This is a genomic window from Shewanella sp. MBTL60-007 (genome assembly GCF_019654915.1).
In the GTDB taxonomy this organism is placed as follows: Bacteria; Pseudomonadota; Gammaproteobacteria; order Enterobacterales; family Shewanellaceae; genus Shewanella.
Genome location: NZ_BPET01000009.1, coordinates 57,672 through 108,605, shown reverse-complemented (window position 1 = coordinate 108,605; position 50,934 = coordinate 57,672). Strand labels below are relative to the sequence as shown.

Annotated in this window: 39 protein-coding genes and 1 riboswitch (1 of these 40 cut by a window edge); of the genes, 19 read left to right on the top strand and 20 right to left on the bottom strand. The window is 45.0% G+C overall.

What is annotated here, in order from left to right; translation table 11 throughout:
* Positions 1-648: 648 nt before the first annotated feature.
* A complete protein-coding gene (gene gltS / locus K5Q92_RS04950) occupies positions 649-1,872 on the bottom strand; it encodes a sodium/glutamate symporter (protein WP_220767940.1) in 1,224 nt (407 codons plus the stop codon).
* Between the two features lie 360 nt (positions 1,873-2,232).
* Between gltS and K5Q92_RS04945 the strand changes: the two genes are divergently transcribed.
* Positions 2,233-2,706 (top strand): hypothetical protein, encoded by a 474-nt coding sequence (locus K5Q92_RS04945; protein ID WP_220767939.1) that lies wholly within the window; start codon positions 2,233-2,235, stop codon positions 2,704-2,706.
* Between the two features lie 175 nt (positions 2,707-2,881).
* Here the strand turns inward: K5Q92_RS04945 and K5Q92_RS04940 are convergent, their stop codons facing one another.
* Both K5Q92_RS04940 and K5Q92_RS24205 read right to left on the bottom strand, forming a co-directional pair.
* Entirely contained in the window at positions 2,882-3,634 is a 753-nt protein-coding gene (locus tag K5Q92_RS04940; RefSeq protein WP_220767938.1) for a sporulation protein, read from the bottom strand.
* 139 nt (positions 3,635-3,773) lie between these two features.
* Positions 3,774-5,999: an MBL fold metallo-hydrolase gene (locus tag K5Q92_RS24205; protein ID WP_259649498.1), complete on the bottom strand. Its 2,226-nt coding sequence runs from the start codon at positions 5,997-5,999 to the stop codon at positions 3,774-3,776.
* Between the two features lie 502 nt (positions 6,000-6,501).
* Between K5Q92_RS24205 and K5Q92_RS04930 the strand changes: the two genes are divergently transcribed.
* Positions 6,502-7,887 (top strand): NCS2 family permease, encoded by a 1,386-nt coding sequence (locus K5Q92_RS04930; RefSeq protein WP_308443572.1) that lies wholly within the window; start codon positions 6,502-6,504, stop codon positions 7,885-7,887.
* 115 nt (positions 7,888-8,002) lie between these two features.
* Here K5Q92_RS04930 and guaD read toward each other — a convergent pair whose 3' ends face one another.
* Entirely contained in the window at positions 8,003-9,367 is a 1,365-nt protein-coding gene (gene guaD / locus K5Q92_RS04925) for a guanine deaminase (RefSeq protein WP_220767937.1), read from the bottom strand.
* Positions 9,368-9,675: 308 nt separating this feature from the next.
* Here guaD and K5Q92_RS04920 point away from each other — a divergent pair, with 308 nt between their 5' ends.
* A complete protein-coding gene (locus K5Q92_RS04920; RefSeq protein ID WP_220767936.1) occupies positions 9,676-9,924 on the top strand; it encodes a hypothetical protein in 249 nt (82 codons plus the stop codon).
* Between the two features lie 234 nt (positions 9,925-10,158).
* The gene (locus tag K5Q92_RS04915) at positions 10,159-10,644 is read left to right on the top strand and encodes a cupin domain-containing protein (protein ID WP_220767935.1); all 486 of its coding nucleotides are present in this window, start codon (positions 10,159-10,161) and stop codon (positions 10,642-10,644) included.
* A gap of 79 nt (positions 10,645-10,723) precedes the next feature.
* Here K5Q92_RS04915 and K5Q92_RS04910 read toward each other — a convergent pair whose 3' ends face one another.
* The 4 genes from K5Q92_RS04910 to K5Q92_RS04895 all read right to left on the bottom strand — a co-directional run bounded on the left by K5Q92_RS04910 (position 10,724) and on the right by K5Q92_RS04895 (position 17,051).
* Positions 10,724-11,533 carry a hypothetical protein gene (locus K5Q92_RS04910; RefSeq protein WP_220767934.1) on the bottom strand — a complete coding sequence of 270 codons (810 nt, stop codon included), beginning with the start codon at positions 11,531-11,533 and terminating at the stop codon, positions 10,724-10,726.
* 312 nt (positions 11,534-11,845) lie between these two features.
* A complete protein-coding gene (yghU, locus tag K5Q92_RS04905; protein ID WP_220767933.1) occupies positions 11,846-12,703 on the bottom strand; it encodes a glutathione-dependent disulfide-bond oxidoreductase in 858 nt (285 codons plus the stop codon).
* Positions 12,704-12,966: 263 nt separating this feature from the next.
* Positions 12,967-15,036 (bottom strand): M13 family metallopeptidase, encoded by a 2,070-nt coding sequence (locus K5Q92_RS04900; protein WP_220767932.1) that lies wholly within the window; start codon positions 15,034-15,036, stop codon positions 12,967-12,969.
* Positions 15,037-15,302: 266 nt separating this feature from the next.
* A complete protein-coding gene (locus tag K5Q92_RS04895; RefSeq protein ID WP_220767931.1) occupies positions 15,303-17,051 on the bottom strand; it encodes a DUF3859 domain-containing protein in 1,749 nt (582 codons plus the stop codon).
* Between the two features lie 381 nt (positions 17,052-17,432).
* Between K5Q92_RS04895 and K5Q92_RS04890 the strand changes: the two genes are divergently transcribed.
* Entirely contained in the window at positions 17,433-17,924 is a 492-nt protein-coding gene (locus tag K5Q92_RS04890; RefSeq protein WP_220767930.1) for a hypothetical protein, read from the top strand.
* Positions 17,925-18,139: 215 nt separating this feature from the next.
* On the opposite strand, the gene K5Q92_RS04885 is transcribed toward K5Q92_RS04890, so the two are convergent.
* Both K5Q92_RS04885 and K5Q92_RS04880 read right to left on the bottom strand, forming a co-directional pair.
* Positions 18,140-19,039 carry a prohibitin family protein gene (locus K5Q92_RS04885; RefSeq protein WP_220767929.1) on the bottom strand — a complete coding sequence of 300 codons (900 nt, stop codon included), beginning with the start codon at positions 19,037-19,039 and terminating at the stop codon, positions 18,140-18,142.
* Between the two features lie 186 nt (positions 19,040-19,225).
* Positions 19,226-19,468 (bottom strand): YdcH family protein, encoded by a 243-nt coding sequence (locus tag K5Q92_RS04880; protein ID WP_220767928.1) that lies wholly within the window; start codon positions 19,466-19,468, stop codon positions 19,226-19,228.
* A 396-nt stretch (positions 19,469-19,864) separates the two neighbouring features.
* Here K5Q92_RS04880 and K5Q92_RS04875 point away from each other — a divergent pair, with 396 nt between their 5' ends.
* The 3 genes from K5Q92_RS04875 to K5Q92_RS04865 all read left to right on the top strand — a co-directional run bounded on the left by K5Q92_RS04875 (position 19,865) and on the right by K5Q92_RS04865 (position 23,921).
* Positions 19,865-21,055, top strand: coding sequence for an alginate export family protein (locus tag K5Q92_RS04875; RefSeq protein ID WP_220767927.1), 1,191 nt, complete (start codon positions 19,865-19,867; stop codon positions 21,053-21,055).
* Between the two features lie 267 nt (positions 21,056-21,322).
* The gene (locus K5Q92_RS04870) at positions 21,323-22,792 is read left to right on the top strand and encodes an MBL fold metallo-hydrolase RNA specificity domain-containing protein (protein WP_220767926.1); all 1,470 of its coding nucleotides are present in this window, start codon (positions 21,323-21,325) and stop codon (positions 22,790-22,792) included.
* A gap of 145 nt (positions 22,793-22,937) precedes the next feature.
* Positions 22,938-23,921 carry a hypothetical protein gene (locus K5Q92_RS04865; protein ID WP_259649497.1) on the top strand — a complete coding sequence of 328 codons (984 nt, stop codon included), beginning with the start codon at positions 22,938-22,940 and terminating at the stop codon, positions 23,919-23,921.
* 26 nt (positions 23,922-23,947) lie between these two features.
* On the opposite strand, the gene K5Q92_RS04860 is transcribed toward K5Q92_RS04865, so the two are convergent.
* Positions 23,948-24,358: a hypothetical protein gene (locus K5Q92_RS04860; protein ID WP_220767925.1), complete on the bottom strand. Its 411-nt coding sequence runs from the start codon at positions 24,356-24,358 to the stop codon at positions 23,948-23,950.
* Between the two features lie 398 nt (positions 24,359-24,756).
* Here K5Q92_RS04860 and glnD point away from each other — a divergent pair, with 398 nt between their 5' ends.
* Positions 24,757-27,330 (top strand): [protein-PII] uridylyltransferase, encoded by a 2,574-nt coding sequence (glnD, locus tag K5Q92_RS04855; RefSeq protein WP_220767924.1) that lies wholly within the window; start codon positions 24,757-24,759, stop codon positions 27,328-27,330.
* Positions 27,331-27,378: 48 nt separating this feature from the next.
* Complete coding sequence (locus tag K5Q92_RS04850; protein ID WP_220767923.1) at positions 27,379-27,975, top strand: HAD-IB family hydrolase; 597 nt, start codon at positions 27,379-27,381, stop codon at positions 27,973-27,975.
* Between the two features lie 126 nt (positions 27,976-28,101).
* On the opposite strand, the gene K5Q92_RS04845 is transcribed toward K5Q92_RS04850, so the two are convergent.
* Positions 28,102-29,640, bottom strand: a complete 1,539-nt coding sequence (locus K5Q92_RS04845) for a glutamate synthase-related protein (RefSeq protein WP_220767922.1) — start codon at positions 29,638-29,640, stop codon at positions 28,102-28,104.
* Between the two features lie 562 nt (positions 29,641-30,202).
* Here K5Q92_RS04845 and gshB point away from each other — a divergent pair.
* From gshB to K5Q92_RS04830, 3 genes are all read left to right on the top strand, one after another.
* Positions 30,203-31,240 (top strand): glutathione synthase, encoded by a 1,038-nt coding sequence (gene gshB, locus K5Q92_RS04840; protein WP_220767921.1) that lies wholly within the window; start codon positions 30,203-30,205, stop codon positions 31,238-31,240.
* Positions 31,224-33,203 (top strand): flavohemoglobin expression-modulating QEGLA motif protein, encoded by a 1,980-nt coding sequence (locus K5Q92_RS04835; protein ID WP_220767920.1) that lies wholly within the window; start codon positions 31,224-31,226, stop codon positions 33,201-33,203. The genes gshB and K5Q92_RS04835 overlap by 17 nt, the downstream gene beginning before the upstream one ends.
* Before the next feature lie 286 nt (positions 33,204-33,489).
* Positions 33,490-34,572 (top strand): PQQ-dependent sugar dehydrogenase, encoded by a 1,083-nt coding sequence (locus K5Q92_RS04830; protein WP_220767919.1) that lies wholly within the window; start codon positions 33,490-33,492, stop codon positions 34,570-34,572.
* 430 nt (positions 34,573-35,002) lie between these two features.
* Here K5Q92_RS04830 and ppiC read toward each other — a convergent pair whose 3' ends face one another.
* The 3 genes from ppiC to K5Q92_RS04815 all read right to left on the bottom strand — a co-directional run bounded on the left by ppiC (position 35,003) and on the right by K5Q92_RS04815 (position 38,770).
* On the bottom strand, positions 35,003-35,281 hold the full coding sequence (gene ppiC, locus K5Q92_RS04825) for a peptidylprolyl isomerase PpiC (protein ID WP_220767947.1): 279 nt from the start codon (positions 35,279-35,281) through the stop codon (positions 35,003-35,005).
* A gap of 117 nt (positions 35,282-35,398) precedes the next feature.
* Positions 35,399-36,946, bottom strand: a complete 1,548-nt coding sequence (locus K5Q92_RS04820; protein WP_374758439.1) for an arylsulfatase — start codon at positions 36,944-36,946, stop codon at positions 35,399-35,401.
* Positions 36,947-37,006: 60 nt separating this feature from the next.
* On the bottom strand, positions 37,007-38,770 hold the full coding sequence (locus K5Q92_RS04815; RefSeq protein WP_220767917.1) for an amidohydrolase family protein: 1,764 nt from the start codon (positions 38,768-38,770) through the stop codon (positions 37,007-37,009).
* A 173-nt stretch (positions 38,771-38,943) separates the two neighbouring features.
* Here K5Q92_RS04815 and K5Q92_RS04810 point away from each other — a divergent pair, with 173 nt between their 5' ends.
* Both K5Q92_RS04810 and K5Q92_RS04805 read left to right on the top strand, forming a co-directional pair.
* Positions 38,944-39,954, top strand: a complete 1,011-nt coding sequence (locus tag K5Q92_RS04810; protein WP_220767916.1) for an AraC family transcriptional regulator — start codon at positions 38,944-38,946, stop codon at positions 39,952-39,954.
* A 43-nt stretch (positions 39,955-39,997) separates the two neighbouring features.
* Positions 39,998-40,777, top strand: coding sequence for a CLCA_X family protein (locus tag K5Q92_RS04805; protein ID WP_220767915.1), 780 nt, complete (start codon positions 39,998-40,000; stop codon positions 40,775-40,777).
* 62 nt (positions 40,778-40,839) lie between these two features.
* Here the strand turns inward: K5Q92_RS04805 and pyrC are convergent, their stop codons facing one another.
* A complete protein-coding gene (gene pyrC, locus K5Q92_RS04800) occupies positions 40,840-41,877 on the bottom strand; it encodes a dihydroorotase (protein ID WP_220767914.1) in 1,038 nt (345 codons plus the stop codon).
* A gap of 191 nt (positions 41,878-42,068) precedes the next feature.
* On the opposite strand from pyrC, the gene K5Q92_RS04795 reads away from it, so the two are divergent.
* Positions 42,069-42,791 (top strand): pseudouridine synthase, encoded by a 723-nt coding sequence (locus K5Q92_RS04795; protein WP_220767913.1) that lies wholly within the window; start codon positions 42,069-42,071, stop codon positions 42,789-42,791.
* Between the two features lie 75 nt (positions 42,792-42,866).
* Here the strand turns inward: K5Q92_RS04795 and K5Q92_RS04790 are convergent, their stop codons facing one another.
* A complete protein-coding gene (locus K5Q92_RS04790; protein ID WP_259649496.1) occupies positions 42,867-45,014 on the bottom strand; it encodes a cation:dicarboxylate symporter family transporter in 2,148 nt (715 codons plus the stop codon).
* A gap of 175 nt (positions 45,015-45,189) precedes the next feature.
* Complete coding sequence (locus K5Q92_RS04785) at positions 45,190-46,107, bottom strand: LysR family transcriptional regulator (protein WP_220767946.1); 918 nt, start codon at positions 46,105-46,107, stop codon at positions 45,190-45,192.
* A gap of 201 nt (positions 46,108-46,308) precedes the next feature.
* Between K5Q92_RS04785 and K5Q92_RS04780 the strand changes: the two genes are divergently transcribed.
* Complete coding sequence (locus K5Q92_RS04780; protein ID WP_220767911.1) at positions 46,309-46,830, top strand: NADPH-dependent FMN reductase; 522 nt, start codon at positions 46,309-46,311, stop codon at positions 46,828-46,830.
* Positions 46,831-47,015: 185 nt separating this feature from the next.
* A complete protein-coding gene (locus K5Q92_RS04775) occupies positions 47,016-47,789 on the top strand; it encodes a hypothetical protein (RefSeq protein WP_220767910.1) in 774 nt (257 codons plus the stop codon).
* A 58-nt stretch (positions 47,790-47,847) separates the two neighbouring features.
* Here K5Q92_RS04775 and K5Q92_RS04770 read toward each other — a convergent pair whose 3' ends face one another.
* Complete coding sequence (locus K5Q92_RS04770; protein ID WP_220767909.1) at positions 47,848-49,041, bottom strand: TonB family protein; 1,194 nt, start codon at positions 49,039-49,041, stop codon at positions 47,848-47,850.
* A complete protein-coding gene (locus tag K5Q92_RS04765; protein WP_220767908.1) occupies positions 49,038-49,415 on the bottom strand; it encodes a BlaI/MecI/CopY family transcriptional regulator in 378 nt (125 codons plus the stop codon). Before K5Q92_RS04765 ends, K5Q92_RS04770 begins: the two co-directional genes overlap by 4 nt.
* A 505-nt stretch (positions 49,416-49,920) precedes the next feature.
* A riboswitch (cobalamin riboswitch) is annotated at positions 49,921-50,108 on the top strand.
* Between the two features lie 123 nt (positions 50,109-50,231).
* On the opposite strand from K5Q92_RS04765, the gene K5Q92_RS04760 reads away from it, so the two are divergent.
* A protein-coding gene (locus K5Q92_RS04760) for a TonB-dependent receptor domain-containing protein (protein ID WP_220767907.1) crosses the window boundary here: on the top strand, positions 50,232-50,934 show its 5' end (the start). Its footprint extends 1,151 nt past the window's final position; only the first 703 of its 1,854 coding nucleotides appear in the window; its start codon is at positions 50,232-50,234; its stop codon lies off the right edge, out of view.

Below are 50,934 nucleotides of genomic sequence, written 5' to 3'. Positions count from 1 at the left end.
TTGTTGTAGGTCGGGCTTTAGCCCGTCATGTTTGTGATTTTCCTAGCAGGGCGAAGCCCGCCCTAGAAGCGAAGCATCCTAGGATCTAGTTTCTTCTTTGAAAGCCGAGATGGGAAAAGCCGGTTAAAAGCAGGGAAAAGCGGTGTTTGTTGTAGGTCGGGTTTTAGCCCGTCATGTTTGTGATTTTCCTAGCAGGGCGTAGCCCGCCCTAGGAGCTAGCCGCTTCTTTTAAAGCCGAGATGGGAAAAGCCGGTTAAAAGCAGGGAAAAGCGGTGTTTGTTGTAGGTCGGGCTTTAGCCCGTCATGTTTGTGATTTTCCTAGCAGGGCGAAGCCCGCCCTAGAAGCGAAGCATCCTAGGATCTAGTTTCTTCTTTGAAAGCCGAGATGGGAAAAGCCGGTTAACAGCAGGGAAAAGCGGTGTTTGTTGTAGGTCGGGCTTTTGATCTTCCTAGCAGGGCGAAGCCCGCCCTCGTAGCGAAGCGTCCTAGGATCTAGTTCCTTCTTTTAAAACGAAGCGCCCTAGGCTCTAGTTCCTTCTTTTAAAACGTAGCGCCCTAGGATCTAGTCCCTTCTTTAATAAAGCAAAGACTAAAAAGCCAGCGATAATCGCTGGCTTTTTGTTGAGCTAATTAATGTTGGTTTATAGGCTAGCCAACAAAAACCATGAAGCCTTTTAGGATCAGCGCATTGACGATATCCACAAAGAAGGCACCAACAATTGGCACGACCATGAAGGCTTGTGGTGATGGGCCAGTTCTCGATACTAGCGCACCCATGTTCATCACTGCTGTTGGAGTTGCACCAAGACCAAAACCACAATGACCGCCAGCCATAACCGCGGCATCATAGTTGCTGCCCATCATTCTAAATGTCACGAAGTAAGCAAATAGTGCCAGCACAGCTGTTTGCACCACAAGGATGATAAGTAGCGGAATGGCAAGGTCGAAAATTTCCCATAGTTTTAGATTCATTAACGCCATCGATAGGAATAGTGCTAGCGACACTGAACCTAGTACGTCAACACATTCGCTGTTGATTTTATAGCCACGGGAGATCTCGGTTAGGTTAGTAATGATCACCCCGATAAATAGCGCGTAAACGAACTCGGGCATCTTTAACCAACTAGCGCCAACAGCTTCAATAAGTGCGCTGGTCCATTTCGCTCCTGCCACGCAGAGCAACATGATAAACAGCACTTCCAGAACGCTCTTGGCTGTCACTCTGTCTTCTTCAAGCTGGTCATAGGTCACTAGATCTGGGTGGTCTTTATGGTGGTTGCCACCTATACCGTAGCTTGATACCAAGTTGTTCTTGTTGATGAGTCGCTGCGCGACAGGGCCGCCGATTATACCGCCCATCACCAAACCAAATGTGGCTGCAGCCATAGCAAACTCAAGGGTGTTGATACCATATTCACTTTGGAAGGTATCGGCCCAGGCTGCACCTGTACCATGCCCGCCCGATAAGGTGATTGAGCCTGCAATCAAGCCCATAAAGGACTCCAATCCCAATACGTTCGCTAGGCTAACACCGACTATGTTTTGGATGATGATGAACAGTGAAGCAACACCAAGAAATAGGAATACCTTACTGCCACCTTTAAGGAGTAGCTTGTAGTTTGCCGCTAAACCAACGGTGCTGAAGAACATCAACATTAAGGTGTTCTGCATCGATAGGCTAAATGCCACAGTAATATTGTTGAAATGCAATACTGTAATTAATGCTGCTATCAATAGTCCACCGACAATTGGTTCGGGGATATTATATTTTTTTAAAAGGGGAATATAACGATTGACCGTGTGGCCAATAAATAGCACTAAAATCGCGACTAGAAATGACTCTAGTTCGCCAATTGTAAAGACTGTATTCATATGACTCCTACAAAATAGAGTAAAGCGTTACTTTTTAACTATCAATTTGTTACTAAGTTTTTATTTTTATTGAGCTATTTTTGATTCTATTAAGCCTTTGTCGGCGGCATATACTGCCACACTTATTTATCTATGGGATATCTTTAAAAGAGTGAAAAATAAGCAAACTAGATTAATATTTATTTATATATTTCGAATTTATGACTTTTGTCGGCTTAAAACCGAGCAAAACACTTATTAGCTTCTGGGGAAGGGCTCATTTTTCTGCTTAGCTATAATGAATTGAACTCGTTTTTTATATTGGAAATCGCAAGATAAATCGCTTTTGATAAAGGTATTAGGTGACAGAGGAGTTTGAAAATGAGAGTAGCTGGATTGATTAAAGCATTAGCTGTATCTACTTTTTTGGCCGCACTATCTTCGAGTGCAATGGCCGAGCCTCCAGAAAAAGCTGACAAGCAGGCTCAAAAGGAAGCGAAGAAAGAGGCTAGAGAAGCGAGGAAGGAGGTCGACAAGTATGAACGCGAGGCCCGTAAAGCTGCAGACAAGGAGATGAAAGCGGCTCAGAAGGATGAGCGTGAGGCCCGTAAAGCTGCAGACAAGGAGATGAAAGCGGCTAAGAAGGATGAGCGCAAGGCCCGTAAAGCTGCAGACAAGGAGATGAAAGAGGCTAAGAGGTATGAGCGCGAAGCTCGTCAAGCTGCGGACAAGGATATACAAGAAGCTAAGAAGGATGCGCGTGATGCGAGAGAGGATGCCGACAAGTATGAACGCGAAGCTCGTAAAAGAGCGGAGGAACTAAAGCGAGAAGCCGAGAAAAAACCTATCCCTTAGTAGAGTGTAAGTCTTTGCGTATGTAGATAATGTGTGAAGAAAAAGCCAGCAATTGATGCTGGCTTTTTAGTTTACACTCTGTGTCCCGTCCAGAGATAAGTTGACACTTGCTATCGCGAACAAGCTAAAGAGTGTCGATGATAGGTTCAATTAGCTGATTTGCCGCTAATTACTTCTAACCTAGCAGCCTTTCCACATAGGGGCGAACGCTCTCTACGCTATCGCAGTGATTAGGAATTGAGATACTGCGGTAGCCATCGCCGCTAAAGGCTCTATCTATTTCAATCAATACCCCAGTTTCGGCGCCATTATCAACAAAGGTCACCTCTAGTTCACGTGCACCAAAAAAGGAGCGTGATTGAGGCTTAAACTCATACTCTTGATAGCAAGGAAGATGCGATGCAAACCCTTGTGCACGAACAAAACCTGCTTCGATATCTGATTTAAACAGACGGTAGCCGCTGTTTTCAATCAGCTCTAACACAGCTAGTTGGGTATTGGAGGGCACGATAATCAGTGGGTCTTTATCTGAGCCATCGATACCGTTTTTTATATCAAGCCCTGTTTGCAGCCAGACCTTAGCGATGCGGTGGCCAAAAAGACTTGTGGCAGGGGCTTCTGGGTGCAGGTCTAAATTAAACTGGCGGGTGATCACTTCACCCGGTTGAATCGTCTGCTTGAGCATAGGTTTCCAGCTTTGCAGTACCACACTCTTGTTGTACTTTACCTCATCGTCGCCGACTTTTTGCTCGGCTTTGGCTTCGGCCATGATGGCGAACTCAAGACCGTTAAGCTCCTGTTCGACCTCACCGCCTTTGATCACAACTTCAATCGCAAATGGTTCGCCAGCTCTAAGCTGCTCATTAAGTAAAATAGTATCGACAGTTGCTTTGCCAATACCTACGCTGGCTAAGATTTTCTTTAGCATTTCTCTTTCCTTGGAATGTGAACAAGCTTGCGCCTGACACTAACATTGAGCTTGCTTAGATTCAATATCTGTTTGTTAAATAAGCATTTTGAAGTTATTTATGGAAGGCCTATTGTGGTATAGACCTTTTAGCAAAGGGTTAAATAAACAATTGCTCGCCATTCTGAGCTATTTGCACGTTAGAAAACTTGTCGATGAACTTTTCAGCACAAAGAGTATGCACCGGTACTAACCGTTTGGCGTTTATGGTATTGGCAAACTCTAGCAAGTGCGTTGTGTAGGCATGTCCACTGGTGTGAGCGTATTGCCACTCTATTTGATATTGCTTAGCCATGTCGGAGAAAGTTGCCTGCTTATCTTGATAGCCTAGCCACATGGAATAGATAAACTGTGGTTTCAGGCCTTGTTCAATGAACACATCTAGAAATTTTGGCATTTGAGAGTTTGAAACTCTAAACACATAATCGCAGCCTATTAGTTTATCGAGATTGATATGGCGTTGACTATATTTAAGAAAATCAGTCCCCAACTGTTGCTCGATAGTTTTACGTTGAGAGTATGGGAATATAACCTTTAGGTGATCATTCTTATGCGGAGGTAAACCAGGCGCGTGTTTTTTCAATGCATCTAGTAAGTAGAGCTGGTAAAGATCGATAACTAAGGTTTTACCTGTACGCTTAGTGGCATTATATAGGCTTACTAGCCTGTCGATATTACTGCCAGAGGCCGCAACAAACGCGGGACGCTTTGGCTGTGATAGCAAGGTGACAAGCTTTTCTTCGACGCTGGCTTCTGTTGGAAACGCTTGCAAATGGCGCTCGTCTAGAGTCGTGCCTTCGATTAGCATGAGATCAGGTTGTTTAATGCGTGAATACAAATAGTTACTTACTTTAGACTTACGACCGTGACCACGAAAATCACCAGTATAAAAAACCTGCTTCTCATCCACTTCGACTAATAAACTACATGCACCAAATGCAGAGTGATCCATTAAGAAAGCCGTTATTGTAAAGGGACCAATCTGAAAGGCTTTTCCCGGCTCAAATTGCAGACAGTGTTCTAACCGATTAAATTTAAGCGGTTCAGGGTAGAACAAGTTAGTAACACTCATCATTGAGTAGCTACTGTCAGATAAGTATATTTTGGCATCCCTTGGTAAATTATCTAATAACCCATAATGATCTGGATGAGCATGGGACAAGATATAAGCTAAAGGAGGATTTGGGTCTTGTTGTTGAATATCAAGCAAGACGCCGTTTTCAATCGATGGCGTAGCTAAACTTTCGCTATTCAATGTAGCACCGGTGTTGTCCATTAATGGTGCACCGTAATCAAGTACAATACTGTGCTCGCCATGACTGATCTTAATACAACTGCCGCCAATGGTGTCTGCTCCGCGTAGTATGGTTACCGATGTCTCTTGCTGGTTATTGTTTGTCGCGGCGTTATCCCAAATACCATTCAGTTCATTACTAGATAAGAGCTTTCGGTCGCCATTTTCAGTCATTACCTGAAGAGTGATGTGATTATCGATAAGTTTTTGTTGATGAGGTAACCAACTATCTTTTTGAGTATTTTTTGGGGTATGTAAAAGTAATAATCGTGGCTCAGTGTCGATACTCAGTGATAACGTGCCCGTTGCTACATCTTTTATTGTGGATGAAACTTGTTTTCCTGCTAGCTCACAGATATGAGTTTGAACTTTGCAGGCTGTAATGTAGGCATTGATAATGTGTGGTCTATTATCTTTATTAGTTAAAAAGTTTCGATACTTAGCGATTTGTTGAATGACCTCAGGTAACCCTTGTTTTTTACGGCAGCCCTTGTTAGTTGTAAGCTTAGCCTCCCAAAACACCAGATTAGCTTGTCCTTGTGCCTGTTCAATCGTGACTAGATCTATTCGACCAGACTCAGACAGACCCATTTCCATATCGATGACATTATTATTGGCTGCCACGATTTGTTCTACGAAAGTTTTTTCTTCGCCTTTATGTTTTCTTGAACGTTCAATCCACAAGTCTAATGTCTCACCTCCAAGGAAAAGTGATGAATCTTCGTTATTTTCTGGATTTAGAATGCAGTTATCATCGCCAACTAATTTAGTGTTTTTTTGAGTAGTAGCATTTTCAAAAACATATTTAATATGTTGTTCTGAGCATAGCTCACCAGCGTCGTTAGTCACTACTTTGGCAATTGCTTGGCCTTGATGATAGAAGTTAAGGTACCCATCACGCACAGCCAGTCTAAGTCCTGTATTTCCCAGTTCCTCGCCACTTGGTTTTAATCTTAGGAGTAGCTCTTGCCACCAGTTAGGGCTTTGATGTAACTTTTCAATCGCAAATCTTCTAGCAAACTTTGTTGTCATTTTTATTGTTCTCATATCATTGTTTTAATAAGCGAGGGGCCATTATCATTGCAAACATATTTGATTCATGCTCAAAGGCTTGAGTCTGTAGCTGCCAAAATTATTCCCTTGTATATTCAGATCAAAGCGTCATAAATTAAGAGACAAGAGGTATAAATTTTCATTCTGTGATGTGTTTGTCATTGTTGAGTTTATTTGAGCCCCCAATTTGTATGCAAAGTGGGCGTTGATAGATATCTTGGCTTTCTGTAGGCAGAGTTATTGCAGCTTTATGATATTGAAGATTTCAGGATAACTCTGATATTTGTGATGCTTGTCACTCATGTTTGACCCTGCCCGTGGCCTACAATAGCGCCCCTTTCGTGAACTAAATCGAAATTGTTAATTGTCTCTTCAGAATGCATGTTCTGGGGATTAAGTGCGCGCTGCTAACGCGGAAATGGCTTTTTTACCGCCGATTTTGCCGTGGCAACAGTGAATTAAAGATGGAAATAATCTAGTTATGAGTACGCCAAGTAATACACCGCACAGCGATGTAAAAGCTGCTAATAGTGCAGCAAGTTCTAGCGATATGCCTGCCAAGTCGGGCTTATTAGAACGCTTTTTCAAACTGTCGGCCCACAACACCACTGTCTCTACCGAAGTCATCGCAGGTATTACCACCTTCATGACCATGGTGTATATCGTCTTTGTTAACCCACAAATCCTTTCTGCTGCCGGAATGGATGCCAGTGAGGTATTTGTGGTGACCTGTATGATCAGCGCCATCGGTTGTATCGCCATGGGTCTGATTGCCAACCTGCCTATCGCACTTGCACCAGCAATGGGGCTGAATGCATTTTTTGCCTTCTCTGTGGTAGTGGGCATGGGGGTTAGCTGGCAAGTCGGCATGGGCACCATTTTCTGGGGCGCGGTCTGTTTTGCGATTGTGTCCTTACTTGGGATCCGTTCGTGGATCTTAACTAATATTCCAAAATGCTTACGTATCGGTATTCCTAGTGGTATCGGTTTGCTGATCGCTATGGTCGGCTTTAGTAACGCTGGCATTGTAGTGGCAAGCCCTGCGACTATGATCACTGTGGGGGATTTAAGCTCGCTAGAGTGTGTCTTGGGGGCGTTAGGCTTCTTTATTATCGTTATTTTAGCCTCTCGTGGTATCCATTCTGCTGTACTTGTGTCGATTGCAATCGTAACCGCCATTGCGGCTATGATGGGCGATATCGAATACACTGGCATTGTGTCTATGCCGCCAAGCATCGCCAATACCTTTGGTGAGTTAGATCTAGCGGGCTCACTTGATGTCGCGCTAATGGGCGTTATCTTCTCGTTTGCGCTTGTGAGCCTATTTGACAGTTCCGGTACCATGATTGGTGTAACAGAAAAATGTGGTTTTACCGATAAGCGCGGCCGCTTCCCACGCATGAAGCAAGCGTTAATGACCGACTCTGCAACTTCTGTTGTGGGCGCCTATATGGGTACATCAACGGTCACTGCTTATATTGAAAGTTCTGCGGGTGTGGCTGCGGGTGGCCGCACGGGGTTAGCCGCGATTGTTGCAGGCCTACTGTTTATTCTGGTAATTTTCTTCTCGCCACTGGCGGCTATGGTGCCGGGGTATGCGGTTGCGGGCGCGCTGGTGTATGTGGGCATTTTGATGTCATCTGAGCTGGCAAAAATCGACGGTAAAGACTTAACCGAGTCGGCACCAGCCTTCATTACAGCGGTAATGATGCCGTTTACTTTCTCGATTACAGAAGGCGTTGCAGCAGGTTTTATTACTTACTGTGTGCTAAAAGCGGGTACTAATCGCTGGCGTGAAATTCACCTAGGTGTGGCGATAGTCGCACTGCTGTTTATTATCAAGTTTGCCTTTGTTGATGGGCATTAATCCGACACGCTTGAATGTGTAGTTTGTAAAACTGATAAACAAAAAAAGGCTCAGAAGCTTATTCTTCTGAGCCTTTTTTATATCTGGTGCAACACCAGAGCCGTCATTTTAGAGGTTACTTCTCTATCACTAACTGGCCCTTTACCCACACCTTACGGATGTTCTGGCGGTTATTGAGGGTGATGATTTTCTCAAGCTTGTCTTTAGTGCTGTCCATTTCATCAAGGATAAAGATGTTGCTGTCAGTAACTGATGTATCGACTACTAAGGCATCGAACTCAAAGCCTGCTTGGAACAAACCGACCTTAGCGTCAATCGCTTGTCCACCACCGACTGTCGCCATCCAGTAAGACTCTAAGAATGAGATACGACTATCGCTTTCGCCGCGAGTATCAGCAGGTAGGTAAGTCGAAGTACCGTCTTCTCGTACGCGGGAGTGGTTAACCGCATCAAGGCAAGTGTGGAAGATTGATGGGATTGGCGCACCAGCAAGGTCACTGCCTAGGCCGCATTTTAAGTCGTTATCTAAAATCTCGCGAGTCTGCATTGCCGCATTGGCAAAGTACATGTTTGATAACGGGCAGTGAGCAATGCTCGCGCCAGTCGCCTTAATCACCTTGTGATCATTGGGCGTTAAGAAGATAGAGTGAGCCAGAATGGTCTTGTTGGTCATTAAGCCAAAATCACTGTAGATCTCAACATCTGTTTTGCCGTACTTCTCTTGGCTATAATCGCGTGCCCAATCGCTTTCAGAGCAGTGAGTCTGCACATGGCATTGATACTTTTGTACAAGGTCGCCTAAACCTTGCAGCATTTCTGAAGTGCAACTTGGCACAAAACGTGGCGTCACAACTGGTGAAACTAATCTGTGCTCGTTGCCTTCAAGTTGCAGAACTTGCTGGATGAAATCTTCGGTGTCTATTAGGGCATCGCTGGTTGAGGCTTCAATATAAAATGGTGGGCACTGGCTGGCCTCATCCATATTTACCTTACCGATAAAGCCGCGCTGGCCTTGCTTTAGGCACTCACGAGCAAGCTCAACAGAGCTATCTTTATGAATGGTTGCAAAGTACACCGCGCTGGTGGTGCCGTTAGCCAGCAGTGACTTCACTAAGTTTGGATAGATCTGCTTAGTAAAGTTCATATCTGCAAACTTGGCTTCTAATGGGAAGGTGTAATCTTGTAGCCAATCGTAAAGGGGCAAATCTAGGCCTTTACCCGCTTGTGGAAACTGCGGCGCATGTACGTGTAAGTCAACCATACCCGGCATTAGATATTGGCTGCTGCTTAATTCAATGAGTTGCTTATTGGCAGATAATTGGCTGATCTGTGTTTGAAAGTCGGTATCTTTTTCGGTGAGGATTGCGGCGATCACCCCCTCATCATCGACAAGCACCAATGCGTTAGACGCATACTCAAAATCACCTTTCACTGGGCAATGAAAATGCTGGCCTAATACACCAAATTTAATTTCAGACATCGAGAGTAATCCATCTTAATTGTAGGGTTATACTGATTGGTATTATTGCGGCGGGAGTATTACATGGGCTGGTTGAAAGTTAATAAATTAAACCGTGATTTGTGACCAAGCTAATAGACTAAATAAGCATGCGCTTAAATCACATGCAGTTGTTTATAGCCTTCAGGCTTGAGCGAGCACTTTTGTTATTTATGCTGCAGTCTTTTAATCTTTGGCTATGATCTGTAAAGTACGCCGCAGAGTATATTTAGGGCTTGCAGCCCTGTTGTTGATGGCTGTCGTTGATAGCATAGATAAGAGTATTAAGTATGAGTGACGAGCAAAAAGTAATTGATAATCTAGACGACCTAAGACGTTTTTTAGTATCGGTTGAAACTGGTGGTTTGGGTCTTCAAGGTGTGGAAGGTGTTGGTATGGCAACCAACAATGCTGATGGTCGTCACTTTGTTGCAGTGTTTGATGCTAACCATAAACTGTTGCACGCGCGTTGGGTAACAGATGAAGTGTATGAGACTGGCAAAGAGATGGTTCGCAACGGCGTAATGGGCAAGCATTAAGCGAGCAAAGCCAATTGCTATCTCAATTGGTTACAAGGTCTATCATATAAACCCAAGGTTAGCGCCTTGGGTTTTTTATTGCGCTTTAAATTGTGCTTTTAATTGCAATGGATAAGCTGCAAAGTACCAAATTCTAATAGTGGTCGCAGTCTTTTGCCTTGTATTGGATTACACTTCCGCGCTGTTTTTATAAATACTCCTACAAAAACGTTCACAACAAAATAGGTCGTTGTAATGCAAACCGCTGAATACTTTATTGAACATCTAGAACTAGAACAACATGTTGAAGGCGGCTACTTCCGCTCATCATATCGCTCAGATCAAGAGTTTGACGATACTCGGGCGCTATGGACTAGCATTTACTTTTTATTACGCACAGGTGAGGTGTCTAACTTCCATCGCTTAACTGCCGATGAGATGTGGTACTTCCACGCTGGCGAGTCGCTAACGATTTACATGATCGATGAGCAAGGGGAGCTAACTACGGCGCAATTAGGCTTAGATTTGGCAGCGGGTGAGCGGCCACAGTTTCTGGTACCGAAAGGCTGTATCTTTGGCTCGGCGATGAACAAGCCTGGCTTTTCATTAGTGGGCTGTATGGTGTCGCCAGGATTTACCTTTGATGACTTTGAACTGTTCAGCCAAGAAACCTTATTAAAGGATTACCCTCAGCATGAGGCGGAGATTAAGCGCTTAAGCCGCTGCGGCGTTGGCAGCTAGTGATGAAACTCTAGGATATCTTTATCAGTGGGAAGGCTTATATTGATTGTTATTAAAGCCTTCCTCACTTATGTTTAGCTTAGAAGTAGTATGAAACCCCAAGTTCGACTTTATGGTCATTATCAATTTCAGATAAAGTTCCATCAGCGAATTTACCACTCTGGCCTGCCTTAGCATCGCTACGGGTATAAGTGTGGCTTAACTCTGTCCACCACTTGCCATTGTCACTAATCGGCATACCAAATCCTGTTTTGACTTTAAAGATGTTGGCCGATAGCTTAGCGTTGCTGCCACTTTTACTTGGCTTTCCGTCAAGGTGCATGAATTGCGGCTGAATAACCAAGTATTTACCCAAATCACCGAGTGCAATAGAGCCGAAGAGGTTGAGCTGATAACCGCTTAAGTCGACGCGGTTACCGGTACCTTGTTTAGCCTTGCCCTTAACATAAGCGACGTTAGGGTAAAGTGATAGTGCTTGCCATGGTGTAGGTATTTTGGCAATAGCGCCAAGGGCAACAATATCGCTGCTGGTATCGGCATTAGTGCTTTTCCAGTCTTTCATATAGTCAACAGAAAACCCCGCTTGTGGCAGGATATCGCTGCCTGTATCTAACACTTGAAAGTAGCGTAGGCGTGAGTTCTGGGCTTTTTTTCCTAATTGATTATTTTTGGTCGTAACACCATGTTCAACAAGGCCAATAAAGTTATTACCTTCAGAATAGTTGCCAGCTAATCCTAGCATGCCATTGAGTTTACCTTCGTTGTCTACTGCTCCATAGGCAAAAGAGTTAACTGCAGTTAGATCCGATGGATCTGGTTGAGCGTCATTGGCCCATGCTGCGCCAGATAAACTGATAGCCAGAGCGATAGTTAGAATAGCTTTGTTCATAAGAACTCCTAAAAGTCATATTTGCCAATGGCCTTAAAACGACAAGAGATACAAGCGTATAGGGCTAAGCGTTAACGGTAAAAAGCCATTGTATAAATATGCTTTGGCTAGACATCACTAGGAGAGTTAGTTGATTTTAATGAAGCTGCTATATCTGGAAGAAATGGGGAGAGATTAAGTTTTAAAATAGCTTAATTTTTAGGTTTTAATGCCCATGAAGTTGGTTAATAGCGCAGTGACTTAGCGAATAAGTCACTGCGCTATTAATTATTGAGTAAAAGTGATGCGTGGAAGTGATTGTTAGCGTCGTTTTTAAGGTTGTTTCGCTAGCACCGCATCTATATCGGCGGCGCTGTGGCGCTCTTTTAGCTGTTCCCATTCTTCGCCGAATGTTCGGTTAACAATGCGGCCACGTTTTACGCCATCACGCTCACTTATCTGCTTGGCCCAGCGCTGCAGATGAGGGTAACTTGCGACATCTAAAAACTCGGCAGCATCGTATAAGTTGCCCAGAACGAGATTGCCATACCAAGGCCAGATAGCGATATCGGCAATACTGTACTCATCACCGCCGATGAACTCATTGTTAGCAAGCTGTTTATCGAGCAGGTCCAGTTGACGCTTGGCCTCCATGGCAAAACGGTTAATTGGATACTCGAACTTTTCTGGTGCGTAAGCATAGAAATGGCCGAAGCCACCACCCAAGTATGGGGCTGAACCTTGCAGCCAAAATAGCCAGTTCATCACCTCTGTTTTAGCGGCAAGCTCTTTTGGTAACAAATGGCCAAACTTTTCGGCTAGGTATAGTAAGATATTACCGGACTCAAATACCCGAATAGGACTATCGGCTGAGGTATCGATTAGGGCGGGGATCTTTGAGTTTGGATTGATTTCAACAAAGCCTGATGAAAATTGCTCGGCTTCGCCAATGTTGATGAGGTAGGCATCATATTCAGCTTCTTTTACACCTTTAGCCAACAGCTCCTCCAGCATGATAGTGACTTTTTGGCCGTTAGGTGTCGCTAAGGAGTAGAGTTGTAATGGCTGTTTTCCCTTAGGTAACGCTTGCTCATATCGTGCGCCGGCTTCTGGACGATTGATATTGGCCCACTGGCCACCATTTTGATTATCCATGGTCCAAACTTTTGCGGGGGTATATTGCTTTGTCATCTCATGTCCTATCGGTATTAGTGCGTCAATCTCAGCTATTAGAGTCGAGCTCTTTGCCTGCTCTTGGTTCGCTGCATTGGGTGGAACAATATAGATATAGGGTCGTTCTAGATTTTTAAAACCCTTATCGATATAACCATTTCATCTGCTAGAGATGCATTAGGAATATTAGATAGGGAATAAAAAATGCCAGTCAGCGAGCTGACTGGCATTCTGTTTAGCTTAGTTCTGAAACCTATCTAAATAGGTTTCGCCTAAGCGTATTACCAGATGCGTACGCGCTGATCTTCAGGTAGATACAATGCGTCACCTGGCTTAACATCAAACGCCTTGTACCAAGCATCATGGTTACGTGGCGCTAGCGCGCGGTAACGACCTGGTGCGTGAGTTCCAGCACGTAGCTGGTTAAGCATGCTTTGCTCTGTGCGTTTTTCCTTCCACACTTGTGCCCATGCGAGGAAGAAGCGTTGGTCCCCTGTCACACCGTCAATTACTGGCGCTTCTTTACCGTTAAGGCTTAGTTTGTATGCGTGGTAAGCCATGGCAAGGCCACCAACGTCACCGATGTTTTCACCTAGGCTGTTACGGCCGTTAACGAAGTTATCGGGAATAGGCTCGTACTTGCTGTACTGTGCGGCAAGTTGATCCGCTTTGGCTTCAAAGGCGGCGCGATCTGCATCGGTCCACCAGTTACGCTGGATACCGTTGGCGTCAGATTTCGAGCCTTGATCATCGAAACCATGACCCATTTCATGACCGATAACCGCACCAATACCACCGTAGTTGACCGCTGGATCGGCATTCGGATCGAAAAACGGCGGCTGTAGGATAGCGGCAGGGAAAACAATCTCGTTAAACGAGCTGTTGTAGTAGGCGTTAACGCGCTGTGGTGTCATACCCCAACGGTTACGGTCTGTTTTCTTAAGCTCTTTAGCGACGCTATCGGCATTAAAGAATTGACGTAGATTTTGAATATTACCAACAAGGTTGTTGTTAGTCAGTTCTACACCATCAAACTCTTGCCAAACATCTGGGTAACCGATTTTCGGGTTAAATGCGGCAAGCTTAGCATGGGCATTCACCTTAGTTTCGGCGCCCATCCAGTCTAAGTCATCAATACGCTCACCCATGGCGGTACGTAGGTTTTCAACCAGCTCCGCCATCTGCTTTTTAGATGACTCAGGGAAGTAACGCGCCACATAGACTTTACCGATGGCAAAGCCTAAAGATTGAGTGCCAGACATTTCAGAGATCGCACGCTTCCAACGTGGACGCGGCTCCTGCTGACCACTTAGGGTTTTGCCATAGAAGGCAAAGTTAGCTGCGTAGATATCTTCAGATAACAGGCCAGCGTTGTTACTTACTGTGTGGAAGGTTAAGTAATCCTGCCACACATTCAGTGGCTCTTTGTTGACTAAGTCAATCATCGCCTTAACAGGATCAGGTTGAGAGATGTTTAGCTGTGGTACTTGGTAACCAGTCTCTGCGAAGTAAGCATCCCAATCAAAACCTGGGTACTGTTTTGCAAGATCTGCACGCTTAATTTGGTTTAGGGTTAAATCACGGTTACGGCGCTTCTCTCGTGGCCACTGACCTTCAGCCATCTTAGTCTCTAACGCTAAGATCGCTTCGGCACGGGCTTGACCATCTTTAATCCCTGCAAAGGCGAGCATTTCAGCAATGTGATTAACGTAGGCTTCACGGATTTTTACAAAACGTTCCGCATCTTCTAGGTAGTACGAGCGATCGGGTAAACCTAAGCCGCCTGCACCAATCGACATTTCGTATTGATTTGGGTCTAGGCGGTTAAACCACATGCCACCATAAATTGGTGAGCTAGCTCCGGTGAGCCAAGATTGACCGAAAACCTTGGTTAAATCATCGGTGTTTTTAACGGCTTTAATTTGATCTAGGGTACCTTGGATTGGCTTGATACCGAGTTTGTTGATGGTATCTGTATCCATATATGACTGATAGAAGTCAGCGATGAGTTGCTCTTCGGCATTTAAATCACTGCGGCTAGCGATGTCGTCGATGATCTCTTTAACCTGTTTTTCACTGCGTTCTGCAAGGCCGGTAAAGGCACCGAAGCGGGTCTTATCGGCTGGCATCACATAGTTGTCGTACCAAGTACCGCTGGCGTACATAAAGAAGTCATCACCAGGTTTTACCGCTTCATTACGCGCGCTTAAGTCTACGCCGAAGCTGCCGAGTTCGGCTTGAGTATTGGCGGTTTTAGTGACTTCTGTTTTGGTTTCGTTACTTACGTCTGATGTACCACAGCCACCTAGAAAGGTGGTGGCTAAGGCAATAGCAATTAAGGACTTTTTCATTTTTATGCTTTCTTCCTTGTCAAAAGTTATTATCGTATTTAACGGACTTTATTCTGATATTTTTAATAAACTTTTTCTTATTGTTAACATAAGCTATCTTCTAGAATCGTTATAAAATGTCAACATTTGAATTGTTAATAAGTATTGTTGGCTCTGGAGGACTCAGGACTTTCGATACTCCTGATTAGGCCGTTGGCGGGAGTTAATTAAGAGAAAGCCCGCTCGAGTCGGGCTTGAAAAGGTGTTTATTATAAAACGCTTAAGCGCTATTGGCTTAAACAGTTGCCGACCTGTTGTGGATTAAGATCAGTCGCTTGGATGTATTGGCTGCCCATACAAGCAGTGTAGCCGCTAAAAAAGGCCTTTAGTTGCTCGTTAAGGTCTGGATTTTTGCTTGAATGCTGATTAATGGCTTTTAATGTCACTTGCTGGCATTGCTCTTTATATGGTTTCAAGCTTTGTGCACAGCTATCGCTATCATCAAATTGAAAACATGAGCGATATTTCTTCTCACCACATAGATAACGCTCCCCCTGAGTGACTAGACTCATTAGCGTTAATCCTTGCTCCACGACTCTGCTTTGCTGACTGTTTAGTTCAGGCTTTTCATCCATATTGACCAACATGAAAGATTTTTTGGCCACAACGGCATCGCGATAAAGGAGTTCCAATGTCCAGCGCCCTGTGACTAGCTCATGGGGCTCACCGAAATACCACATGGCCAGATTACGGTCATGCTTGAACATGGTGTCGGTCCAGCTTGAACTGGTAAAGCCTTTGCCGCTTTTCGGGTCGACTATCTCTGGGTGAGTCATACGCACCGTAATCGGAAATTGATTTTGATTGGCAAGGCTAGAGTCGACTTTTCCTGACTTGTCCTTTGGCAGGCTAACCGCGTACCGAAAGCCTATATATTGGCCGAGATTCGGCATCACTAGCTGGCTGCCAGAGACATGGTATTGATTACCGTTTTGAGTAATGGTGCCACCTTCAACAATGCTTACCCGTGGTGATAATAAGTTAGAGATAGCCTGTTTATTTAGGCTGTTATTGGCCATCGAAACCGGTGTGCCTTCTATTGAGAGTATCTTTGGTAGATGTTGCTCATTTAAGGTCAGTTGTTGCAGGGGGTTATTGAATGCAACGAGCTTCTCGAGTTGCTTGAAGGAGGAGATGTCTAGCTCTGTAATGCGATTGTTATTCAGTTCTAACTCGGTTAATGGTGCGTCATCACTGAATTGAATGTCATCAATTTGGTTGTAATCGGCTTTGACTTTAATCAGTAGCGGATTATGGCTCAGCTCTAACCGTTTGAGCTGGTTATTTCTGACTGTAACGACTCTCAGTTCGGGATTGCTGCCGAGGTCGAGTTCAGTAAGTTGGTTGCCTGACAAATAGAGGTGGTTGAGCTTTGGGTTATTCGACAGATCGATTTTTTTGAGAGTACCCACCGATAGATTCAATGTCTGTAATTCTGGATTACCTGATAGGTCAATATCGGTCAGTTGATGGCGACTTAGGCCGAGATCTCTGAGTTTGGGTTGCGCTGAAACGTCTATGCTGGTCAATGGCAATTTATAGGCATAGAGACTTTTGAGCATAGGGTTCGAACTAACATCCAGAGCGTCGATGTTATTGCCGGAAACATTAACAGCAATAAGTTGTGGGTTGCTAGAAAGATCGATATGGCTCAGTAAGTTATTGCCGATAATAAGACGGTTTAGATGCTCAAGCTCGCTGATATCTATGTCAGTGATTTTATTATCCAGTAATACTAGTGCCGTTAGCGCAGGCATGAAGCGAACCTCATCAACACTGGTAATTTGCTGGCCATTACAGCTAAGCTCAGTGATCTGATCTAGCTCTTCTATACCATTTTGCTGTACGCACTTTGCAAATTGCGGATCGTTAAATTGCAACTCACTCACAAGCTTAGGGGCTGGAGTGAGGGCGCAGCCGCTTAGGGTCAATAGGGTTGAGCTTAGTAAGGCGATGGTTAACTTCGATGATCTCATTGAGTCCTTGTCCTTTATATGCAGTTCTTGATTGCGAGCAATCGCCATCTAACCAATTAGATATATTTAGCTGGGGGAAATTAGCATAAAGTCCACTTGAACTCATATAGGTATTATTAGTACTGGTTAGACTGAATATTTGTTTTATTTAAAATTTAGCTCACTGTTATAAAAATCTTTTTCGTCAATATAACGTTAAGGAGATAGTTATCTATCGTAGGCGATTGGCATAATGTGCTCATTACTGCTTGTTATTTAGTATTTTTTATTTGTGTGACTTTAGAGCTTGACGTATACATCTTTAGTGGTAGTATGCGCCAAAATTTTGACTCGATGGAATGATAGATGAGAATACTTAGTTTACTTTTACTGATCGCACCTATGACTGTATCTGCATCGACTCCTTTTGGCATTGCGTGGGGGGAGGATATCGGCAAGTATGGGAAGGTGACTAAACTTCAGGATTACTGTGAAGTTAAAACGGATCATTTACCTAAAAACAATTCTATCGCTAAGTTGTACAAGCTCGTTCAAATTCCCGAAAAAGGGTTAGTGAAAGTGGTTATGAGTACGCATGATTATTCGGCTCATGGGGTTAGCTTCAAAAGCGATTTTCATGAAATTAAAGATTCACTCATTGATAGCGGTTATCAAGTTATAGATTTTACCTCTGGCGAGCTGAGTTCATATCAATGTGTCTTACAGGGGCGTTGTAATGGTAAGCGTTGGGTGGCGATTGACTCTGATGGGGTTAGAGTCACTCTAGAGCAAAAGATGAGGGGGCGTGACTCCGCCTTTATTAATCTAAAATTTGAAACACAAACGTTTCTTAATGTAGAGAAGCAGCTAATAGCTAAATTGCAAAAAGCGTAAAGGTAGTTAGAAGACCAAGATAGGCTCGCATTTTATGAATGTAGATTATTCTAAATTGGTCTGGTGCAGAGTTGGACTAACTAGCCTTTCATTATTGACTAAGTCTTAAGCTTATCTCGTCAGCAGTTTTCATCGAATCATGTTTTGGTTAGTGTTCACTCTAGATACATAACGCAGGTGAGTGGGGATTTCACTCACCCGTTACTTAAGAATAGCTATTCTTTTGACCTTGCAGAATCTCTAATGTCCATTATCGGCATGGCACCTTCACCCATCATAGTGCTGGGGAGTTTACCGTCCCAAGCTTGCGCTTCTGTTAACTTTACAATAAGCGGATTGTTTTTAAGAGCCTTAGCTTTTGCTTCGATAGCCTCCGCTTCCGCTTTACCCTTTAACAGAATTGACTGAGCTTCGGCTTCGGCAACTTTAAGGATGCCTTTTGCTCTTGCGTCGGCAGTGTTTACAGCGCGAAGCGCCTCGAGACGTTGTCGTTCAAGCTTGTGCTCTTCGGCAGCGGCAAGGTTTTTTTCAGTCTGCTTTATCTCAATTGAGTTAATGTACTTTTGTGGCAGGATGATATTTTCAATTTGAATGTTATCAACAATAACAGGAAAGCCTTCCATCTCTTCGGCTAGGCGGCGCTCGATGCCTTGAATTGCACTGGCCCTATCTTGGATTAACTGTTCGGCTTCAAATTGTGGAATGGTATCTTTAGTGGCGGAACGAAAGCGGGGATCGAGAATTCGCTGCTCAAATTGTGTCAGACCACCATAACGCTTAAAGAGATCTAATGCGGCTTCTTTATTTACAGTCCAGTTTACACTGACCTCTATGGTCACCGGCATCTGCTCTTTGGTACTCGATGCCATTTTCTCGGCATTCTTTCGTGTTCTTACCTCGATCATCTCAACCGTTTCAATAAATGGGATCTTAAAATGTAATCCAGGGTTTTGTTGATCTTTGGCTTCCCCAAAGCGCTTTACCACACCTACATGCCCTTCAACCACGATGAAGTAGGAGTTGAAGATGGCGATGATAAGCAAGATGAAGGGTAGGGCTTTAGCCAATGAAAGTGCTTTGAATAATTGAGTTAATTTTGATTTTTGCTGCAGCATTTTGATGTCCTTTCTAAATATGCGCTGCAAAGATACCAGTAAATGTAAAGTGAGTGAAACATTTGTCTGTCTTTTGTTGCGAATGGGGGCCAGCTTGAGCAAAAGGAGGATACTAAAAAAGGGAGCTTAGGCTCCCTTTTTGTGATCGATTAATCAATGTATGCTTGATTAACTGATACTTGCTGATTAGGCATCTGTATTCAGACGATGAAACAGCGAGTCTTTTAGTTCGGCTCGATCGTGTTTTAATTGATGCATGGCGTTGTCATCAATTGGCGCGCCCTTTAATTCAAGTTCGCGGATCTCTTTATCGAGTGCATTGTAGCGTTTGGTGTCTTGTGCAAAAGAGTCATCACTTTGGCATAGCTTAACAATAATATCTTGGTACTCAGGAAACTCATGCATAATTGAGTGGTTTTCACCTAACATATCAACCCCTAAATAGTTAATTAACAGTATTGTTGCTAGATAAGTAAAGCTAATTACATGAGGAATTACAAGGCGATTAGTCGCACTTTCACTCTCCTTTTTATTGTATCGTTACTCAAATCTAGCCTAGTGTTGAATCTTGTAGAGTAAATAGCTTGCAGCCTAGTTCACTGGAGCGGCTTTCAGTTGCTAACTACTTAAGTAGCTTAACAATTAGCTAAATAGAGTTTATACCTATTTGTGGGTACTACTAAATTAGTATTCGCTGATGATCTTTGTCACATATTTAGTAAGCGGTTTGTAATCATTGTGTAACATTGTTTTAGATCAAAAAGCCTGATTTGTTTCATCAATATAACTACGCATGAGAATGATGAAACAAAAGGATTACAATAAATGAAAGTCCATACCCTTACTCTAGCTGTACTCGCAAGCTTAGCTTCAACCGCTGTAACTGCAGAAACCGTTGACCCGCTTAAGAAAGCTTTTATTGATGATTCCGCAGTAAAAGTGCAGTTCCGTCTTCGCTATGAAGATGTGGATGTGGCTAATGTTGATCAGCAAAATCAAACAACGCTTCGTACTCGTCTGAACTACCAAACTGGTGACTTATATAACCTGTTTGCAGTGGCTGAGGTTGATGATGTGCGCTCTACAGACAATGAGCCTTTGATTGGCGATTATAAGTATACCCAAATTAATCAGGGTTACATCGGCTATAAAGGCCCTGCAGAAACGTTAGCAAAGCTTGGTCGTCAACGTATTTTACTCGATAACCAACGTTTTGTTGGTGGCGTCGGTTTCCGTCAAAATGAGCAGACTTATGATGCCGTGTCGGTGAAGAATACCGCGATTGAAGGCTTAACGGCTTACTACGCTTATGTGGCCAATGTGAACCGTATTTTCCCTGAGGGTTCAGGCAAAGAAGAGCATGAAAATGAAACTAACCTAGTAAACCTCAACTACAAGGCGTTAGATTTCGCTAAGATTTCAGGTTATGCATATTTAATTGATAACATAGATGTTCCGTCTTTCTCTAACGATACCTACGGTATTCGCGCAACTGGTGACATTAAACTCGATGCCCTAAAGCTAAGCTATGAAGCGGAATATGCACAGCAGTCTGAAGGTAGTGATAATCCTGTGAGTTATAGCGCTTCATACTACAAGTTAGGAGCGGGCGTTAACTTCGACTTCATCGGCGCTAAGGTCGGTTACGAAGTATTAGGTTCGGACGATGGTAAAGCGGGTTTCATTACTCCCTTAGCGACGTTACATGCATTTAACGGCTGGACTGATAAGTTCCTATTCGGTGGTAAAGGCAACTGGGAAAACGGTCTAGTTGATACTCATTTTGTCGTGACAGCTAAGCTTGCAGGGCTAAAACTCTTAGCTAAATACCATAAGTTTGATTCTGACTATGGCGATATCGATATGGGTAAAGAGTGGGGAGTTGCAGCAACTTACCCATTTGCTAAGTACTATAGCGTAGGTGTTAAGTATGCCAGCTTTAGTGGTGCTGATGCGGGCTACGGTTTCTCAAACGATACCGATAAGCTGTGGCTAACACTGCAAGCCAAATACTAAATAAAATTAGGCGTAAAGCCTGACTGAGTCGTATTGAGCCCGCACTAGGGCTCACCTCTAAGCTCCCATTTTATAAGCAGGATAGTTAAGTTATTCCTGCTTTTTTTATGGTCTTCATATTATCTAATTACAGCAAGATATTTTTCCCACTTCTGCTAGTCGGAATTGAGTTAAGGGTATATCTTTTAAACATAAGCACCAGAGATGACTCACCCTTTATTAACGCTACGGAGAAGGGGATTAAGGTGCCTTTTAAGGAAGATAGCGATGCAGATGACTCTCTCTTTTCTCGGTGCAGCTCAAGAGGTGACAGGCTCTTGTCATCTACTCAATATAGAAGGGTATCAAGTACTGCTCGATTGTGGCCTGATCCAGGGAAGTAAGGCTGATGTGTTACGCAACCATGAGCCCTTCGCTTTTAAGCCATCGCAGATCCATGCCGTGGTATTAAGCCATGCTCATATTGACCATTCAGGTCGGCTCCCTTTATTAGTGAAATCAGGGTTTACGGGGCCCATCTATAGCCAAAAGGCCACGGTGGAGCTTTGTGATGTGATGCTTAGAGACGCAGCTATGCTGCAGGCTCGGGATACAGAAAGACTTAATAAGAAGCGGGAAAAGAATGACTTACCTTTGCTGGAACCACTCTTTGATGAAGCTGATGTCGATCGGGTGATGCAGCAATTTGTGGCGATCGATTATGGCGAGAAGGCGCAAGTGACCCCTCAGCTTAAAGTCTGTTTATCTGATGCGGGACATATTCTAGGCTCTGCCGTGGTTGAGCTGTGGCTTGGCCAAGGGGATGAGAGCAAAAAGCTGGTTTTTAGCGGCGATCTTGGTCGAGAGGGCATGCCTATTCTGGATGACCCGACACTCATCGAAAAGGCCGATCTGGTGCTGATGGAAAGTACCTATGGCGACAGACGACACCGTGGCTGGGATGATACCTTAGAGGAGTTAAAGTCGATATTTGCCCGTACCATAGAGCAGAGTCGAGGCAATATTTTGCTACCCGCCTTTTCGGTTGGCCGAGCACAAGAGTTGCTGTATCTGTTTCACCTTCACGCCAAAGATTGGGATCTTTCTCGCTGGAGGATTTGCCTCGATAGCCCGATGGCGATTCGGGCGACACAGATCTATGTAAAAAACTACAGCCTAATGGATGAAGATTTTAAGCGTTTTACCCGTATGTCACCGGGCAAGCATCCACTGCTGTCGAATGTCGACTTTATCGATACCACTGAGGAGTCGATGGAGTTAAATCATATTCACCAAGGCTTGATCGTTATTGCGGGTAGCGGTATGTGTAACGGTGGCCGAATTCGCTGTCATCTCGAACACAATTTAGCAAACCCGTTATCGGACGTGATTATTTGTGGCTATCAGGCACAGGGTACGCCCGGACGACTGTTAGTCGATGGCGCTAAAAGCTTAACCATTAGTGGTCAAAGCGTTAATGTCGCAGCTAAGTTGCATACTGTGGGTGGCCTGTCGGCCCATGCGGATCAAGCTGAGTTATTGCATTGGTATCGACACTTTAGCAACTCTCCTCCGGTGATATTAGTGCATGGAGAGGTTGAGGCGCAGAAAGTATTGCTAGCACAGCTTTCTGCAGATCCTAACTTAGCGCCGAGTCACAGTGCGATAGCCCAGTTAGGAGACTGCTTAGATCTGACCCAACTACCTAAGCTTGTCTGGTTATCTAAGTCTACTGCTAATGAGTCACAAGATGAATGACGCTTGAGATGTAAAGTCGATGTAATGGGTGATACTATCCCGATATATTAATGTTATATTCTGAGTGCGTTTTTTGTCGTCTAAGTGGTTGTTATTTACAGTTTTAGCTTTAAACCTTGCCCCAGCATATGGTGGGCAAGCTTCAGTGCGCGCCCTTAAAGAAGTGAGGTTGGCAGAAGCTGAGCCAGAAGTGTACTCAGGTGCTGATGCTCGCTCTACAGAATCTAAAGCGGTAGAAGCTAAGGCTGTAGAAGTTAACCCGCCCCCTGAAGAAGACCCTTGTTATAGCCAGTCACAGATGGAGGGGGCGATAGATAAAGCCTTCGACTACATCAACACTAAATTCTGCCAACCCGCAATCTGGTTTGATAGTTTTTTTGTGGATGAGAGAGTCGAAGAGGATGCTAGAGCCGGCACGATTGTGCGTTGGTATAACGACTTTGCTTATTACGAGAAAGAGGGCTTTAAATATCGAGCCAACCTCAACGCCAGACTAAATCTACCCGGTGTGACTAAACGCTTAAAGATCATTTTAGACTCGACAGGTGAGGATGATCCGTTTGGCTTTATCAAATCACCAGATGATAATAATGAGCGGGATATTGGCCTGAGATATGATTGGTACGCTAAAGATCGCGTCAGTTTCAATATTAAGGCGAATTTTAAGCCTAAGATTGAAGCGAGGTGGCGTTACACCTATCCTCTCTCTGAGAGTACAGTGACGCGACTCACTCAAAAGCTCTATCAAGAGAAGAAGGTAACAGGGGAGTCGACCGAGTTTGATATTGAGCATGCGTTTAATGAGACATTTGTGGGTCGATGGAGCGCGGTGGCGCAATATGAAAATCGTGATAATGGTTGGGAGTTTGGCTCTAGCCTTAAAGTCTATCAATACATCAATAACAAGCAGGCGTTGAGCTATCAGGCGAGTATTTATGGCGTCGATGAGCCTTATCATTACGTTAAGAATGCTAGCGTTAGTTTTACCTACCGACAGAACTTTGCTAGGGATTGGTTATTCTTCGCGATCACGCCGGAATACAATTGGAGTAAAGAGGATGAATTTTCGATGCGGATTAATCAGATCATCCTTACCTTTACCATTGAGTTACTATTTCAAAATGTCTAACAGCCTCAGCTTTTCCTATTTGTTACTTAATTAGTCTCAAAGGACATAACGCTAACGTCAGGATCCGCTTCATCAAGGCCCTGTTGTGCTGGTACGGCAACAAGTTCAGCTAGAATAATCAAGCTGTCGGTATAGGAAAAACCATAGCCATAGCCACCTTCGGTGGTGACACCGTTACCCAGTAAATGGGGATCACTGAAGTGATCTTTAAAGGCAAAGTCTCCAGAGGTAACAGGTGTTATCTGCACCACCCGGTAGCCATCGAGGTTTAACTTTTCAATCGCCAGTTGCAGGTCAGCGTTGAGTCTGTCGCTATCAACCTTGCAGGTGGAGTATTCAAAGTCTGATGTTTTTGGTTTCGCGGCCCACATCTCTTCGCGCTTATCGGTTTCAATCTTGGCAAAATAACTCTTAACCAATACAATTTTTTGTTTCATTGAGGCGACCTTTAGCTTATCGCTAATCTATTTACAGTATATAGGTGTACATGCTACCAGAGAGTACTCTATTAGCACCTAAGGGTAAACGTTGTTAATTAGTGCTTATTCAATGGCTTTAGCTACCTGTGTTGTGTGTTTTTTGTGCTTTTTAAGGACGGGCTCTGGCTGGAAACTAACCTATTTTTGGGGGCTAAACTCAGGGCTACCTCGGGGTTTTACTCAGGGTTTGCCTTGTGGTTTGTTGAAAAAAAGTCTTGTAATTGTTATTGTTTTGAGGTTGTTGCTTCAGTTCGAGTCACCTTTTAGACGGCTAAGTTTACTCAGCAGTCATTAAATATGAGTGAGTCGTCAGCTAGTATAAACCTGTTGTTTAGCGATTAGGAAAAGCCCTTATTATGTCTAATGTATTGGAACTGAACTCCATTGCGGAGTTAAAGCTCCATATAAAAACCTTCGATGCAAGGCTTAACGAGCAGTTTTTAACCCTGCCGGTACAGTCTTTGCTGAAAAGACGGGCGAAACATATAGACGAAATGTTGGTATCGCTATGGAAGATGTACCACCTGCATAATACATCTATATCGCTCAATGCGGTGGGAGGATACGGTCGAAGGGCGCTGCACCCTAGGTCGGATATCGATTTAGCCATTATAATCGAACAAGAGTTAACCCCGCAGCAGCAAGAACAATTATCCCTCTTCCTCACCCGCCTCTGGGATTTTGGTTTAGACATAGGCCAAACCGTTAGAACACTTTCTGAATCGATAGAGTCTGCAAAGTCAGATATCACCATAGCGACAAACCTGCTGGATATTCGCTGTCTAGTTGGCCCTAAGAAACACGCTCAATCCATTAAAGAGCAGCTTTACCAAGATGAGTTGTGGACCAGCCTGTCCTTCTACGACGCAAAAATGGATGAGCAGTTGCAACGACATAATAAAGCGCAGAATACCGCGCTGTATTTAGAACCTAATTTGAAGAACAACCCCGGTGGTCTGCGTGATGTACACACCATCATGTGGATTGCACAGAAGCACTTTTCATTAGCCAATGCCAATGCCTTAAAGACTATCGGCTTTCTACAGCAGGACGAAGTCTATGAACTGCTAGAAGCCTATGATTTTATCTGTCGGGTTAGATGGGCGCTTCACTGCGTGACTCAGTCTGCCCAAGATGTGCTGCTGTTTGAGCATCAGGCGGCAGTCGCCGAATTTATGCATTTTGGTCAAGGCGATAATAGCCAGCTCGCCATCGAGCGTATGATGCGCCAGTTATTTAGGGCGATGACCCGAGTGCGAGAGTTAAATCAGATCATCTGTGACTCCTTTAAGCTCGATACCTTAAATGACACCGAGCGCAGCAATCTAGACGCTATCGATAAGTATTTCAGTGTTTGTAATGGGCTCATTGAGGTGAAGTTTACCCAAGCCTTTATCGATAAGCGTCAGGTTATGCGGATGTTTAAGTTACTTGCCGAGAATGACAATATTGAAGGCATTGCGCCGCAAACACTGCGGCTGCTTAGGCAGACTCGGCGCGGTTTACTCGGCGAACTGCAAGATTATCAGGGCTGCAGAGAGGAGTTTTTAGCTATCTTGTCCCATCCAAAAGGTTTGCGAAAGTGTTTGGGCTTGATGCATAGATACGGCGTGTTAGCGGCCTATTGCTCCCAGTGGCGTGCCATCGAGGGGCAGATGCAGTTTGATATGCATAACGCCTTTACCGTGGATGAGCATACCTTTAAGGCGATTCAATATATTGATAGTTTTGCCCTAAACAAGAAGAACAGCCTTACCTATACGCTTTACCAAAATATCAGTAACCGTTTTGCACTCGTGTTTGCAACCCTGTGTCATCATCTGTCAGGTAAACAGACCATAGAAAACAGTGAATTGAGCGCCATTCAGGCAAAAGAGTTAGCGGAAGAGCATCTGCTGAAAGGCTCAACTACTTCGCTTATCTACTGGTTAGTCGCCAACCAGAACCTGCTGATCAGTGCTATTCAGACCCAAGATATCAGTGAGCCGGATGTGATTAAACATCTTGCTAAAAGCGTAGGCTCACAAGACAAGCTCAATGCGCTGTTTCTATTTACCATTGCCGATATGATGGCAACTAACGAGAGTTACTGGAACGATTGGCAGGAGAGCCAATTGACGCTCTTGTATATGGCGATTCGTGATGCGTTAAAGCAGGGGATTGAAAATATTTTTGAGGTGCGTACCGTTATTCGTGAGAATCAGGCGGATGCCAAGCCTCTATTGATTCAACAAGGGGTAGATGAAGCACGCTTAGCCGCCTTTTGGCATACCTTACCCAACAACTTCTTTAGTAGTAATTCGGTGGCCGATATCGTTGAGATCACTCAGCATATTCTCACCACCGAGTCAGGGACTACCCGAGTGTTTGCCGGCCAGAACAGTGATCATGGCTTTACCAGTCTCTTTGTCTATACCCAAGATAGAGCCAAGCTGTTTGTGGATCTGTTTAAGACCTTAGCTAGTTCAAAGCTTAAAGTGAAAGATGCACAGATGATGCAGACTAAAGACGGCCGTGTGTTAGAGATCATCAAGGTGCTGGATCATAGGGATGAACCCATTGATGATGAGCCACGAATCGAGCAGATCATCAAACGCATTTTCCGTGCAATTGAGCGGCGAGAAAGACCGAGAAAGTTGATGACACCAAGAGCGTTAAAGAATTTCGATAGCCCTCCTGTGGTCACTGTGCTACATACGACCAAGAAGAACCGCGCCTTACTCAAGGTTAACAGCCTAGATGATCCCATCTATCTAGAGCAGATCTGTAACTTATTGTCTGAGCGCAATCTGATTATTCATTCAGCCAAGATAAGTACCCTAGGTGAGTGTACCGAGAATGTATTTATGGTCTCTAACGCCGAGAAAACCGCCTTTGGTCATGACGAGCAACTTAAGCTGGTGGATATTATCGAAGAGGAGATTGCCTAAAAGCTGGTAGAATAGTTCGCTATTGTATCGACAGCTTAGGAGAGCGGCTTGAAGCTAGTCTTGTTCGACTTTGATGGCACCTTGACCCATCACGATATGTTTACCAAATTTATTATCTATTCGGCAACGCCACTTCGGTTGTTGCTCGGCGTGGTGTTTATGTCGCCGCTATATCTGCTTTATAAACTGGGGCTGATCCCAGCGCGAAAATTAAGACCATTTGTTAGCTTCTTTGCCTTTGCGGGGCGCTGTGAACATAAGGTTAGCGCCTTAGGTGAGGCCTATGCTCACCGAGTTATTCCCTCAAGCTTAAGGGCCGACATGCTGCAAACCTTAAGGCTGCACCAAGCCGATGGGGCGACCGTTGTGCTGGTCTCGGCTTCGCTTGATCTTTATCTTAAGCCTTGGTGCAAGACGATGGGCATAGCACTCATCTGTAGCGAGATGGCTGTTGACGGTAGGCGCTATAGCGGTCACTACAGCGGCGGAGATTGTAGCTGTGAGGCTAAGGCTTATAAGGTGTCGCAGGAATTTGATTTAAGCCGCTATAGCCAGATCTACGCGTACGGCGATACCAAAGAGGATCTCGCTATGCTCGCCTTAGCCGATAAGGCATTTATGAATGGCATTGAGCAATCTCTTTAGCATTGTCGTCTTAATATTGCTCTCTTTAATCTCCGCAGCTTATCTAGCAAAGTCTCTATAAAGCTAAGTTCATATAAAGCTATGCTCCTATATCACTAAGCCTATATAAACTAAGTGGTTATGAAGCTAGGGCTCCATAAAGCCTGAGTATTTTACGCCACTAAGGCGCGCCATCTCTCGGTGCCAAGTGGCTAAGTCCTCTCTATTAAATTGACTGAGAGAGTCATGGCCGCAGGCTCTTGCCATCAGTTGCATCAACTCGGTTGAGGCCTGGAAAAAGTTGCGTAATTGCTTAGCGGATTTATCAATATCGAGACGGCGGCGCAAGTCGGGATTTTGGGTAGCGATCCCGGCAGGGCAGTTATTGGTATTACACATTCTTGCAGCAACACAGCCGATAGACTGCATGGCGCTGTTCGATACCGCCACGCCGTCGGCGCCTAAGGCTAGTGCCTTTATAAAATCAATGGGTGTACGTATTCCGCCAGTAATGATTAAGGTTACTTGGCCGCTTACACCTTGTTGATCGAGGTACCGTCTTGCTCTGGCGAGTGCCGGAATTGTCGGTACGCTGATATGATCGCGAAAAATCTCCGGTGCAGCGCCCGTACCGCCACCTCGACCATCTAGGATTATATAATCGGCACTGGCATCGAGTGCGAATTGAATATCTTGCTCAATATGATTGGCACTGAGCTTAAAGCCTATTGGGATCCCGCCTGAGATCTCTCTGACTCTATCGGCAAAGCGCTTGAAGTCGGCACAGCTTTTAAGATCAATAAAGGTGGGGGGGGAGATGGCATCAGTGCCCTCTGCTAGCCCTCTGACTTGAGAGATTTTGCCAATATTTTTACTCGCTGGTAGATGGCCACCTGTGCCGGTTTTGGCTCCCTGTCCCCCCTTAAAGTGAAAACTTTGTACCTTATGCAGTAGCTCCTCTTGATAACCAAATTGGGCACTAGCCAGCTCATAGAAATAGCGTGAGTTTTCAGCTTGCTCCTCGCTTAACATGCCGCCCTCACCAGAGCAGATCCCGGTTCCAGCTAGTTCAGCGCCGCGAGCGAGTGCGATTTTAGCTTCTTCCGAGAGTGCACCAAAACTCATATCGGAGACCAGTAGCGGGATCGCCAGCTTGAGCGGTTTTCTTGCCTGGGGTCCTATGATTAACTCTGTTGCAACCTCAGCATCTTCCATGAGCGGCTTGGTTGCCATTTGCGCTACCATTAGCTGCAGGTCATCCCAGTGAGGAAGCTCATTACGGGGCACTCCCATGGATGTCATGGGTCCGTGGTGACCCACTTTAGATAAACCTTCTCGCGCCAATAGGTGGATATACTCAAGGGTGGGCTCTATGGCTGTATTCTGAGCGATGGGAGCCGCATTAACGGCTTGAATGACTCCAGAGCCTTGTTTACCCACATCAGCCTGAGAAAACTGTTTATGTGAGCCATCGCAAAAGGGAGCGTTAGCCGTGTGTTTGCACTGACAAAGATAAGCCTCTTCGGTTTTATCAGCCTTAAAAGCCAGAGGCTTAAATTCGGTTCCGTTGTGGGAGCCATCACAAAACGGTTGACTCTTAGAACGTCCGCAGCGACAGAAATAATAATCTTTTCCTTGGGTTAGATTAACTTTTATCGGCTTATTATCGGCAACGACTGGCTTCATCGGATTACCCCTTCCTTTTTTATAGGGCTGATAAATGAACTAGTTAAAGCATAGTCATAAATCGGTTGTGATGTAGCTCTAGCCCTCATTATCTCCCCGAGTTTTGGGGGAGAGTGGGTGGATAGGCTTATACATTAGGTTGTATCTATTGGCTGTACCGGGAGTTTTTTGCCTTTGAGCATAGCTCTGCAACTTCAAAAGCGGTTGTACCGTTATTCAGCTAATAGTTATTCAAAACCGTCCGGTTTTCAGCACAAGTTTATGGATAATGAAAAAGCCTTGAAAGGTCATGCTGCGGGGCTTTCGGCTTGTCGGCTAGTTGTGTAATTAGTGAATGAGTTTATTTTATTTTGTGGGTATATTTTTATATTCCAATTGCAAAATTTGGTGTAAATTAGCGCCACCATATCTAGTACAACTTGTATTGATAGATAGATGCCATAGTACGGTTTAGGTCGTGTTACCTAAGTCATTGTGTTGTTTATTTTGAATACTCTACACCTCCCCAAGCCACCACCTGGCCCAAGATCTTTAGAGCATTCCGTTTTTTAAAGAGATCCCTATGAATATTCTATTTTTGATGTACCCATGGTCTACTATCGTGCCTGAAACCGACACCACGCTGAGGTTAATCCATGAGTGTGTTGTTAGGGGGCATACCGTTGCGCTTGCGACTACAAGTAATTTAACCATGCGTGACTCTGAAGCGAGTGCGTTTTGCCAAGTATTCAATAAAGAGCTTCCTACGCCAAATAACATCGTCTCTTTCTATAAGAGGGCTGAGTTTAAAAAGGTGCAGTTGCCGTTAGCAGGATTTGACAGCATCTTTATGCGCGCGAGCCCACCGCTCGATCCGATCGCACTCAACTTCCTCGATTCGGTACGCGACCAAGTGTTCATCATGAACGATATCGATGGACTGCGGATCGCCAATAACAAGCTGTACACCGCCTCATTTGATGATCCTGATAATACCTTCATTCCGGTCACCCATGTATCTAAGACACCCGAGTATTTAGAGCAGGTACTGCGTGAGTCTAAGACCGATAAGATGATCATGAAACCCTTAGACGGTTTCGGTGGTCAGGGCGTTATTCTTGTCGAGAAAGCGGCGCAGAAGAGTTTCCACTCGCTGTTGCAGTTTTACATCAACAGTGGCAAGGGTGCCAACTACGTGATTTTGCAAGAATATGTCGAAGGAGCCGATGAGGGGGATATACGTATTCTCATGTTAAATGGCGAGCCGATTGGCGCCATGAAACGAGTGCCCGCACCGGGCGAGGTCCGCTCGAACATTCACGCTGGTGGTAGTGTAGTTAAGCATGTGCTGACCAAGAGAGAAAAAGCCCTATGTAAGCAAATAGGGCCTAAGCTTGTGCGTGATGGCTTGTTCTTTGTTGGCATAGACGTTATCAACGGAAAGTTGATCGAAGTGAACGTACAAGCCCCAGGTGGCATCATGCGTATTAACAAGTTAAATAACGTTAAGCTTCAGAGAAAAGTTATTGATTTTATTGAAAGTGTTATCGATGCTAAAGAAGCGTTGAGCACAAGAAAGACTGAATTTAGAAAGGCGATTGAAGATGCTCAGGTTATCTGAAAAAGAGTGTATAGCGTTAATTAATAAAGGTGAATGCTTCCATGGTGAAGTAGAAGCGGGTTCATTTACGGTAAAGATTGATGAATATTCTCCGTTTGTGTGTACCGCTATCCATAACGGCCACAATTTACGTGACGAGCTGGAAAACAATTGTCGATTAACGGCCGAAGAGCGTCTATACGCAGAGGCGCCCTATACGGCAGATATGTTGTCATCTTTTCCGATCGTGTTGATTGGTAATGACTCACGTTTTGAATATGATTTGAACCGTCCAAAGTCCCATTCAACCAATTATAAGACTGCTTGGCAAAAACCATTAACCATTAAGCAGCGTAATGAAAGCCATGCTAAGCATCAGTCTTTCTATAATGTACTAAGCGCACTGGTTGCACGTTTAGAAAAGCAATTTAAAAACAGCATCGTATTTGACGTACACTCGTATAACTACCAGAAACTTGAAGGCGATACACCGACCTTTAATATTGGTACCAGCCAGATAGATATCGAACGTTGGGGCACGACTTGCCAGAATTTTGAGAAGCAGTTAAGCAAGATTGAGCTACCAAACCTTGATGTACGCGCCGCAAGAGACGAAGTCTTTCAGGGGCGTGGTTATCTTATTGCCCATGTGAACGCGAACTTTGACCACACGCTAGTGTTACCACTTGAAGTGAAAAAAGTCTTCATGGATGAAACTACGGGCGAGTTGTATCCTTTGGTTTTAGAAGAGCTTAAGGCGGGTGTAAAGCAAGCGATCTCTGAGACTGCGGCATACTTTATGCGCCGTTTTGGTAAACGTAAGTCGGTAAGAAATGTTGACCTGCTATCGTCAACCTTATCACCTGAAATACTGTCGCTGGATAAGAGCCTATTTAAGCTTGCCAGCAACGTTGCCACACTGAAATATATCAACCCGATCAATATTGCCAGTGAGCGTAAAAAGTTCTTAGCGCGTAAAGGTGCTGCAGCGCCAGAGTTTAGCTACAAGCAACTAAACCTTAATCCATATCAGTTCCGCGAGCAGTTATATAAGCTGCCTGTGGCCAATATTATGGATGCAGATATTCAGCTGCTGTATCGCCATGTGATTGATAATTTGGCGACCAAGATTGATCTTTTATGCTCAATTGGCACAGACGAATTTGTCTATAACTCGCTTAAATACTACGGCCAGCCAGATAAAGAAGATATCGCCAATGCCGAGTTTTTGTTGCGAGCACCAGATATTGAGGGGGATGACGACGAAGCGATTTATGATTCTGCTTATGCGGTGAAGTCATTCCAAAAGCAGGCCGATGAGTGGGGCCTTAAGTGTAAGGTTGAAAAATCGACACGTATTGTCGCGAAGGCGATGGTAAACAATGAGCGCGGTAGCTTATTAATCAACAAAGATGCCATGTTTACCAGCAAAGAATTAGTCGCCTTTGCCTACCATGAGCTGGGGGTGCATATGCTCACCACTGTTAACGCTCGCCGCCAAAAGCTAAGAGTTTTGTCACTCGGTTTAGTGGGTAACACCCACACTCAAGAAGGTGTGGCAATCTATAGTGAGTATTGCTCGGGCAACTTAACCCTTAATCGTCTAAAGATTTTGGCGCTGCGGGTAATTGCGGTGAACTTGATGCTAGAGCAGCGTGACTTCTCGATGACTTTCGAAACCCTTAAGCGTGAATACGGCCAAACCACGGAGCAAGCCTTTACCTTAACCACTCGCGTTTATCGCGGCGGCGGTTTAACTAAAGACTTCCTCTATCTCAAGGGCTTTAGAGATATCGTTAACTTAAGTAAAACCACATCGCTAGATAATTTATTAGCAGGTAAGGCGGGCACTCTCGACTTACCAATTTTAAACGAAATGGTTGAGCGTAATATGTTAGAACGTCCGGTGCCGCTATTTGAGCTTAAGCATAAGTCGACACCTGAAACAGCGGTTATCGATTACCTGATCTCGGCAATTCGCTAATATCGTTTATCACTAACGGATACCTATAGAGATGAAACGCCTTGCTGCCTATGTAGCAAGGCGTTTTTTTATCTATGGCGGTTAGCTCTAAGACGATTAGAGCAGAGATGATACAAGCTAAGACGGTGAAACTAGCCGAAACTCGGCTTTGTAGGTCGGGCTTTAGCCCGTCACAGGAATAGCAAAGCTTAGTATTAGGAAAGCAGAAAATGATTGGTTTGAATCTTAAATAGACTGCTTTATGCTGGCTTTATAACCTAGAGCTTAATTGAACATGAGGACAGGTATGTCGATAAAAATAATCCAAAGAATAAGCGTGCTGATGTTTACCTTATTGGCAGTGAGTAATGTTCAGGCAATGGAAGCGGTCAAGGTGGCAAGTGGACTCAATATGCCTTGGGGGCTGGCCTATATTGATGACAATACCATGTTGGTCAGTGAAAGAGCTGGATTGCTCAAGCAAGTGAATCTTAAAACCGGTAGCCAGCAAGTGATTGCTAAACCCAACAATGTTTGGGCTCAAGGGCAAGGCGGTTTACTCGATATTGCCGTATCGCCGTTTGCTGCCAACACTCTTTACCTTACTTATAGCAAAGATATTGAGGGCGAGGGCGCGACTACGCTGGCTAAAGCCACTTATCAAAATGGCAAGCTAACTGATTGGCAAGATCTGTTTGTTAGCACCTCTCGCTCCGACACCGGCAGGCACTTTGGTAGCCGAATTGCATTTGATGATAAGCATGTTTATTTTTCTATCGGCGACCGTGGTGTACGCGACAATGGTCAAGATACACTTACCCATGCTGGAACAATTTTACGCCTTAATCCTGATGGTAGTACTCCTTCTGACAATCCATTTGTTACTGATAAGGCGGTGCTAGATGAGATCTGGAGCTATGGTCACCGTAATCCTCAAGGTTTGGTTTACGATAGGCCAACACAAAAACTGTGGTCAATCGAACATGGCCCTCGCGGCGGCGACGAAATTAATCTTATTAAGCGTGGTGCTAATTATGGCTGGCCTGTTACCTCTCACGGTAAAGAGTACTGGGGGCCACTAAGCGTAGGCGAGGGCAAATTAAAAGAAGGTGTTGAGCCTCCCGTGAAAGTGTATGTGCCATCCATTGCCCCAGGCAGTTTAGTGCTGTATCGCGGTGATAAATTCCCCGAGCTAAATGGCAAGTTGCTTGCTGGCGCATTAAAGTTGACCCATATAAATGTGGTGACCATCAATGAGGCAGGCAAAGCGGTTGCAGAGCAGCGCATAATGGCTAAGCTAGGCGAGCGCATTCGAGACATTGAAGTGTCGCCACAAGGGGATATCTATTTTAGTACCGATAGTGGCAATCTTTATCAGCTTAAAAGATAGGTGCTAGATTTTAGGAAAAGCAGGTCATAGGAAGAGCTAAGACGGTAAAAGCCGAACGGCCTGCGGCCTTGCGAACGTGACTGTGTCACTCACGGAAAAGATGGGAAAAGAAAGGTCCTAGGTTCTAGGAAAAGCAGGTCATAGGAAGAGCAAAGACGATTAAAGCCGAGACGGAAAGAGCCAGTTAAAAGCAGGGAGAAGCGGTGATTGTTGTAGGTCGGGCTTTAGCCCGTCACGTTTTTGATTTTCCTAGCAGGGCGAAGCCCGTTCTCGCAGCGAAGCGTCCTAGGATCTAGCCTCTTCTTCTAAAGCAAATAAGCGGCAATGGTGGTGCTTTTTGCTTTTGATTTTCCTAGCAGGGCGAAGCCCGCCCTCGAAGCGTAGTGTCCTAGGATCTCAAGCCTTCATTAAAGCGCAGCGTCCTAGGGATCTAGGTTCTATAAAGGATCTTTACCACATGCCAACCGAACTTAGTTTTTACTAAATGCGGAGTGATTAACTCACCAGTAAAACAAACCTTATCGAACTGCGGTACCATTTGGCCTTTTTTAAACTCGCCTAAGCTACCGCCTTTTTTGCCCGATGGGCAGGTTGAGTGTTTCTTGGCAAGAACGTCAAATTTCGCGCCTTTATTGAGCTGCTTGATGATATCTTCAGCCAGTGTTTGGTGCTTAACTAATATGTGTAATGCTGCTGCGGTGCGCGCCATGATAAGGCCTAATCTGTTTGAAACTAATTGCTGCAATTATACCGCCTATTAGCAGCAATAGGCTAGGGTGTCTAAACCGCTAGCCTAATGATGGTGTTATCAGTGATAGGCCAAAGCTTACTTAGCTTGCTTAGAGATATTTACCAAGTCTTGCATATCAATATCAACGGTAAAGCTGCCAGGGACTTGTCTTGGTGGAAACTCTTTGAAGGTCGCCAACATCTGCTTGACTTTAATTTGCGCGGGGATCGCCACAAACGCGCGCTTATACCACCAATCATCATATCCAAAACCTTGATCGCCTTTCTCATAAGGGTCGATAGTTAAATCAAATAATTTAGGCACTCTTAAGGTTTTTTGTGGTTGAGTCCAAACAGCAATGCCTTTGTTTTCTTGGCTTTTAAAATGAAACTTCCAACGACCATCACGCATGGCAAGCAGTTCACCATCATCAGACCAATAGAAAAACTGTTTACGTGGGCTTTCCTTGGTTTTTTGGCTTAGGTAATCCACCATATTATATCCGTCTAAATGGTTGCGGTATTGCTTGCCATTACTGGCTTTATAGCCCGAAAGTAATTGGTTTTTTATGTCGTTATTGCCTGCAATGCTCATTAATGTGGGAAACCAATCGGCTGAGGAGACAATGCCATTAAATTTAGAGTTGGGTTTAATATGATTAGGCCATTTGATAAATGCTGGGACTCTAAAACCACCCTCCCAGCCAGTATTTTTCTCGCCTCTAAAGGGGCTGGTGGCAGCATCTGGCCAAGTGGCGTTCATTGGGCCGTTGTCTGTGGTGTAAATCACCACTGTATTGTCTTCAATATTAAGTTGTTTGAGTTTTGCTAGTAATTGGCCGATATGGTTATCGTGCTCAATCATGCCATCGGCGTAATCCCCTAAGCCAGTAACGCCAGAGTTTTTATCACTGACATGGGTGTAGTTGTGCATGCGAGTGGTGTTATACCACAAGAAAAATGGCTTGTTTTTATCAGCCTGTCGGCTGATAAAGTCGTTGGCTGCCGCTAAGGTTTCATCATCAACGGTTTCCATACGTTTGCTGGTGAGTGGCCCTGTATCCTCTATTTTACCGTCGGCATAAGAGCGAATCACGCCTCGCGGACCAAAGCGCTGTTTAAATGCTGCAGACTTTGGATAATCAGCATTTTCTGGTTCTTCTTCGGCATTAAGGTGGTAAAGATTACCCATAAACTCATCAAAACCATGCTTAGTGGGCAGCATGTCATCGCGATCACCTAAGTGATTTTTGCCAAATTGACCAGTTGCGTAACCGAGATCTTTTAGGGTTTGGGCCAAGGTTATATCTTGTGGCTGTATGCCTTGGCTAGCACCGGGTAATCCCACTTTGCTTAAGCCTGTGCGCACCGGCATTTGTCCGGTAATAAATACTGAGCGTCCAGCGGTACAGGATTGCTCAGCATAATAGGACGTTAACATTGCTCCCTCATTGGCAATGCTGTCGATATTAGGTGTTTGATAGCCAAGCATGCCGTTGTTGTATGCCGAGAGGTTACCGTAGCCGATGTCATCACCAAATATCACGACAATATTAGGTTTATTGGCGGCATAACCACTTATTGAAACAAGGGCTAAACAGAGCCCTATAACTAAATTATTTATTTTTTTTATCATCTTAAACATCCCTATTATTAATAGATTTACTCATTGCTGAGTGCATTAACCTTTCTAAAAATGACCAAGCTAGTGCGCCGGAATATAAGTTCCGAAGTCCATACTCTTACCAAGTTCGGGGGTTATTTGATCATGCTCACATGCGAGATTACCGTTGATAAATACTTGCTCTATTAGCCCTGGGTTCCGATTAACAAGGCGCTGTAAGCCAAAGTTTTCCATTTCAGCCCAGCTTACTTGTTCGAGGTTTTGATCAAATTTGGCAGGATTTAGCACCACGATATCGGCTCTGTCGCCAACACGAATTCGGCCTGCATCAATATTGAACCACTGCGCCTGATCGCCAGTCATGCGGAACACTGCCTGTTCCATTGTCATGATTGCCTGGCTATTTTTAGCTTGCTGACTTTGGCTTTCATTAATGCTTTCATTGACCAGTTTTAGCATGCGTAACGGCAAGTTATAAAAAGCCATATTGCGGATATGCGCACCGGCATCGCTGAAGGTGATTAAAGACTTTTTGTCTTTAACCATGTTCTTTAGAACGTGCTTGCGGTGGTTAGCTACCGTGGTGTACCAGCGCAGATCTGTGCCGTATTGCACTACTAAATCGAGGAATAAATCGACAACATGGATCTGTTTACTCTCAGCAACATCAGCGAAGTTTTTACCCACGATAGATTGATCTGGGCATTCAAGGATAATGGCATCACCAAAGTCGCGCTGCCATACGCGGGGACTGAGCTTTTCGCCGTAAAACTTCCTAAAGTCACGGCGGTAGGTTTCATCTTTTAAAAGTTCATTGCGAGCTATTTTATCTTTTAAGTCTAGCGCCAGTTCACCAGCACCAAACTCTTCAAAAAACACCACATCAATACCATCGGCATACACGGTAAATGGAGTTGGTAGTACTTGCCAGCGAAAGTCGCCATTAAAGAAGTTGGTCACTCTAGCGGCAAGATTGGTGATTTTGCTCAAGTAGACACTGCCTTTTAAATCCATACGGCTAATCAAAGTGGTTTTTAGGCGCTTTTTAAAAATGCCCATACATTCGCGCATATATTGGTTTATTTGTAGTATTGCCGCCGCATTCGGTGCACCTTGATGCACGCGGTCGTACTCGCGAACTAAGTTGTTTAGGCGTGATACTTCTTTCCACTTAGCGTAGGTGCTCGGTAAGCTTTTTGACCATTCGCGGTCGCCATCAATTTTGTCCCACTTTAGGCACATGGTCGATAAGCCTAAAAAGCCGACATCGAGAGACTCTTTAAGCAAGCTTTCCATTTTGCGCATTTCCATTTCGGTGGGAGTGACGTTTAGATCAGTTGCGCGGCTTAAGCCCATTACACCAACACGTAAATCACTGTGGCCAAGCATACTGACAACGTTAGGCCCTAGAGGATGTTGCTGCGCAAACTCGACCCACTGCTTAGGCGTACTCCATGTTTTATGTTGCTTTAAAATGGGGAGGACTTTCTCTCGAGGCACAGTTTCTACTCTGGTAAAAATATCAGAGGCATCTTCATATTCACTGCAGATCATGCTTAATGAGCAGCTGCCAACAAGTACCGTTGTTACGCCATGGCGTACAGACTCTGAAAGGCTAGGGCTAACAATTAGCTCGGCATCATAATGAGTATGAGTGTCGATAAATCCCGGCATTACCCACTTCTGTTGAGCATCAATAATGTGATTACAACCAGTTTCATCTAAGGCTTGGCTTGAGACTTTTACTATTTTGCCATTTTTGATAGCGACATTTTGAATCGACGATGCCGCGCCCGTGCCGTCAAAGTATCGGCCTCCTTTAATAATGGTATCGTATGCAGACATAGAAACTCCCCTCAATGTTGTTAATCGTTTTTATTATGTTTATCGATTCGACATTTTTAGGTTAAGGCTTGTCTAATTTTCATTCTTGTCATTTGGTGACAAATTGGCGATTATCTAAACATCGCTAACGTTGATGGTGGTTAAGGTGTTGTTAGCTAGGCGAGAGGGCATAGATGAAACAAGATTACTTAATTCGTAGTGCATCACTATCGGGCTTTAGCTCTTTGGTTAGCGAACTTGGTGGCGATACTCATAACTTGTTATTGCAATGCGAGTTGCTACCACGGGATCTCAGTAACCCAGACAATATGATCGCCTTTGCCAGCATGATTAACTTATTGGAGTTGGCATCTAACGAGCTTAATTGCCAAGACTTTGGCCTGCGTTTGGCTGCAAAGCAGGGGCTTGAGATGTTGGGCTCGGTAGGGCTAATTATTCAGGCAAGCCATACCGTGCGCGAGGCGCTGGTTAATGCTCAGCGCTATATGATGCTGCATAGTCATGGTGAGTATTGGATGCTGAGAGAATTTGAACAGTCAATATTTATTGAGCGCTATCAGATTTATCAAGATATTAGTCATGCGAAGCAGTATAAAGAGCTGTCGTTTGGAGTGTGTGCAGGTCTAGTTAAAACCTTGATTGGCCAGCCTCTGCAGGTAGAGAGACTAGAGTTTGCCCACGCCCAGATTTCTGATAGCAGCGTTTATCGTAAATATTTTGAATGCCCAGTGGTATTTAACCAAGAAAACGATCGACTAATTTTAGATTCTAGTTATCTTGAACAGCCATTGTTGCCTAACTCTTATCAAGACAAGCAACAGGTTAAATTCTATTTAGAACAGTTAATCAGCCAGTTTGGCGACGATATCGAACGTAAGGTTAAGACTTTAATATTGCAAACCATGGGGCTACACGATGCCAATATTGACCAAGTAGCGACTATGCTCAATATGAATCGTCGAACCTTACAGCGGCGTTTAGCAAGGCAAGATTTAACCTTTAAACAATTATTAGCCGATGTAAGGATGAGCACAGCTTGTTGGCATTTACAATCAAGTCAGCTCGATATCACCTTGTTGTCGGAAGTGTTAGGCTACAGCGATGTAAGCGCTTTTAGTAAAGCCTTTAAGCAAGTCCTAGGTGTTTCGCCTTTAAAGTGGCGCAAATCAGCGCAAGCTTCGTAAGAATAACTAATCTAATCAACCGCAAAGTTTGTAGGAAGGATCAGTGTTAAAGTCTAAGTCCTATCGCCGCATTGGCCCCGATTACCGCTTCGACGAGCAGGTGACTTTTGTCGATATTAAACAGGTATTTGGCCTAGGTCATATTCGCTTGGGTAAGTGGGTCGAGGATGAGGAGCGCGATAAGGCTGCTAATCTGATTTTTGACTCGCTAGCTGACTTGGCTTTTATCTTAAAACTGCCCCCCAAGGCACTGGGGTTAAGGGAAACCTTAAACCTTGCCTTTGGCAGTGGCGGCCAAAAAGGCGTGCAAGCCCATTATGCTCCGCAGCGGCGTGAGCTTGCACTGGCTAAAAATGCCGGAGCGGGCGCATTGGCACATGAGTTTTGGCACGCGTTTGATCACTATATTGCATCTAAATCTTTTCATACTTCGCCTAACGGGATCTCGTTTGCCAGCCACAGCTGGCTTGCCGATGTTAAACCAATTAAGCATCCTCTTAATCAGCGTTTAGAGCGTGTCTTTGAGGTGAGTATGCTCAATGAGAATGGTGATGAGGGACATGATTATGTTAGCCGCGCCATTGCACTGGATAAGCAATATGGTACTCAGTATTTTTCGCGGCCAACCGAGCTGATGGCGCGGGCGTTTGAGTCCTGCATCGAGTCTTACCCGGAGATCACTAACCCCTACCTTGTGGACGAGACCTTAACCTCGCCCCTGTTTGATGCGGGTGGCTACCCGACCTTTGAACACAGAGCGCAGATCTTCAATGCGTTGATTAACTACTTTGAGCCATTAGGTGAGGCTCTAGGGCGTGAATAGCTTTGCAATTTCCCATAAAAGAAGCCCGCATTAGCGGGCTTCTTATTTTTTAGCTTAAAGGCTTAAGCGTTTTTTACTTTCCAGTTAACCTCTTCACCGGCGAAGAACGGCACAATAGGGTTACCGTTTGGCAAGATTATCTCGCTTGGTACAGTCCACTTCTCTTTTACTAAGGTAACTGTACTTGTGTTGCGCGGCAGGCCGTAAAAATCAGGGCCATGCTTACTGGCAAAGCCTTCAAGCTTATCTAGCGCACCTAAGTCATCAAAGACCTGAGCATACAGCTCTAGTGCACTCCAAGCGCTATAACAACCAGCGCAGCCACAAGCCGATTCTTTACGGTGTTTCTCGTGTGGCGCTGAGTCGGTGCCTAAGAAAAACTTACTTGAACCCGTTGCGACCACAGCGCGAAGCGCTTCTTGGTGGGTACTGCGCTTAAGCACGGGCAGACAGAAGTTATGTGGGCGAACGCCGCCAACGAGTAAATCATTACGGTTAAGCAGTAGGTGCTGTGGAGTGATAGTCGCCGCCACATTATCGGCTGCTGACATCACAAAGTCAGCCGCGTCTTTAGTGGTGATGTGTTCAAATACCACTTTAAGAGTTGGGAACGAAGCTACGATACGTGCTAGGTAGCGCTCGATGAACATGGCTTCGCGGTCGAAAATATCAATATGTGATTCGGTCACTTCACCGTGAACCAGTAGCAACATACCGTGCTTAGCCATCGCTTCAAATACAGGGAATAGCGCGTCGAGGGCTTTGACTGCTGCATCTGAGTTAGTTGTCGCACCTGCTGGATATAGCTTTGCTGCCACAACGCCAGCAGCTTTGGCATCGATGATGTCTTGCTCTGTGGTGTTGTTGGTCAAGAAGATAGTCATTAGCGGTTCAAAAGTCGAACCCGCTGGTCGCGCCGCCAAAATACGCTCACGATACTCAGTTACCATCTTCGCATCGGTAACAGGTGGTAAAAGGTTAGGCATCACAATCGCACGTTGGAACAGGCGCGCCGTTGCAGGAACGGTTTCTTGTAACATATCGCCATCGCGAAAATGTAAGTGCCAATCGTCAGGGGTAAGTAGGGTGATCTGCGTCATTGTGGGTTCCTAAGCGTTTACGACAAAGTAAATAGGCTTTTTTATGCCTTTTCTTAGCCGGGTATTGTGCCTGAAATCGTGCTCGCTTAACAGCTGAACCTCTAAGAATGCGGGCATTTTTAAATGAGAGCTTGTGCAATTTCTGCCACTTGCGATAATTCAGCTATAGCGGAAAGCGATTAAAATGAGATATGCGTTTAGATAAATTTATCTGTAAGAGTACCGAGCTTAACCGTCATCAGGCGAGTGAGTGCATCGATCGCGGTGAGATTAGCGTTAACGGCGGGGTGGTAACTGATGTGCGCTTTCAGGTACATGAAAGCAATGAGGTGCTCTACCGAGGGCTGCGGTTAGTCGCAAGGCCTTCACGCTATATTATGTTACACAAACCAATCCATACCCTTAGCTCCAATGTCGATGGCGATTACCCAAGCCTGTTTCGCTGTATCGATATTGAAAGAGTGGAGGACCTGCATATTGTTGGGCGACTCGATGCCGATACCACGGGGCTTGTTCTGTTGACCGACGATGGCCGCTGGTCATTTGATATTATTCGCCCCGATAAGCAGTGTGAAAAAACCTACCGCGTCACCCTAAGAGATCCGATTGGAGGGGATGAGGCGGCTGATATGATTGCACGGTTTAAGCATGGCCTGCAACTACAGAATGAGCAAGCACTTACCTTGCCTGCAATACTTAAAGTGGTGACTGAAAAAGAGGTGTTACTCACCATTACCGAGGGCAAATATCATCAGGTGAAGCGCATGTTTGCTGCGGTAGGCAATCGCGTTAACGGCTTACACCGAGAGCAGATTGGTGATTTAAACTTAGATGTTACTGTGGGTAACTGGCGCTACCTTACTGATGTCGAGGTGAACCGACTGTCAACGCCAACGCCGCAGTCGAAAGCTTAAGATAGAAAGCCCTTAACCTACTAGAGATTAAGGGCTTTTAAACGTTATCAGGCCACAGTTTTAACGACTAGGAGCTTAATCCACCCAGTGCAGTACATCGCGGATGACAGACCAGCGCGGCTGCACCTTTTCTGCGCCTTTGCCTAGCATCCAATAATCGTAAATGCCTTCTTGAGTACCATCGACCTTACGTAAGCGCTGCCAGTTATTGATGTAGTTAAGCAGCGACTGGTTCGATTGTGCCACGGCATAGGCGACTGGGTAATGGGCATTATTTTCCAGTAAGGCTATACCGTAACCGGGGAAGAACAGGGTCCAAGCCGATCCAGCTTGGGCGCTAATGACCACGGCATCATATTTGTGCTTCTTCTGTCTAAAGAAGTCTTTGTAGCCCTCTATTTTTACAAACTTCAGATGAGGGGCGAAAAGCTTGGCCTCCTCAATCGCATCGCTATGCTCAACATAGGCGATAGTCATGTTGCGCATCTCTTTAATTTTCTCGTTGCTCTTAAAGTCGTTCACCAGATGATCTCGAGTTGCGATGGCAAGGTTGAGTTCGAGGATGGGATTGGCATAGCTAAGGGCGTCCATCTGCTCGATATCCATGGCGAGGCCAGACATGGCAATATCGAAGAAACCGGCCTTCAGCGATGCGGCTAACTGGTCTTTTCTAAAGGGGATAAATTCGATTTTGACCTTTAAGTCTTCGGCAAGTTTAGTGGCCATTGCGGTATCGAAGCCGACGAGATTACCTGCATTATTGTAGTAACTAAAGGGCACGTTGCTGGGAATATAGCCGACCCTGAGGGTGCCAGCATCTCTGATGGCTTGTACGCCGCGGATCGGTGTCGTCGGTGTTTGTCCAAGCACTGGGAACTGTCGATTAACTTTGGTCGGCACTTTGTCGGCCACCTGCATATTGGCTATCACGCCGCTGGTGATCTCAGGGCTGTGAATAAACATTCCCATGCCGACACGGCAAACAATCAAGGTTAACAATACGCTGGTACCAATCCCTATCCCCATTTTGAGCAACTGTGGCGGACGTAGCTTGAGTGATTTTTGAAATAGCGAAGCGGTCAGTAAGGTGAGTACGAACAGGTTCATTACCGCAGCGATGGAGTTAAATTTGCCTGTGATAAAGCCAGACATCACAAACAGTTGGAACAGATCGGCGGGCAGTTTAACTAGGTCCAGCATAAAGGGAATCGCCACATACACGCTGCCAAATAGCGCTAACAGGCCACTTATCGACAGTGAGGGAATGCTGGCGACATCCACAGGGGTGCCGTTAAACCAGCCGGCAAAATAGACAAACATGATAACCGTGAGCTTACCTATATTGGGGAAGGTAAAGGCGATCGGTACCAAAATCTCTATCAAGGTGGCACCGTCTTCACAGAGGTCATCGTGCTCGCGCATAACCTGCTTACACTCTTCGACAATCACTGGGATGACAATGAAGATGTTACCCGTGGCAAAGGCGGTGACTAGGCTGGATTTTGAAATTCGTAGCGCCTGGGCAAAAGTGATCGGCGTTAGCGAGGCGACAATCCACGGCAGCACCCAGAAGGTTAGCAGTAAACACAGCACAAAATAGCTGATCAGGTAAACCTGCATGCTGGCAAATTCATCTACGCCCATGGTACCAGCAGCAGAGGCCGACATGGCAAAAATACCGATAGGGAGAATTTTGACTAGGCCTTGAGTGATGCGCGAGAAGATCTCAGAGCTGGTGTGCATAAAGGTCAGTATTTGCTGTTTATTTTCTCCCTGCATGCCAATCAGCGCTAGTCCCATGGCGATACTAAATACGACCATAGCTGGTACATAACCATCGGCCATCGACTCAAAAGGGTTCGAGGGAATATATAGCTTAAAGTAGTCTATAGGGGTAACTGGCTCGATACTGCTGGTACTAAAGAAGGAGGCTGATTCGATAATGGGGAAAGAGAGCGGCATTAAGGCGATCATGACGATGGCTAACAGCCAGAGCAGTAACATGATAAGGCCTGCGCGACTGAAGATAAGCTTAGCAGTACTCTTTTGGAGTTTGCCGATACCACCAACCAGCGATACCACGATATAGGGCAGTACCGTCATCTGCATCAATAGAATGACACTCGTACCAATGGTACCCATCCAGCTAACGGATTCGCCGAAAAACAGGCCGACACCAAAGCCGACAAACATGGCCACTAACATCTGGGTTGAGCTGGTCATTGTAAGAATTTTCTTTAGCACACAATTCACCTAAGTTGTTTGATCCCCAAAGAATGCGCCTTGGCTCAATGTGACTTTGCCATGGGGGGAAGAAGGCTGATTAATTATAAGTTCCTCAGCAATTAACTTTAAAGTAATACATTTAAAAATTAGCCATAAAGGTTAACACTTCTAGCTATTTATCTCCTCCCTTTATATCGCTAGCTGATAAGCGCTCGGCAGCCAGATCAATAAAGGCTCTGACTTTAGGGGACAGATGTTTGCGGCTTGGATAAACCACAAATACATCGATGTCGGCGCTGGGATACTTGTCAAATAAGATTTCAAGCTGATCGCTATCGAGTGCTCCCTGCATGTAGAAACTCGGCAAGCGAGTTATGCCGTGGCCCGCCAAAGCCATGCTTAGTTGCATGTGACCATTGTTACAGAGGATCTTCGGGCGAATATTAACCGTGAAATGCTTACCGTCATGGTCTATATAGTCCCACTTGCTAGGCTGTTTATGGTTGGAGTAACAGATCCCGTTATGGGTCTCTAGCTCTCTGGGATGATGAGGCTTTCCGTGGCGTGAAATGTACTCTTTCGATGCCACAGTATAGGCTTTACAGCTATAGATCTTACGGCAGATGAGGCTAGACTCTTCGAGCTGTGCTGACGCCCTAATCGCTAAGTCGTAGCCATCGGCGATGACGTCGGTGCGTTTATCACTTAAGTCTAAATCTAGACTGACATTGGGGTAACGCTGCAGATACTCTGAGATCACGGGCTTAAGATGATTTTGGGCAAATCCTACTGGGCAGCTGATCCTCAATACTCCATGGGGGCTGACATCATGTTGGGTAATTAAGCCGACAGCTAACTCTGCATCGCTTATCAGTTGTAGACATTGTTGGTAATAAGCCTCTCCTTCAGGAGTTAAGCCGATAGAGCGAGTGGTGCGGTTCAGTAGTCGCACTCCGAGCCGCGCCTCTAGCTTATTGACCTCTTTACTCACATAAGAGGTGGAGTGCCCTAGCACCTCTGCAGCAGCCGAGAAACCACCACTCTTAACCACCTGTGTAAAAATCACGATACCGTCAAACAGTTTATTCATCATCACATCAAGCGCCTGATTAAGAGTTATATGGAAATAGTTATTATCTTTTAAGGTTATTAATAACCAATGGTAACTAATATACACTGCTCTTCATCGGGTTGTCGCTCAAAAGTTAATCTTCACATTAATGGTAGCGGTAACTGAATCAAATACTTTTGTAGGCATAGCCTGCAGTAACAGACATAAGAGAGCCCAATTATGAAATTGTTAGCCTTTGCCGCCAGCAGCAGTTCTAAGTCAATTAACAAGCAGCTTGCCACTTATGCCGCTTCATTAGTGGAAGGTGCAGATGTTGAAATACTCGATATTAATCAATATGAGATGCCTATCTATAGTCAAGATAGAGAAGAGGAGCTGGGTCAACCGGAGTTGGCACAAAAGTTCTTCGCCAAAATTGGTGAGGCAGATGCCATTATTATCTCTTTTGCTGAGCATAACGGCTCTTATACGGCGGCATATAAGAACTTGTTTGATTGGACATCACGCATTGATATGAAGGTGTTCCAAAACAAGCCCATGGTACTATTGGCAACGTCTCCAGGACCTGGTGGTGCCGCCAGCGTCTTAGCTGCGGCAGAGGGCTCGGCGCCTTACTTTGCTGCTGATGTAAAAGCAACGCTGTCTATTCCAAGCTTTTTCGATAACTTCGATATGGAGAAGCAGGTGCTTCGCAATCCTGAGCTGGAAGATAAGTTGAGATCGGCTTTAGCCCAGCTTTAATCGTTAATAAAAAGCGGATGCAGTGCATTCGCTTTTTGGCCTTTGTCCCGCATAACTGCTCAATCCTTGCTAGGCTTTGTTACGCCTTTCTATTTTACAACGTCCCATATTCTTTTGATTGCTTTTTGTTTTGATTGGTTTGCTGTAAACCAGAACGGCATCACTCACTAAAAAGGATTGATGTAATGAAAAACTCTATTCTAAAAGGTTTAGGCCTAAGCCTGGCTATCTTGTTAAGCCTGACGCCAGCACTGCAAGCCGCCGAGGTTAAGCCCGATGCATTAGCTGATGTTTGGGTCATGACGCCAAATGCAGGTCAGGAGGCACAATTTGAGGCTGCCTTTAAAAAGCATGTTCAATTTCGCATTGATAAAGGTGACAGCAGAGACTGGAAAGTCTACCGCCCAGCAATAGGAACCGGAATGGACCGCTATATCGTCCGTTACTGTTGCACAAAATGGAAGGATGTTGATGCCTATCAAAAATGGCAGGCAGATAATAAGATCCTCGAAAATTGGTACGCCAATGTGGATCAGTATGTTGGCCGCTATGAGCACTTCTATTCTCGAGTCGACTTTGCCAATAGCAATTGGCCTGAGGAAAAGGGCTACCGCTATTTTGCGGTGACGGATTATCGCGTCAAGATGGGGCAATGGAAAGAAGTTACAGCGGTAAAAAAACAACTGAGCGACAGCGCCAAAGCGATGAAATGGCCATATTCATGGGCATGGGGGCAAAAGATCGGTGGAAAGGGCGGTTTAAGTTTAGTGATCCCCTATCGCAATTACGCTGAAATGACGCCACCTGAGAAAACTTTTGCTCAGGCATTGGCCAAGCACATGAAAAGTGAAGAGAAGGCGGAAGAGCTTCTAGAGGATTGGTCGGATAACTTTAAGTCGACCACCTATACGGTTTATCGTTTAGTCGACGAGATGTCGATGCAATCTAAAGCTAAATAGAGGCATATGAAAGCTAACTTTATGCTTTGTTAAAGTTAGCTTTCACACTAGCAAAGCTTTAAGGGGTCACTTTAATGCGCTCGACATCGGTCGCTGGTGGCTCAATCATAAAGTCGAGCTGTACCTTTGCGCCCTTTTGTCCTTTGATTGATTCTTTATAGCGCCACTGCTCAAGTGCGTTGATTGCTGATTCATCAAACACAGCTTCGGGTGATGACTTTATCACGCTGACATTGCTCACTACGCCGCTTGGGCTGATATCAAACTTTAGCTGAACAAAACCATTTTGATTCGCGTTAACGGCTTGAACTGGATACTTAGGTTCAATTCGGATTACAGGGTGAACGGCTTCATGTTCATGCGCGCCCGCCTGTACCTGTTGATTTAAGAGCAGGCCGCTCACACCAAGAGAGAGTGTGAGGCCGATAATTGCTAAGCCACTTTGACCTTTTTGCGAGGTTTTTATCTGCATAATACGTTCCTTGAGGATCTGTTTATTTCCATAGTGAGTGTGTAGCAAGCCGTGGTGAGCTTGCTGCGAGTAAGCTAAAAGTACCTGGCTATAACTGATTTTTTGCGGTTTAGTTAATGGCTGGGTGACATGGGCATCACAAGATAACTCTTGATCGTCCCTAAAACGTCGGTAAGCCAGCCAGCATAAGGGGTTAAACCAAAAGGCGCTGAGGATGCAGTAAGCCACTAGGTTACTGATTAAGTCTCGGCGTTGATGGTGATATTGTTCATGGTTAATGATTGCCGCTTGTTCACCTGGCGACAGGTTTTTAAAGTTTGTCGGCAATAAAATCTTGGCATTGTTGATTCCGACCAACATAGGAGACTGCACCTTAGGGTGTTGATATGTGGGCAGCTTGGCGTGGATATTGTGGACTCGGCTTGCTGTGCGTAGCAATCGCCTTAAGCTGATAACTTGTAGGCCGAGCATTGTGGCCATAAATGTCATACCCAAAAGCCAAATATACAATAAAAGTTCGGCGTAATTTGTCGTCTGTACCGTGGCGATAGCTTTGCTTGCTAATACGCTGTAATGGGCCAATTGATTGACGTGAATGGCGCTAAGCGCATAGGGCATAAGCGCAACGACCGCAGAGCTGATAAGCAGTGTGGGCACGGCAAGCCACAGGTGGTAAGTTCTATGGGCGCCAAGGTATTGCTGTAATAGGCGGTGACTTAGCAGTAAACCACCACACACTAACGAGAGTAAAAGAGTCTGCTGCGCCATCCATAGCATCATGACTTGTTATCCTTCTTCCAAGTATCAATCAGTTGTTGTAGCTCATCGACATCCTCGGCACTGAGCTTATTTTGTTTTGCGAAACCCGCCACCAAGGGGGCTATCCGCCCTGAGAATAGACGCTCGATAAAGGACTCGCTCTCTTTTAGCTGGTACTCACTCTGGTTGATGAGAGGGCTGTATAGGTAGGAGCGGCCCTGCTTTTCAAAACCAATGGCTTGTTTTTTAACGAGGCGGTTCAGCAGTGTCTTAACCGTTTTCTCATGCCAGTCATTGCGCTGAGATACTTGTTCAATGACTTCACTGGCGCTAATCGGTGATGATTGCCAAAGGATATTGAGTACACACAGCTCGGCGTTACTGATCTCTTTCATGGTATTCTCTTCGATTACAAGTGTAATTTATATGTAAGATTATAAATGTAATCGAGTGGTGCAAGTGCTTTTTTGTGTTTTTTTTAAACTATATGAATGGTGGCAATATAAGCCTTTGTTAAATAAGGAGGCTAGTGTTGGATTGGCAAGCTTATGGAGCAGGGGATTCTTTAATCGTATTGAAGCTCGCCAAGCGAGTTAATACCAGCACCATCATCTGACTACATTGTATTTGCTGTATGCTAGGCAGCAGTGTAACGACAGTTTTCAAGCTGAAGGTCAACTTTTTTCATCTATAAAGGTGGCCTTCTCAGGCGGTTAAGTTAGACATTTAACCGTATAGACGTCTATAATGCGCGCACTCTCAGAGATGATGCTTTTTCGCTCTGAGAGATAACAAGTATACACTTGAATAAAAATGAGTATTTTAGTCAACTTTATTGGTGCCTTAGGTTACAGCTGTAACCTATACCTATCGGAATAGAGGTTTGCTCGCTGAGTCGATCCACTTCTTATATTGATTGGTATTAGGGATAATCGGGAAGTCAGTTAGAATCTGACACTGCCCCCGCAACGGTGAATGGTGAGAGACGAGTGCGCCTTAATGGATAGGCGTTGTAAAGCTTGTACTCGCGTATTACTCAGTAATACAGAACCTAAGTCCGGAGACCGGCCAACAAAGTGATTTCGATGATTTCGGCGGGCAGATCTCGAAATGCGGCAATTGAACGAACCAGTTTAATGGAGGAATTTTCCATATCTGGAGCGTATCACCGTGACGTTTTTGCCCCGTTTTCCTTTAGGAGTCAAAGGTAAATGGGAACACAACCATCTAAAATCGCACTGCTCGTTAGCAGTCTTATCAGTTTATCAGCATTTTCGGCTCAGGCCGAAGAAACCAATATCACCTCGGCAAACATTGATGAAACGATCACCGTAACCGGTTCACGTTTCGATAGAACGGCAGAGCAGCAGCTGACGGTAGTCAATACTATCGAACGGGAAGAGATTGCACGTCTAAACCCTAAATCTGTTGCCGATGTTTTGGAAACCCTACCTGGGGTGAGTGTATCGCGTAATGGCGGTGCTGGGCAGGCGACCTCTATAAGTATTCGTGGCAGCAACTCCAACCATGTGTTGGTGCTGGTTGATGGTGTTAAAGTCGGCTCGGCAACACTGGGCACAGTGAGTTTTAATACGCTTTCGCCAGAGAACATCGAGCGTATCGAAGTGCTTAAAGGCCCAAGAGCCTCTGTTTGGGGCAGTGATGCAATTGGCGGCGTTATTCAGATCTTCACTCGTCAATTGAAAGGGGGAGAGTGGTTTGCTGGTGCAGAATATGGCACTGATGACTATATTCGAGGTTCATTTGGCGCGGGCATGGATCATGGAAATGGCAGCACGACCATAGCGTTAAACCATGAGCAATCCAAGGGCTACGATGTTTACAATGGCGCCGAGGTGGAAAATGACGATGACGGTTATAAACGCAACGCACTTTCACTAAAAGGTTCACAGC

Bases quoted from the DNA above. Each gene is read 5' to 3' on its own strand.
- gltS (WP_220767940.1), bottom strand. From the start codon at position 1,872: ATGAATACAGTCTTTACAATTGGCGAACTAGAGTCATTTCTAGTCGCG.
- K5Q92_RS04945 (WP_220767939.1), top strand. From the start codon at position 2,233: ATGAGAGTAGCTGGATTGATTAAAGCATTAGCTGTATCTACTTTTTTG.
- K5Q92_RS04940 (WP_220767938.1), bottom strand. From the start codon at position 3,634: ATGCTAAAGAAAATCTTAGCCAGCGTAGGTATTGGCAAAGCAACTGTC.
- K5Q92_RS24205 (WP_259649498.1), bottom strand. From the start codon at position 5,999: ATGACAACAAAGTTTGCTAGAAGATTTGCGATTGAAAAGTTACATCAA.
- K5Q92_RS04930 (WP_308443572.1), top strand. From the start codon at position 6,502: ATGAGTACGCCAAGTAATACACCGCACAGCGATGTAAAAGCTGCTAAT.
- guaD (WP_220767937.1), bottom strand. From the start codon at position 9,367: ATGTCTGAAATTAAATTTGGTGTATTAGGCCAGCATTTTCATTGCCCA.
- K5Q92_RS04920 (WP_220767936.1), top strand. From the start codon at position 9,676: ATGAGTGACGAGCAAAAAGTAATTGATAATCTAGACGACCTAAGACGT.
- K5Q92_RS04915 (WP_220767935.1), top strand. From the start codon at position 10,159: ATGCAAACCGCTGAATACTTTATTGAACATCTAGAACTAGAACAACAT.
- K5Q92_RS04910 (WP_220767934.1), bottom strand. From the start codon at position 11,533: ATGAACAAAGCTATTCTAACTATCGCTCTGGCTATCAGTTTATCTGGC.
- yghU (WP_220767933.1), bottom strand. From the start codon at position 12,703: ATGACAAAGCAATATACCCCCGCAAAAGTTTGGACCATGGATAATCAA.
- K5Q92_RS04900 (WP_220767932.1), bottom strand. From the start codon at position 15,036: ATGAAAAAGTCCTTAATTGCTATTGCCTTAGCCACCACCTTTCTAGGT.
- K5Q92_RS04895 (WP_220767931.1), bottom strand. From the start codon at position 17,051: ATGAGATCATCGAAGTTAACCATCGCCTTACTAAGCTCAACCCTATTG.
- K5Q92_RS04890 (WP_220767930.1), top strand. From the start codon at position 17,433: ATGACTGTATCTGCATCGACTCCTTTTGGCATTGCGTGGGGGGAGGAT.
- K5Q92_RS04885 (WP_220767929.1), bottom strand. From the start codon at position 19,039: ATGCTGCAGCAAAAATCAAAATTAACTCAATTATTCAAAGCACTTTCA.
- K5Q92_RS04880 (WP_220767928.1), bottom strand. From the start codon at position 19,468: ATGTTAGGTGAAAACCACTCAATTATGCATGAGTTTCCTGAGTACCAA.
- K5Q92_RS04875 (WP_220767927.1), top strand. From the start codon at position 19,865: ATGAAAGTCCATACCCTTACTCTAGCTGTACTCGCAAGCTTAGCTTCA.
- K5Q92_RS04870 (WP_220767926.1), top strand. From the start codon at position 21,323: ATGCAGATGACTCTCTCTTTTCTCGGTGCAGCTCAAGAGGTGACAGGC.
- K5Q92_RS04860 (WP_220767925.1), bottom strand. From the start codon at position 24,358: ATGAAACAAAAAATTGTATTGGTTAAGAGTTATTTTGCCAAGATTGAA.
- glnD (WP_220767924.1), top strand. From the start codon at position 24,757: ATGTCTAATGTATTGGAACTGAACTCCATTGCGGAGTTAAAGCTCCAT.
- K5Q92_RS04845 (WP_220767922.1), bottom strand. From the start codon at position 29,640: ATGAAGCCAGTCGTTGCCGATAATAAGCCGATAAAAGTTAATCTAACC.
- gshB (WP_220767921.1), top strand. From the start codon at position 30,203: ATGAATATTCTATTTTTGATGTACCCATGGTCTACTATCGTGCCTGAA.
- K5Q92_RS04835 (WP_220767920.1), top strand. From the start codon at position 31,224: ATGCTCAGGTTATCTGAAAAAGAGTGTATAGCGTTAATTAATAAAGGT.
- K5Q92_RS04830 (WP_220767919.1), top strand. From the start codon at position 33,490: ATGTCGATAAAAATAATCCAAAGAATAAGCGTGCTGATGTTTACCTTA.
- ppiC (WP_220767947.1), bottom strand. From the start codon at position 35,281: ATGGCGCGCACCGCAGCAGCATTACACATATTAGTTAAGCACCAAACA.
- K5Q92_RS04820 (WP_374758439.1), bottom strand. From the start codon at position 36,946: ATGTTTAAGATGATAAAAAAAATAAATAATTTAGTTATAGGGCTCTGT.
- K5Q92_RS04815 (WP_220767917.1), bottom strand. From the start codon at position 38,770: ATGTCTGCATACGATACCATTATTAAAGGAGGCCGATACTTTGACGGC.
- K5Q92_RS04810 (WP_220767916.1), top strand. From the start codon at position 38,944: ATGAAACAAGATTACTTAATTCGTAGTGCATCACTATCGGGCTTTAGC.
- pyrC (WP_220767914.1), bottom strand. From the start codon at position 41,877: ATGACGCAGATCACCCTACTTACCCCTGACGATTGGCACTTACATTTT.
- K5Q92_RS04795 (WP_220767913.1), top strand. From the start codon at position 42,069: ATGCGTTTAGATAAATTTATCTGTAAGAGTACCGAGCTTAACCGTCAT.
- K5Q92_RS04790 (WP_259649496.1), bottom strand. From the start codon at position 45,014: ATGACCAGCTCAACCCAGATGTTAGTGGCCATGTTTGTCGGCTTTGGT.
- K5Q92_RS04785 (WP_220767946.1), bottom strand. From the start codon at position 46,107: ATGAATAAACTGTTTGACGGTATCGTGATTTTTACACAGGTGGTTAAG.
- K5Q92_RS04780 (WP_220767911.1), top strand. From the start codon at position 46,309: ATGAAATTGTTAGCCTTTGCCGCCAGCAGCAGTTCTAAGTCAATTAAC.
- K5Q92_RS04775 (WP_220767910.1), top strand. From the start codon at position 47,016: ATGAAAAACTCTATTCTAAAAGGTTTAGGCCTAAGCCTGGCTATCTTG.
- K5Q92_RS04770 (WP_220767909.1), bottom strand. From the start codon at position 49,041: ATGATGCTATGGATGGCGCAGCAGACTCTTTTACTCTCGTTAGTGTGT.
- K5Q92_RS04765 (WP_220767908.1), bottom strand. From the start codon at position 49,415: ATGAAAGAGATCAGTAACGCCGAGCTGTGTGTACTCAATATCCTTTGG.